This is a genomic window from Hymenobacter persicinus (assembly GCF_004167665.1).
Taxonomy (GTDB): domain Bacteria; phylum Bacteroidota; class Bacteroidia; order Cytophagales; family Hymenobacteraceae; genus Hymenobacter; species Hymenobacter persicinus.
On sequence record NZ_SEWE01000002.1, the window covers coordinates 1 to 54,880 of the forward strand.

Here is a 54,880-nt window from a genome sequence, read left to right on the forward strand (position 1 = left end):
TCCGGCGGTGTACGGCCTGGCAGCTTTGGGAGTAGTAGCTTTTAGCTTCGTATTTCAGCTATCCTCCGGCACGTCCATTCTGCTGTTGGGCATCATAGCGGCGGGGCTGAGCTTGGGAGCGGCGAGGCTGCACCGGGCCGGGTATCGGCAAGTTGTGGCGCTGCCCGTGGACCGGGCAGTGCTGGGGCTAGGCGCTTTGGTGGCCTCCGTCCCATTGCTAATTCTGGCCCTAACGCTGGCAGCCCTACTACAACCTTCGCCGGCCGGGCTGCTGGCCGTACTAGTGGCGACGTACTGGCCCGGCCCGGCTCGGCTGGTTCGGGCGGAGGTGCTGCGCATTCGGGCCTTGCCTTACATTGAGGCCGGGCGCAGCCTAGGGCTGCCGGACGGGCGGCTGCTTTACCGTCACATTCTACCCAATTGCTGGCACACCATCAGCGCCACTTTCCCCATCAGCGTCGCCACCCTGATTGGATTGGAAACCACGCTTTCTTTTCTGGGAGTGGGCTTACCACCCGAAACGGCCAGTTGGGGGCGCCTTCTCGCTTCGGCCCGCTTGGCCCCCACCGCCTGGTGGCTTATTCTGAGTCCCGCGTTGGCCATTCTTCTGACGACCCTTGCCCTGCGACAATTATCGAATACTGTAAGCAGAAATCCGCAATAACTTCCGTCACAAACAAACTATAATTGTCCTGAAATTGGCTACTCTATCAATTGCAGCTAGGTAAGAGAGGCCGCCAAAAACCTTCTCTATTTAGCCATAACTACATATCAGGCGAATATAGGAATCGAGCCGGCTAGCAACATGTTAAATATTTGATGGATTTTCTATCAAATCAGCATGTCACAATTTGCGCAAAACCGTCCTTTACACCGGCTGCTGCACCGCTTAATATTGTCATAAGAAACGGCTACCCACATGGACAGCACGTCTTGAAAAGCTGCTTTGGCAGCTGAATGGCATGAACTCTTTTTCAATCACCCGGCGACCTGGCTTCCTTCTGCAGTGCTTTCTGCTAGAAGTAGCTACCCGCCACGCAGTGGCGCTCGGCACCATGGGCTTTCAGATGATTGACGGAGAGTGGGTATCCTACGCGGCGGGGCAAGCGGCTCTGCAAAGTGGGACTGCCGTATTAGTGGGCGGGTTACTCGTAGGAGTGGTTCCGCCCGAGAATACCATTTAAATAAAGAGAATTGGTTTTGCGGCTGCAGTTGCTCGTAGCCCCAAAACATTAAAGGTTGTTGCAATAGGTGTGTGAAAAACCGCTGGTTCTGCTGGCGGTTTTTTTGCGTCTATACATTTTTTGCCCCGCCTTCGGCCTGCTGCGCCAACAGGGCAATGCCCTGCCTAAACGAGTGCGGCCGGTAGCCGAGCTGTTGCTGGGCCTTGGTGATGATAAAGCCAGTGCGGGCGGGGCGCCGGGCGGGCTGGGTAAACGTGCTAGCGTCGACTCTCTGGATAAGGCCTTGGTCCAAGTTGAAATACTCGGCTACCTGCCGGGCCATCTGGTAGGGCGTGAGTAGCTCACTGCTGCTGATGTGGTAGATGCCAGAAGCCTCGTGTGCGGCCACGAGCCAGCAGCCTTGGGCAAGGTCTTCGGCCAGGGTGGGCGTGCGAAACTGGTCGTCGACTACCTGAATGGACTTGCCGGCCCGCAGCGAGTCGCGCACCCAGAGCACGATGTTGGTGCGCCCGTACTCGTGCGCAGTGCCATACACCAGCACCGTGCGCACAATGGCCCATTTGGCGGCACCAGCTTGCACCACCTGCTCCGCGGCCAGCTTGCTCTGCCCGTAGAAATTCACCGGAGCCGGCACGGCGTCTTCCGCCAGCGGACCTGCTTCGCCGCTGAAGACGAAGTCGGTGCTGACGTGAATAAGGTGAATATTCAGCTCGGCGCACACGGCCACCAGGTTTTCGACGGCCGTCACGTTCTGGGCCCAGCACGCGGCCTGATTCAGCTCACACTCGTCCACGTTGGTCATGGCCGCGGTATGAATCAGGTGGGTGGGACGCGCGGCCCCCAGTACCTGCTCCACCTGCGCCCGGTCGGTGACGTCGAGCGTCGTGAAGGGCACCTGCGGGTAAAGCGCCGCCAGCTTGTTGGGGCCGCGGGAAGTAGCCACGAGCTCCACGTCCGGGTGGGCGTGCAGCAGGGCGACGAGTTTTTGACCCAGCAGGCCGTTGGAGCCCGTTAGCAGAATGCGCCTGGTCATGCCCTACTCGTACTTGTAGCCGTAGAGCTCGGTGATTTTCTTTTTCTTGAGCTTTTCCACGCTCACCGTCATCTTGATGTCGGTCAGGGGCCGGTCATTGCCGTTTTTGGGCTGGGCCGCAATTTTATCCACCACGTCCAGGCCGCTGATAACCTGGCCGAAGACGGTGTAGGCGCCGTTGAGGTGGGGCGTGCCGTTGTGGTTCTGCACGATGTAGAACTGGGAGCTGCTGCTGGCCCGGGTCGGATTCACAAAGTCGCCCTGCCGGGCCGCGGCCACGGCGCCAAACTTGTGCAGCAGCTCGGGCCGAATTTCGGCCGCAATGGTCGTTTCATTGGGCTGACCCGCACCGTCGTTGGTGGGGTCCGCGTCCTTGGAATTAGCGTCGCCGCCCTGCACCATGAAGTTCTGGATGATGCGGTGGAACGTGGTGCCCGTGTAGAAGCCGCTTTTCGACAGCTTTAGGAAGTTGGCCTTGTGCAGGGGCGTCTGGTCGAAGAGGATGAGCTTGATGTCGCCCAGAGAGGTGCTGATGGTAACCACCTCGTCTTTTTTACTCTTTCTGGGTTTCGCGGCTGCCGTCACGTGCACCGTTGCGAGCAGCAAAAACACCCAGAATAGCGTCGAAACGCGGAAAGCAGTTTTCATAAACAATGGTAAGGTGAGGACTGAAGCCGGGCGAAATTACGGTTTCTTTGGTCGGACCAGAAAACCGGCCGGCCCTTTGGCGCGGCGGCGCGGACGGGCCCAGGCCGGGTGGGCCCAACTATTTCGGGGCAAACGCCACTCAACTTGCGAAAATCCCGTAAGCGGCGCCAACGGTTTTTCCTTTCTTGTTCTGCTTGCATGCCTGCTCCCTCCCCTGCCGTCCCGGCTTCGTCCTGGTTTCCGAAGTTTCTGCTGGCCGCCTACCTGCTCGAATTCGTTGTGCTCGGCATCAGCCCGGCTGAGCGAGGCACCTGGGTGGCCGAAAACACGCCCATCTTTTTGATTGTGGTGGCGTTGGTGGTGCTTTATCTGCGCGGGGTACGGTTTTCCAACCTGGCCTACGCCCTGATGAGCGTGCTGATTTTTCTGCACACCATCGGCGGGCACTACACCTTCGAAAAGGTGCCTTTCGCCTGGTTCGACAACCTGTTTGGCTTCAAGCGCAACATGTTCGACCGGGTAGCCCACGTCACGGTCGGTTTCTACGCCTTTGCCATCATCGAAATGACTGACCGGTACGGCACCATCCGCAACCGCGCCATTTCCTACCTGTTTCCCCTCTGCGTCATCGGCACCATTGCCATGACCTACGAGCTGATTGAGTGGATCTACGCCGACATGAGCGACCCGGCCGCCGGCGCCGCCTTCCTGGGCAGCCAGGGCGACATCTGGGACGCCCAGAAAGATATGCTCGCCGACACCAGCGGGGCCGTGCTGGCGCTGGCGCTCTACTGGCTGCGCGACAAATTTTCGAGCCCAGCCCGCGCCTAACCCCCCTTTGTTAAAGCAAAAAAAGCCCGCTTCCGGATTGGAAGCGGACATTTTTATTAGGCGTAACCAGTTTATTCGGCGGCGCGGTGGTTGCGGATGTCGTCCAGGATCTGCTGGCCGCCGCGGCTGAGCACGCTCTCGGCCACCTTCACGCCCATGGCTTCGGCCTGCCGGGAGTCGGAGGCCATAACTTTCTCCTCGATGTACTGCTTGCCGTCGAGGCTGATCAGGCCGCCGTGCAGCTGGAGCACGCCGTCGGTGTGCAGCTTGGCCAGGGCAAAGGACGGAATGCTGCACCCGCCTTCCATGGTCCGCAGAAAGGCCCGCTCGGCCAGCAAACACAGGTGGGTGGGGCCGTGGTCCAGAATCCGGCGCAGATCCAGCTTCAGGCCGGGGTCGAGGCTGCGGGCGCACTCGATGGCCACGCTGCCCTGCCCGGTGGCGGGCACAAACTGGGTTTCGGGCAGAATGTAGCGGATCAGCGCATCGTAGTTCATGCGGTGCACGCCGGCGTAAGCCAGCACCAGGCCGTGGTATTGCCCTTCCTCGAGCTTGCGCAGGCGGGTTTGCAGGTTGCCGCGGGCCTCGGCCGTGGTGGCATTAGGATAGTAGCGCTGCAGCATGGCCTTGCGGCGGGTGCTGCTCGTGCCCAGCACTAGGTCAGGCCGGTGCAGGTCGAGGTCGGCGTGGTAGCTGACGATGACGTCGTTGACCCGCTCGCGCTTCATAAAGGCCAGCAGCTCCAGATCCTCCGGGATGCTGCTTTGCACGTCTTTGGCGCTGTGCACGGCAATGTCGATGTGGCCCGAGCGCAGGCTTTGCTCGAGCTCCTCGGTGAAGACGCCCTTGGCCCCGATTTTATCCAGGGACCGGTCCAGAACCAAGTCGCCGGTGGTGGTAATAATGACGATTTCGGTGGGCAGCTTGGCCTGCTCCAGACAAGCCGCCACGTGGTTGGCCTGCCACAGCGCCAGCTTACTGCCACGGGTACCGATACGGATAGTTTTCAAGCGAGAAGGGACTACTAAGGGTGGGAAGAAAGCGGCGCCGCCAACGGGCTGGCAAACGGCCAGTTTGGAGTCTGCCGCAAAATCTCTTTTTTGCGGCTCCCAAAGGTACGAAGCGCGCGGCGGCAGGGCGGACTATAGCACTTTTAGCGCTTACTATAGCTGTTTAGCAAATTGTATTTTCTACGTTTCTGGTGTCTACGCCGCTATTTTCAGCAGCTCGGCGATGCGCAGGGACGTGTCCACGAACACCATGCGCGGGTTGGCATTGCGCTCAATATGATAATGAGCGTCGTTGATTTCGGTGGCCAGCAGGTCGGCATTGCGCTGGTGCACGAAGCGGCTGAAACCGCCGATAAACTGCTGCTCGGCCGCTGGTAAGTGCGGCACCAGCTGGGCGTCGATGCCGAAGAGCAGCACCTTGCGCAGTAGTCCCAGCGCAAACTGCAGAAACTCCTTCTGATTTTCCCGGCCCAACTTCTGAAACTCGTCGCTTTGGCTGAGCAGCTTATCCACCTTGTAGCCGTAGCAGTGCCGCATCCAGTGGGTGAACAGCTCGAAGTAGTTATGGTCGGCGGAAGTGGCTGTGCGCGCGGCCAGGGCAAAGCCCAGGTTTCCCTCGGCCAGCTGGGCCAGCTGTCGGGCCTTCACCTCGGGCACCTGCTGCTCGTCGCGCAGATAGTCGGTAATGTCGTTTTCGGAAAACGGGCGCACCACCACTGGCTGCACCCGGCTGATGATGGTGGGCAGCAGCTGCTCGGGGGCAAAGCTGACGAGCAGGAAAATGGTAGCGGGCGGCGGCTCTTCCAGCAGCTTGAGCACGGCGTTGGCGGCGGCCGGGTGCATGAGCTCGGGCAGCCAGACGACCACAATCTTGAAGCGGGCCTCAAACGCCTTCAGCGACACCAGTTTGAGCAGCTGCAGGCTTTCTTCCTTGGAGATGCTGCCCTGCTTGTTTTCGGCCCCAATGTGCTGCATCCAGTCGTTGAGACCCTGGTAGGGATTTTCGAGCACGAAGCTGCGCCACTCGGCCATAAACTTGCTACTCACCGCGTCCTTGGTCACGGCCTTGGTGGTCGTGACGGGCAGGATAAAGTTTAGGTCGGGATGCACGAGCTTGTCGATTTTCTGGCAGCTCGGGCACTGCCCGCAGGAGTCTTCAGCCCCGGTCGGGCGGTTTTCGCAGTTCAAAAACGTGGCATAGGCCAGCGCCAGCGGCAGTGCCGCCGAGCCCTCGGCCCCGCGAAACAGCTGGGCATGGGCCACGTGCTGCTGCTCCACCGACTGGCGCAACAGCTGCTTGAGGGCCTGCTGACCGGGAATTTCAGAAAAGCGCATAAAAGCTAAGGCTACTTCAGCGGCGAAAAGGTTACTCTGCGGCCGAGGTTGGGGCGTCCTTGCCGACCGCCTTCTCCCAGATCCGGTCCGGCGCCGTGGCGTCGAAGACGTGCTGCATGATGGCCTGCTCGGTGGCGTCGTAGTCGAGGTGGCGGCGGGCCATGACGCGCTCCGCTACTTCGGCCACCTTGGGCAGCTTGAAGGTCTCGAAGCCCGCGGACCCACCCCAGCTAAACGAAGGAATAAAGGTGCGCGGGAAGCCGGCCCCGAAGATGTTGGCCCCCACGCCCACCACCGTGCCGGTGTTAAACATCGTGTTGATGCCGCACTTGCTATGGTCGCCCATCATCAGGCCGCAGAACTGCTGGCCGGTGTTCACGAAGCGGCCTTTGGCGTGGCTCCAGATTTTGACGGGGGCGTAGTTGTTTTTCAGGTTCGAGGTGTTGGTGTCGGCGCCCAGGTTGCACCACTCCCCAATGACGGAGTTGCCCAGGTAGCCGTCGTGGCCCTTGTTAGAGTAGCCCAGCAGGATGCTGTTGCCCACTTCGCCGCCTACTTTGCTGTGCGGCCCCACGGTGTTGTCGCCGCGCATCTTGGCTCCGGCGTTGATGTGGGAGCCTTCGCAGAGTGCCAGCGGCCCCTTGATGATGGCGCCCTCGTGCACCTGGGAGTTTTTGCCCAGGTAAATCGGGCCGTCCTCGGCGTTGAGAATAGCCGCCCGAATCTTGACGCCCGGCTCCAGGAAGATGTTTTCCCGCCCGTAGACGATGGTGTGCACGTCGTCGATGGGCGCCGACTCCCGGCCCCGGGTCAGCAGGTCGAAGTCACGACGGATTTCGATGCCGTTGCGCAAAAACAGGTGCCATAGCTCACTGATAACTGTCACGGGCTCCACCACCGACCGGCTGTCGGAGAGGCCGTCCTGAATCAGCTCGGCTACCTTGGAGGCATCAGCCAGATGGGCCGCTACCAGCAGCTCCCCGTCGAGCAGGGCCTGGCCGGGCCGTAAGGCGCGTACCTGTTGGGCCAGCACGTCGTCGGGACATACGGCGCCGTTAATCACCAGGGCCGGCCCCTGCACCGGACCGGCGGGGTATTTGGCCTGCAGGTAGGGCTGGGTGAGGTAATGCACCTCCGCGCCGAGGCGGTGCTGCCATTTCTCGGCAATGGTGAGAATGCCGCAGCGCAGCGCCGCCACGGGGCGCGTGTAGGTGAAGGGCAGCAGATTAGGCCGAATGGCGGGGTCGTCGAAGAGCAGAACGGTCATAGGAAGAAGTAGTGGCCGGGGCATGGGCCCTGAGCTTGACACGGAAGGCCGGCAAGCCCGCGGGCTTGCCGCCGCGAAGTTACCGTGCCGGACTTTGGCAGCCGAATAAAAAGTGTGGCCCGCGGCGAAGCCGGCCTACAAAGCAAAAGCTCCTTTCCGCGGGGAAAGGAGCTTTTGGATAACTCAGCAGCTGGTGGCCAGCAGGCCTGCCAACTATTTCTTCTGGTAGCGGGTGCGGAACTTCTCCACGCGGCCGGCCGTGTCGAGCAGGACGTTTTTGCCGGTGTAGAAGGGGTGCGACTTGCTGCTAACTTCCACCTTGATAACGGGGTACGTCTTGCCGTCCTCCATCGTGATGGTTTCGCTGGAAGTCATCGTCGAGCGGGTGATGAATTTGAAGTCGCTGGACGAGTCCTGAAACACAACTTCGCGGTACTCGGGATGGATGTCTTTTTTCATGATCGGAGAGTTAAAACCTGCGGGCCCTGCCGATTTTGCGGAAGGGACTGCAAAAGTACACGTTAGCTGCGGATTTCAAAAACCCGGCGCCGTCTTTTCCAGATTTCTGCCAGTATTTAGGTTGTGCTATCCAAAATTGTTTATTTTTGGTGCTCTGCTGTGATTATTTAGATATCCGCTTTTAGTTCCCATTCCGCATGCTGATGCCCCGCAAGTCTGCGCTTACCATTGTTTTGGTGCTGCTGCTGGCCGCCTCATGGGCGCTGGGGGCCACCATCACCATGTTCCAGGCCAGCTTCGATGGCACCAACGTGCGTCTGGAGTGGGAAGCCACCAACGAGGCCGGCGTCGAGAACTACGAGGTCTGGCGCAAGGCTAATAACGAGCCGTCCTTCACCCGCCTGATCACCGTGCCGCCCACAGCCCAGCGCCGCTACCTGTACCTGGATACCAACGTGTACCGCGGCACGGCCGGCAGCACCGGCAGTCCGTTTACCTACCGCCTCACCGTGCGCACCACCTCCGGCGACCAGAACTACACCACCGTGCTTAATGCCGCGCCCAGCGCCGTGCAGCGCTCCTGGGGCAGCATCAAGTCAATGTTCCGGTAAAGGATGAAGCTAGGAAGGCAAAGCCGGTACAGTGTGAGGAATCTTCCCAAAGTCTCTTGTTGACTACCTTCGCGCCGGATTCGTCCGGCTTTTTTTTGCGCTTGGCTTCCGCCCAAGCTCCCTTTCCCCAACTTCACGCCTCCTCTTTATGCGCCTCTGTTTTGCTACCAACAATGAGCACAAGCTGACCGAAGTCCGGGCCCTGCTGCCGGCTTCCATCGAGCTGGTTAGCCTGCGCGACATTGGCTGCCACGAGGAATTGCCCGAAACCCGGGATACGCTGGCCGGCAACGCCCGCCAGAAGGCCGAGTACGTGTGGGAGCACTACCACACCGCCTGCTTTGCCGACGATACCGGCCTCGAAGTAACGGCCCTCGCGGGGGCGCCGGGCGTGTACTCGGCCCGCTACGCCGGCCCCCAGCGCGCCGCCGCCGATAACATCGACAAGGTGCTGCACGAGCTGCGCGGGGCCGCCGACCGGAGCGCCCAGTTCCGGACCGTGGTGGCGCTGGTGCTGCCCACCGGTGAGTGGCACGAGTTTCACGGCGTGGTGGAAGGCACTATTACGGAAGAGCTCCGCGGCGCCGAGGGCTTCGGCTACGACCCCGTATTTCAGCCCGCCGGCCAAGTTGAAACCTTCGCGCAGATGCCACTAAGCCAGAAAAACACGCTGAGCCACCGGGCCCGGGCCGTGGAGCAGCTGGTGGCATTTTTGCAGAAAATGGAGAAGTAAGCGCCCTTTTGTCGGGAATCTTGCGGCAATAACGCGCCGGGGCATACTCTGCAGCGGGCATTTGCTTACTTTTGCAGGGTTGGCCCTGCCGGTACGGGCCGTCTTTCCCACCCCATGCAACAACCTTTCATCGTCGGTATTACGGGCGGCAGCGCTTCGGGCAAAACCACTTTTTTGCGCCGCCTGCTGGGTTCGTTCCCCGAAGAAGACATCTGTCTGATTTCGCAGGACAACTATTACCACCCGCGCGAAAGCCAATACATCGACGTGAACGGCGTCACGAACTTCGATTTGCCGTCGTCGATTGACTCGGTGGCGTACGCGGCCGACGTGCTGCAAATCAGCCGGGGTGAAGAGGTGCGCCGGCCCGAGTACACGTTCAACAACCCGAACGTGGTGCCCAAGGACCTCGTGTTTCGGCCGGCCCCGATTGTGGTAGTGGAAGGCATCTTCGTGTTTTACTTCGAGGAAGTAGCCAAGCTGCTCGATCTGAAAGTCTACATCGACGCCCAGGAGCACGTGAAGCTGCAGCGCCGCATTGTGCGCGACCGGGACGAGCGGGGCTACGACCTGGAGGACGTGCTCTACCGCTACACCAACCACGTGGCCCCTACCTACGAGAAGTACATTCAGCCCTTCAAGCAGGACGCCGACATCGTGATTCCCAACAACCGCCATTTCGACAAGGGCCTGGAAGTGCTCGTCGGCTACCTGCGGGGGAAAGTAGCGGAAGGTAAGCGGTAAGCTATTTCACGTTTGACATTCTATTGCCTTGGGATTTTTCCAAGGCATTTTTTTTACCTGATTCTCGCTGCTAGACCTGCCAACCCGAACAGCGGCACTTTCCCATGCAAAAGCCCCGCGGCAGCTAACGACGCCTGCGGGGCTTTTTGGTGGAATCTTGGTAACTTAAAAAAGCTACGAAGTCGGGGGCTTGGGCGCGGAGTTGGGAGTGCCCAGCATGGCCGCCAGGTTTTCGACCAGCTGTTGCAGGTACTCAATCTGACTTTGCAAATCGGCGAGCTGGGGCTCAGGAGCCGGCTCCTGGGCTTCGAGCAGCTGGCGCACGTCGTCGTTGAGAAACTGCCCAAGCGTTTTGCCCGCGCGGCTGGCGGCCTGCTCCAGCACGGCGCGCGTTTCCCGGCTCACGCCGCGCACCGACCAAGTGACGGGCGCCGCCGTTTGCCGGGCCGGACGGCCGGGCTTGCCCCGCACTTTCAGCGGCACCGTGAGTTCTTCGACCGACTCGGAATTATTTGTAATACTTTTTTCTATTTTTGTAAGACAAATTTCCGACTCTATTGGTTCGGGCAGCAGCAAGTCGGCCGGGGTGCCCAGCACTTCTCCTTCCGGATCAGCGGCACCTTCGGTCAGACTTTTGGCCAGCTCGTCGAGGGGTGGATGACTCATAATACTTGCGCAAATAAAGGCCTTCTGCTCGCACTTCGGGGCTTTTGGGTCAATATTACTTCCTGCCCCCTTCCGTCCGGCTTTACTGCTGCTATGTCTGATTCTGAACTGCTCTACGACGTAAACCTCCAGCAACTGCCCGCCGAATACCTGCAGGCTACGTGGCGGGTCGTGGATCAGCGGGCCGGCAAGGATCCCGAAGCCGACTGGTCCGATGCCACTCATCTGGAGTTGGGCAGCCACGCGCTGCACTTACAAGGTAAAACAATTCCATCATTGACCGGCTCCTGGACCATTGAGCGCAGCTCCCTTTTGGGTCAGCCTTACCTGGCCCTGGAGCTGCCTCACAGCAACACCCAGGCTCTGATTACCCGGTTTCGCCGCTCCTCCGACGGCCGGCGGCGCCTACTTAAGCTATATTTTCGGTCGGGCCTGGAGCTGGAACTTACCCACCCCTGATCCGCTTTCCTCGTTTTCTGCCTTTTTGCCGTTTCCTTTCGCATGTCTGTCCCGCTGGACCCCACTTTTTTAACTCCCGAACGTATTGAAGCGGCCCTGGATGCGGCCGGCGTAGGTGTTTGGGAAATGGAATTACCAAGCCGCAGCTTTACCTGCTCCACCCGCTGCAAAAGCCTGTTCGGGCTCCCGCTCGACGCCACGGTTTCTTTTGAGAATGTAGTGGCGGCCACTCACCCCGATGACCAGCGGCAGCTGGAGCAAGCCGTGGCAAGCTCCCTCGACCCGGCCGGCAACGGCCGCTTTGCCATTGAGCACCGCGTGGTGCTGCCCGGCGGCGAGCAGCGCTGGGTACGGTCCACGGGCACAGCCTCTTTCGACGAGAAACGCACCAAAGCCCTGCGCTTCCAGGGTATCACCCGCGACATTTCCGATACCCGTACCCAGGCGCAGCAGCACGCCACCGAGTTTGAGTTTCTGGCCGAATCGATTCCGGAAGTACTCTGGACCGCTCAGGCCGACGGGGCCGTAACGTATTTCAACCAGCGCTGGATGCAGTACACGGGTCAGAGCCTGGAGCAGGCGCTGTCTTGGGGCTGGGAACGAATCATTCACCCCGAGGATCTGGCCCTGTGCCTGGAGCGCTGGACCACGGCCCTACGTACTGGTAACAAGTACGAGGTGGAATACCGCTTCCGCCGGCACGACGGTGCTTATCGCTGGTTTATTGGCCGGGCGCTGCCCCTGCGTGACGCCGCGGGCAAAGTGCAGAAGTGGTTTGGCACCTGCACCGACATCCACGACCAGAAACAGACCGAGGAGGCCCTGCGCCGCCGGGAAGACGAACTGGAGCGCGCCTACCAGGATCTGGAGGCCAAGGTGATTTTCCGCACCCTGCAACTGGAAGAGCAGGTGCGCGAACAGCAAATTCACATTACTCGGCTGGAACAGGGCGCGGCCAATTCCTGAGTTGCGCTACTGCCCCGCGCTGGGGTCGGCAGCGGGCCGGGGTGGCGAGTGCCGCACCATCGTCGCCAGGTTCTCGACTAGCTGCCGCAGATAGTGCACCTGCTTCTGCAGGGCCACCATCGAAGCCGGCGGCGGCAGCAGGTGCAGCTGCTGCTCGACGCAGACGCGCACATCCTCGTTGAGGTACTGCCCCAGCGTTTTGCCCACCCTACCCGCGGCCTGCTCCAACAAAGTGCGCGTGTCGCGCGTCACGCCGCGCACCGACCACGTGATGGGCGCTTTAGTCTGGCGGGGCGGCCGGCCGCGGCGGCCTTCCGGCCGGAGTGGCGGGGTGGCGTCCTGCACTACCTCGGTAATAGCAATAATATCAGTAATACTATTATCTATTTCGGTAAGACAGATTTCCTCGGTGGTGGGCTCATCGGCCGCGGCAGCCAACACTTCCGGGGAATCGTCGGGAATTTCCGGTTCAGATTCGGGTGCACCTGGGGTCGGACTCATCGGTGGTACGTCTTGGGGTGAACAGCAGAGTATCTACGTAGACTGGGGCTTCACGGCTGAATTTTGTGGCCCGAAAATCTTCTATTTGACCCGTCAAAACCCAATTTATAGCCGCCACGAGTCCAGCGCGGCACGTAGCAGCGCCCTTGTCTGCTGCTGGGCCAAGTCGGCTTTTTCTTAAACAACGCCTTCATTTTCATCATATTAACCCGCATTTAAATCTGGGGCAACGGCTCTGCATGAGCAGTATAGACTAGGGCGGCGGCGAATTTTTACATCGGCGGGGGCCGGAACGACGGGTTTCGTTGCGGCGGCGGCGGCATTTGGCTATATTTGTAGCCATTGCCCGCCCGATGTTAGCTTTTATCACCTCTTTCTTGCCCCGCCTGCGGTTCACGCTCCTGACAGCCACGCTGCTGTTTGTGCTGTCGTTGAATCACCAGGCCGTAGCGACCTACCGCCTGCCGGTCGGGAAGACTACGCACGTGGGCAGCGGTCCAAAAGCGGCCGTGGTGAAGCAGAAAGTGATGTTCGAGGCCACGGCTTCGCTCGGCGCGTGGCTGGCGCCGGCTCTGGAGGCGTGGCTGCCCGCCCTTGAGCTGCCGACCTGGCTCGGCCAGAAATTGCAACCCTCCGTGCTGCGCCCCCGGCCCAGCGCGGTTCCCGACTTATTCCGTGCCCGCTTGCTGCTCGCGGCCCTCTCGCCGCAGGCTCCCTAAAGCGTTTCTTGGCGGTGTCGCCCCTCAGTCCGCCGTGCGCCGCAGGATGCCGCGCACCCGTGGCGGCCGGGCGGCCTTGGTGATTTGCAATTTTCCCGAGTACACTTTTCTTTTTTTCAATGCGTAATAAAGGACTTATTATCGCCCTCACCCTCATTGTGTCGGTGTTGTGCATTTACTTCCTGTCGTTCACTATGGTGTCGCGGCGGGTACAGCAACAGGCGGTGGACTACGCCACCCGCAACGGCCAGACCGACCAGCTCAAGCGTCAGCACTACCTGGATTCGGTGTGGCGCGCCCCGGTTATCAACGTGCTGGGTGTGGACTACACTTATAAGGACGTTCGGCAGAGTGAGCTGGGCCTCGGCCTCGACCTGAAGGGCGGCATGCACGTGACGCTGGAAGTTTCGCCGGTGGAAATCGTGCGCGCCATGTCGGGCAACTCCAAGGACGTGAACTTCAACAAGGCCCTGGCCCAGGCGCAGGAAGCCCAGAAGACCAACGCCTCGACCCCGTTCACGGCCCTGTTCTACCAGGCCTACCGCGACATTGCGCCCAACGACAAGCTGGCCCGCATCTTCGCTAACACCACCAACAAGAGCCGCGGCATCGACATCAACTCGACCAACGAGAAGGTCATTGCCGCCATCGACAAGGAAGAAGAGGAAGCCATTGACCGCTCCTTCAACATCCTGCGCACCCGCGTCGACAAGTTCGGCGTCAACCAGCCCAACATCCAGCGCGTGAAGGGCACCGGCCGCATCCAGATTGAGCTGCCCGGCGTCGACAACCCCGAGCGGATCCGCAAGCTCCTCCAGGGCCAGGCCAAGCTCGAGTTCTGGGAAGTATGGCGCACCGACGAGTTCGGTCCCTACTTCAACCAGCTCAACGAAGTGCTGAACGCCAAAGAAGCGGCTGAAAAGCTCAATGGCACTGCCGCCGCCACGCCCGCCGCGGCTACCACCGACTCCACCGCTACCGCCGCCGCTACGGCCGGCGACTCAACTTCCTTGGCCAGCCAGCTCGCCAAGAAAGACACCAAGGCTACCGCCAAAGCGGACTCGGCTAACCCCGCCAAGCAAAGCAGCGTGCTGGCCAAGCTCTTCACGATGCCCGGCGCGCTGGGCTCGAACGTGCGCGACACGGCCCGCGTGAACAGCCTGATGAAGAGCCCCGAAGTACGCGCCGTACTGCCTCCGAACCTGACCTTCCTGTGGGGCGTGAAGCCCGAGCTGATTGAAGGCCAGGAATACCTGCAGCTCTACGCCATCCGCAAGGCCCGCGAGGCCACGGCCCCCCTGGGCGGCGAAGTGGTAGCCGATGCCCGCCAGGACTACGACCAGGGCGGCCGTCCTGAGGTGTCGATGCAGATGAACCCTTCGGGAGGCAGCAAGTGGCAGAAACTGACCGCCGCCAACATCGGCCGTCAGGTAGCCATTGTGCTCGACGACTACGTGTACTCGGCGCCGGTGGTGCAGGCTGAAATTGCCGGCGGCAACTCCAGCATCTCGGGCAACTTCTCCATCGAAGAAGCTCAGGACTTGGCCAACGTGCTCAAGGCCGGTAAACTCCCCGCTCCTACCCGCATCGTGGAAGAAGCCGTCGTTGGCCCTTCGCTCGGTCAGGAAGCCATCAACCAGGGTCTGTACTCGTCGCTGGCGGGTCTGGTTATCATCATGATTTTCATGGCCATCTACTACGGCAAAGCCGGTTTGGTAGCTGACCTGGCCCTGCTCTTCAACGGCTTCCTGATCCTGGGCGTCTTGGCTCAGTTCGGCACGGCCCTCACCCTGCCCGGCATTGCCGGTCTGGTGCTCACTTTCGGTATGGCGGTAGATGCCAACGTACTGATCTTCGAGCGAATCCGCGAAGAGCTCAACCACGGTCTGAGCGTGAAGGATGCCATCAACAAAGGCTACGCCCGCGCTTTCTCGGCCATTTTTGACTCCAACGTAACCACGATGCTCATTGCCGTGATTCTGGGCTTCTTCGGCACGGGTCCGGTGCAGAACTTCGCCATCACGCTGGGTATCGGTGTGCTGACCTCGTTCCTGTCGGCCGTGTACGTGTCGCGCATCATCATCGAGTGGCTCACCAAGGGCAAGGAAACGACGACCATCTCGTTTAGCACGCCCGTGTCGCGCAACCTGTTCAAGAACGTGAACTTCGACATCGTGGGTAAGCGCAAGCTGGCCTACGTGGCTTCTGCCGCCTTTATCGTGCTGGGCTTCGTGCTGATGGCCGTGCAGGGTGGTCCGAACTTGGGTGTGGACTTCCGTGGCGGCCGCAGCTACGTGGTTGACTTTAGCAAGCCCGAAGTGGCTTCCGACGTGCGCGAGTCGCTGGCCGCTGACTTCCAGGGTGCCGGCACGGAGGTGAAAACCTTCGGCGCTGAAAACCGCCTGCGCATCACCACCAGCTACCTGGCCGACGACGAAAGCACGGCCGGCGACGCCAAAGTGCAGAACGCGTTGCTCAACGGCCTGAAGAAGTACGGCGCCGACAACCCCAAAATCCAGAGCACCTCGAAAGTGGGTGCCACGGTGGCTGACGACATTAAGCGTACGTCGGTGCTGAGCCTGGGCCTGACCCTGCTGGGTATCTTCGTCTACGTACTGTTCCGCTTCGAGAAGTGGCAGTACTCGATGGCCGCCGTAGTGGCCCTGTTCCACGATGCCCTGCTCGTTATTGCCGCCTTCCCGATTGCCCGCCTCTTCGGCCTCAACTACGAGATGGACCAGGTATTCGTGGCCGCCGTGCTGACCATCATCGGTTTCTCGATGAACGACACCGTGGTTATCTACGACCGAATCCGGGAATACCTGCGCGAAAACCCGCACCTGACGTTTGCGCAGGTGGTAAACCCGGCCCTGAACAGCACGTTCTCCCGCACCATGATTACGTTCACGACCGTGTTCTTGGTGGTGGTAGTACTCTACATCTTCGGGGGTGAAACGCTCCGCTCGTTCTCCTTCGCCATGATTGTGGGTATTATCTTCGGCACCTACTCGTCGCTGTTCATTGCTACGCCAATCATCCTCGACACCTACGGCCGCAAAGAGGCCCGGGAGCGGGGCACTACGATGAGCACCGAAATTGCCGCTGCCGACGCGCCAACGCTGTCGACGACGGTTCACTAAGGTCTCGTTTAGTCCGCTTTGAAAAAGCCCGGTTCGCAAGAGCCGGGCTTTTTTATTGCTCAGCTGGCCGATGCAAGGCGGTTTTGCTAACTTTTCTACCCAGCAAGGCAACCTTTTTACTTGCCCTTGCCGAGTAGTCCTTTGTAAACCCCGCCGCCGTGACCCGACCCGACCACGACCCCGAAATGCTGACAGCGCTGCTGGCCGGTTGCCGGCGGGCGGAGCGTGAAAGTCAGCGCCGGCTCTACGGGTTATACTACAGCTTTGCCATGAGCATCTGCCTGCGCTACACCCGCACCCGCGACGAGGCCATGGAAGCTGCCAACGACGGCTTTATGAAGGTGTTCCGGGACATCGGGCGGTTTGACCCGGCCCGGCACGAAGTCAGCAGCTCCTTCCGCGGCTGGCTGAAGCGCATCATGATTCACACCGCCATCGACCAGTACCGCAGCCAGCACAAGCACCAGTACCAGGAAGAACTCAGCGACGCGGCCTACGCCCAGCTCGACGGCGGCAGCACGGCCCTCGACTCCTTGGCCTACGAAGAGCTGCTGGCCCTGATTCAGCAGCTTTCCCCGGCCTACCGCACCGCTTTCAACCTGTACGTAATCGACGGCTTCACCCACGAGGAAATCAGCCAGCAGCTGGGCATCTCGGTGGGAGCCTCCAAATCCAACCTTTCCAAGGCGCGCGCGCACCTGAAGGAACTTCTTAAAAAAATCAGTCATCATGCATACGCCGGATATGTCGGATGAGGAACTCGACGCGCTGTTTCAGCGGAGCGCCGAGCACTATCCCGACGAAAACAACCTCAGCGCGTGGCTGGACATGGAGCGCAAGCTCGATGCCGCAGCCATGCGGCAGCAGGTGCGCGGCAAAGTGCTCCGGATTTTCGCTCTCGAAACCATTATTCTCCTTTTGGCCCTGCTCGGTTGGCTGGGCTTTACCCACAAGGCGCCGTTCAGTGACGCCGCCCCAGCTCTGCTTGGCGCGGCCCAGCTTCCCGCTGTAGCCGCTGCACCAACGGCAGCTGCCCCGGCCAAAGACGCCGCCCGGCCCCGGCAACACGCCCAAGCTGGCCCAACAGCCCTGGCCAACGTGGCTACCCCGCCCAACACCCCGACTTTGCCCCAGCCGGCGCGCATTCAGTCAGTTGCTCGTACCACTGCCCCAGAGCCTACGGGCCGCTTAGCGAAGGTTCTGTCAACCCGCATTTCGGCAGCTCCCCTACCCCAGCCGGAGCGCCGCCGCAAGCGGATTGAAACGCCCCGGGGCGCCGTTGTGGCCTGGAGCCGCGTGGCGCGCACGCCGCAACTGCTGCCGGGCAGCACCGAAAACCGCGCACCGCTTACGGAAGCCGCTGGAATCACTGCTAGTACTACGCTGCCTTCCGGTTCTGCCGCCGCAGCAATCCGAGAGAATACCCAGCCGGCACTTTCAGCCGAAGCTTCTGCCCACGCGTTGACGCCCACTGCGCAGAAAACTACGACCAGCCTGACCGCTAAAGCAACTGAACCGACAGGCCAACCCGGAAAGCAGGTTACGACGACGGCAGAAACGCTGGAAAAACCATCTGCCCTTTCTTCGCCAGCGGCCCAAAACCCAACCGAAAATCAGGAGCAGACCGCAGCGGTGGCTGTTGCGCCGATGAGTACCGCCGACTCTACCGCTGCTCCGCTGCGTACCCCGCCCGCCGTTGCAGCCGCCGCGGACTCCACGGCCGAGCCGGAAAAACCCCGGCCGGCTGCGCCCCTGCCGGTTGCCCGCCTCAGCCTGGCTTTCGTGTACGCCCCGGAGCTGAGCACCGTGCGCTGGGCCAGCTACACCATCCCGGGCAGCAACCTGGGCGTGCTGCTCGAATACCGCTTGGCTCCCAAATGGCGCCTCAGCGCCGGGGCGTTGCGCTCGGTGAAGCGCTACGAAGCCCGCGGCTCCGACTACCATTCGCCTTACACCTATTCCTACACCATTGACGTAGTCGACGCCGTGTGCCGCATTACCGACCTGCCCCTGAACCTGCGCTACGACGTGGTGCAGCGCCCGCAGGCGGCTTGGTTTGCCTCCGCGGGGTTGTCGTCGCTGCTGATGCGGCGCGAGGACTACACGTACTACTACTCCTACAAGTCGCAGCCCGTGACCCGGGCCTGGAGCCTGATCAAGGGCTCCAACCATTGGCTGAGCGTGCTTAACCTCTCGGCTGGCTACGAGCGGATCCTGGGCGGCCGCTGGGCCGTGCAGGGCGAGCCGTTCGTGAAAATTCCACTCGGCGGCGTGGGCTTTGGCAAAGTCAAGCTCAGCACGGCCGGCGTGTTTTTCTCCCTCAAATACGCCCTGCGGCCCGCCCCAGCCGCCGCAATGCTGCCCCGGCCCTAGCGCCCTGCCTGCTTTCTAGTCCTTTCCCTCCCCACTTACTTTTCAGTTGGTATGCTTCGTCGCGCCCATTTATTTCTGCTGTTCCCAGCCCTGAGCCTGGGCAGCTGCACCTACGACAATGCCGAGGACCTGCTGGCCCGCCAGCCCGTGCCCTGCGACCTGACGGCCATCACCTACACCGGCAGCATCTCCCCGCTGCTGGACCGCAACTGCCGCAGCTGCCACAACGCGAGTCTGCTCAACGGCAACGTCAACCTGGAAGGCTACGCCCAGGCCAAGCGCTACGCCGACAACGGCCTGCTGGTGGGCGTCACGAGCCACGCCGCCGGCTTCAAGCCCATGCCGCAAAATGCGCCCAAGCTGCCGGAGTGCGACGTGAACCGCATCCGGCAATGGGTGGCCGCCGGCGCCCCGAATAACTGACGGCCCTTCAGGTGCTAACCGCCATGAACTACCTGCTGACTTTCGCCTTTAGCCTGGCCTGCCTGCTTTCGGCGCAGGCCCAGGGCAAGTATTCGACCCGGGCCGGCCTGGTGCTGTTTTTCTCCGCCACCCCCATCGAAGACATTGACGCCCGCAACTCCCAGGTGGCGGCCATGGTGGACCTGACTACCGGCCAGGTGGCTTTTACAGTGCCCATGAAGGCTTTTCAGTTCAAGCGCACCCTCATGCAGGAGCACTTCAACGAGAACTACGTGGAGTCCGACAAGTTTCCGCGGGCCACGTTTGCGGGCGCCGTGCTCAACTACCAACCCCCGCTGCCGACCGGGCCCCAAACGGTGCAGGTGGAAGGCGACCTGACAATCCATGGCGTGAAGCGCCGCATCAAAGTGCCCGGCACGCTGGAGCTGCGCAACGGGCAGCTGCTGGTCAAGGCGAAGTTCATTGTGGCCCCGGCCGACTACAACATTGAAATTCCGGCCATAGTCCGGGCCAACATTGCCAAAACCGTGGAAGTAACCGTGGCGCTGACTGCCGACCCGGTTGCGCCGGCTCAACCAACCAAATAACCCATGAAAACACCGCTACTCCGCCGTACCGCCATGCTCTTGTTGGCCGCTGTGCTCGGCCTCAGTGCCCGCGCCCAGGCCCAGGACGACCTGCTCAAGGAACTCGAAACCCAGCGTCCCGACAGCCTGGCTCCGACCCGCGACATCACCATGGCCACGTTCAAGGGCACCCACATCATCAACTCCCAATCGGTGGAAACGCCGGGCAAGGGCACGCTGCTGTTTTTGATTCAGCACCGGTTCGGCACGCTCAACAGCGGGGCCTACAACTTTTTTGGGCTCGACCAAGCCGTGCTGCGTTTGAGCTTCGAGTACGGCCTCACCGACCGGCTGACGCTGGGCGCGGGGCGCGGCAACCAGGAAAAGACGTTTGATGGCTTCGTTAAGTACCGGGCGCTGCGCCAGAGCGAGGGTGCCCGGGCCATGCCCGTGTCGGTGACGCTGCTGGCCAGCTCGGCCCTGACCACGCTCAAGTTTGGCACGCCCGAGCGCAGCATGGGCAGCCGCCTGACCTACACCTACCAGGCGCTGATTGCCCGCAAAATCAGCTCGGGCCTGTCGGTGCAGCTGATGCCGACCTTTATTCACCGCAACTTCGTGGACTCGCGCCAGGACCAGAACGACGTGTACGCCATCGGCGGGGCCTTTCGGCAGAAGCTCACCAAGCGCCTGGCCCTAACCGGGGACTATTACTACGTGCTGCCCGGCGCCACCGCCGACTCTTTCCGCAACGCCCTCGGGGTGGGCGTGGACATCGAAACCGGCGGCCACGTATTTCAGCTGCACTTCACCAACGCCCAGGGCATGATTGAGAAGTTCTTCATTCCCCAGACCCGCGGCAACTTCTTCGATGGCGACATCTATTTCGGCTTCAACGTGAGCCGGGCCTTCACCGTGAAAGACCGGCGTTAAAGCAGCCGTGGACTTCAGCAGGCATAAAAAAAGCCCGGTTCCTGCGAACCGGGCTTTTGCTTTTTAGAGCGAAAGAGCCTTACACCGTGATGCCTTCGGCTACCACTTCGGTTACTTCCGGCACCATGCGCTTGAGCAGGTTTTCGATGCCCGACTTGAGCGTGACGGTGGCCGAAGGGCAACCCGAGCACGAGCCCTGCAGGTTCACCGTCACCACGCCGGCCTTGTAGGAGCGGAAGGTGATGTTGCCGCCGTCCTGTTCTACGGCGGGGCGCACGTAGTTGTCGAGCAGGTCAATAACCTTCTGGCTGATCTGCTGGTCGACTTCCGAAGCGTCGCCGGCCACGCCGGTAGCGGCGGCCTGCTGGGCCGCTTTCTGCTCGGCGGCCGGGTCCACGGTGAAAATCGGGCCGTTAGCCTCGATGTACGACTTCAAAAAAGTCCGCAGCTCGGGAATGAGGTGGGTCCAGGTGAGGTCAGAATTCTTGGTAATGGTCACGAAGTTGGCGGCAATGAAGACGCGGCCTACGTAGTCGAAGTTGAACAGTTCCTGGGCCAGCGGCGAGTTGACGGCGGCTTCGAGGTTCGGGTAATCCACGCTGACGCCGTCGCTGAGCAGCGTGGCGTTGAGCACGAACTTCATGGATTCGGGGTTGGGGCTGGCTTCCGCGTAAATGGAAACCGGACCAACGGGGGCAGTGAGGGTATCAGCCATGTTTGAAAGACTTGGAGACGAAGGAGAAACGACGCGGGGCGCCGACCAAAAGGTAACACGTTCGGCGGTAAAACCGTGCCGCGCGCTAGATGTTGCAAAGGTACGCAACGAAACAGCAAGCGGCCACCATGAGCCCCGCGCAGGCCGGCTGCTACGCCCGGTTGGCCCGAGCCCGCAGCACCATATCGGCCAGCACCAGGCTGGTCATGGCATCCACAATGGGTACGGCCCGGGGCAGCACGCAGGGGTCGTGGCGGCCCTTGCCGGCCAGCGTGATTTCCTCGCCCTGGTCGTTGATGGTGGCCTGGGGCTGCAGAATGGTAGCCACGGGCTTGAAGGCAACGCGGAAATAAATGTCCTGCCCGTTGGAAATACCGCCCTGAATGCCGCCCGAGTGGTTGGTGCGGGTGCGCACGGTGCCGGCTTCATCGGTGTAAAAGGCGTCGTTGTGCTCGGAGCCGAACAGCAGCGTGCCGGCAAAGCCCGAGCCGTACTCGAAGCCTTTCACGGCATTGATGCTCAGCATGGCCTTGCCTAGCTCGGCGTGGAGCTTGTCGAACACCGGCTCACCGAGGCCGGCGGGCACGCCCAGGGCCACGCCCGTCACGATGCCCCCCACCGTGTCGTGCCGGTCCCGGGTCTGCCGGATAAGCGCGGCCATGCGCTCCGCGGTTTCGGGGTGGGGGCAGCGCACGGGGTTGGTGTCAATCAAACTCAGGTCGAGCTGCTCGTAGCCCACGGGCACGGCCACGGCTCCTACCTGCGACACGTAGCTGAGCGTGCTGATGCCCACCGTGCGCAGAAAAGCCGCTGCCACGGCCCCCGCGGCCACCCGGGCTGCCGTTTCCCGGGCCGAGCTGCGGCCCCCACCGCGGTAGTCGCGGCGGCCGTACTTCTGGTCGTAGGTGTAGTCGGCGTGCGAGGGCCGGTAGGCGTGCTCAATGTGTGAGTAGTCGTGGCTGGCTTGGTCCTGGTTGCGAATCAGCAGGCCGATGGGCGTGCCGGTGGTAAAGCCCCCGAACAGGCCCGACAGCACTTCCACCTGGTCGGCCTCCTTGCGCGGGGTGGTCAGGTCCGACTGGCCCGGGCGGCGCCGGTCGAGGGCCTGCTGAATTTCGGTTGTTTCCAGGGCCACGCCCGCCGGGCAGCCGTCAATAATCACCCCGATGCCGACGCCGTGCGACTCGCCGAAGGTGGTAATGCGGAAAACGGAACCGAAGGAATTGCTCATGCGGCGGCAGTGAAGAAGGTAGGCGCGAAAAGGTAAAGTGCGGGCAAAGGTAGCAGCCCCGGCCCTACTTCGGGCTCTGTCGCCGGGCCCGCCACCACCCGAAAGCGGCCAATGCCAGCAGCGCGGCCAGCACCATGTTGGCGTAGCGGCGCACGTCCTTATACTCGTTCAGGGGGTGCAGGGTGTTGTCGGCCGAGTTCAGCACATCCTGATAAAAGGCGTCGCCGGGCAGAGAATCGAAGGTGGACGCGCGCTGGGCCGGCCCCCCGATGCGCGGGTGCAGTTCGGCGCGCAGCGTGTCGTAGCGGGCCAGGGCGGGGTTGAAGACGACCAAAGAAAACAGCGTATCGAGCGGGAGCACGCTGGGCTGTCGGGCCACGAGCCGGTAGCTAAACTGCTTGCTACCGCCCACGCGCCCGCCCTGCCGGGTCAGGTTCTGCTCCACCTCGGGTCCGTACACTTCCAGCGTCGGCGACGAGGCCACCGCCGGCCCCACCAGCGAGGCCAGGTTGCCTTCTCCTTCCACCACGAAGCCGTAGCGGAACGCCTCCCCGGTGCGGAAAGCGGTGCGGTCAATGGTTTCGCGCAGGCGGTACTCGCCCACCGGTACCTGGTCGCGCAGGGGGTGGGGCGGCAGGGGCTTCACGGCAATGGTGCGCGGCTGGGTGAGGTAGGTCTTGTAGCCCTCCAGGCGGTTGTCGAGGCCCTCGGCAGGCTTTTTGGCCACTCGGTATTTAATCATCTGCAGGGCCACGGCCGGAAATGTGAGCGGCTGGGCATTGAGCGGGTACAGCTCGGCCTCGTAAAGCCGGTAGCGCAGGTAGGGCTTGCCGCCGGCCAGCACGGTTTCGGGCAGAATCTCCTGCTCGTTGAACGCCTCCTCCCACACCGTAGGCTGGCGCAGGTTCTTGATGATTTCGGGCAGCTGCCGGGTCAGGTCGTAGAAGTTGAGCAGGCCTTGGTCGGCGGGCGTGAGGTAGAAGTACAGCCCCACGTGCACGCCTTCGCCCACGAAAATGCTGGTTTTATCGGGCACCAGGGCCAGAAAAGCCTTATCCTGGAGCTCCACGTATTCCTGGGGCTTGGGCTTGCCGAAAAGTTGATCGAGCAGCCCCACGCCCTGCAACGGCCCGGTGGGCGCCGGCGTGGCCGGGGTGGCGGGCTGGGGACCTACTTTCACGGTGCCGCCCGCCGAGCGCACACTCAGCCCGTTGATGGTCATGGTGAACGGCTTCACGGCGTATTCGCCCTCGGCGTAGGCCGCGTAGCGTTGGGTGATGGTCAGCTCCGTGGACGTTTGCCCGCCGGTGATGCGCGTGGTGGTCGTGCTCGACTTGCCGCTTTTTTTGAAGCCTTCCAGGTCAGGAAAGGCCGAATACTTTTCCAGCGGGGCCCCGCGCAGCCGGAAGCTGATGGTGTAGTACTCGCTGATGGCTACCGTGGGGCTGCCCAGCACGATGTCGGCCTCGGCTTGGCCGGCGGGCTGGGCGCGCAACGCCGCGCCCGCCAGCAGCAGCAGGCCCAGCAAGCAGCACCCGAAACGCAGCAGAAAGCCCATGCCAGACATTTTATCGATGAGCTCAAAGCTACGCAAAAAGCCTGCGGAGCCAGTATGAGCCGGATTTATGCGCACCAACCGGTTCTATATAGACCAACCTGCATACTAAAAAAAGCGCAACCAGTCAATCCGATTTTCCTACGACGCCGTAAGTGCCTTTCAAATACCCAACCGCTTCCCGGTATTCTCCTCCTTCAAACGCCCTTTTCAGGGTGTGCCGGAAGCGCTTTGCCCTTTCTTTTCACCCCTAACCTTTCCTTCCCATGTCCAAACTCCTCAACTCCGGCGGGGACGAAGCGGAATTCGCTAAGCCGCTTTACGTGCCCATCAAACGGCGCTCCTTCTTCATGTACGCTGGTGCCACGGCCGGTGCTACGGCCCTGCTGCTCTCCAGCTGCAACGACGACGACGACGATACCAGCATGCCCGGAATGGTTGACGTGGGCAGCGGCGACACGGGGGTGCTCAACTACGCCTACGCCCTCGAGCAGCTCGAAGCCGCCTTCTATACCATGGTAAAGGCCGGTGACTACTACAAAAACGCCGTAGCCGCCGAAAAAGCCATCCTCGACGATATTGCCGCCCACGAAATTATTCACCGCGAATTCTTCAAGGCAGCCTTGTCGACCAGCGCCATCAAGCCCCTGGAGGTGGATTTCTCTTCGATCAACTTCGGCGACCGTACCGCCGTGTTGGGCGCCGCCAAGACGTTTGAAGATTTGGGAGTAGCCGCCTACAACGGGGCCGGACAATACATTTCCAGCGCCGATTACCTGACGCTGGCCGGCAAAATCGTTTCGGTAGAAGCCCGCCACGCGGCCCTGATTCGGGACCTGATCAGCAACGGCAGCTTCGTAAACGACGTGGTTAGCCCCACAACGGGCCTGGAGCTTTCCAAGTCTCCGGTTGACGTGGCCAACGCCGCCAACATGTACTTGAAGGATGGCTTCAAGATCAACGTGGGCAACATCAAGTAATCTGCCGTCCGGCGTATTCTCCTCACTCCCAATCAGCCTTTCCCATGGATCTGTTAAAAATAATTTCTGACATCGAGAAAGTAGACCCAGAAATCTACGACCGCCTCGACCCCCGCCGCCGCGTGTTCAAGCATTTCGGCGTGGCCGGCAAAGCCTTGGCTTCCGCCGCCATTCCCGGCCTGGTAGCCTCTATTTTCAGCAAGGCGTACGGCCAGACCGGTTCGCTCACGCCCGACGTGGCCAACGTGCTCAACTTCGCCCTGAAGCTGGAGTACCTGGAGTCGTTCTTCTACAACAAGGGCCTGGCTTCCGGCACGCTGATTCCGACCGGTCCCGGCCGTGACGCCATCACGCTGATTGCCCGCGACGAAACCAACCACGTAGCCGTGCTGCGCCAAACGCTCGGCAGCCAGGCCATTACGGCCCTAAAGGATACGGATTTCGACTACACTGGCGCCCAGGGTGGTAAGCGGGCCGCCATCTTTGGCGACGTATTCACGAACTACGCCACGTTCCTGACCCTGGCCCAGGCCTTTGAAGACACCGGCGTTCGGGCTTACAAAGGCGGTGCCCCGGCCCTGATAACCAACAAAGCCGTGCTGACGGCTGCGCTGAACATTCACTCGGTGGAAGCCCGCCACGCCTCCCACCTGCGCACGATGCGCCGGGGTGGCCCTGCTACCATTGCCAGCGCCACCGCTCCCAAGAGCTGGATTACGGACGGCGAAACAGTACCAGCAGCCGCTGCGGCTGTGTATGGTGCCGGCTCGCCCGCTACGCCTCCTACCGGCTCCACGCTGGCTAATGCCTCTAAGTTCTTCCCAGCCGAAGACAACAAGACCCAGGCTGGCGTACCGTTGAACACCACTTTTGCTTCCTTCAACCTGCCCGCCGCTTCGTTCTCGGAGGCCTTCGATGAGCCCCTGGACACGACCACGGTAGCCAACATTGCCGTCAACTTCATTGTGAGCGGCGTTTTTTAAGCCACCCGCTTTGGCTTTTTCGAAAAAAGGACGGCCCCCGGGTCGTCCTTTTTTATTTGCCCGCCTGCCACCTTCCCGGCGCCGGCGGGCTCCTGTAATTGGTGCATCCCGGTTTATCGGAGTACCTTTGTCTAGGTCGTCCCGGCGGGACGGCGGAGTTTTACCCGTTGGTGTTTTTCTGCTGATGTCCGAGTCTGTTGCTCCTGATTCCTTTTTGGCCCGCTCCATGCGGCGCCGCTCCTTTTTCCGCGTTGCCGGAGCTGCCGCCGCCGCTTCCACGCTGGTGCTGGCGGGCTGCAACCCGGGCGACGATTCCCCGAAGCCCAGTACCAACCCCAACCTGTTGATTCTGGGGGGTGGCGACAATGGCCTGCTCAACTACGCCTATTTGCTGGAGCAGCTCGAAGCCGCCTTCTACCAGAAAGTCCTCGACGCGCTGCCCGCCGACCTGCTGCCCGGCGAGAAAGATGCCCTGACCGATTTGCGGGACCATGAAGTTATTCACCGCGAGTTTTTCAAGCAGGCGCTGGGCACCAACGCCATTGAGTCGTTCGACTTCGACTTCAGCACCCTCACCCTGACCACCCGGGCGGGTGTGTTTGCCGCGGCCAAAAAGCTCGAAGACCTGGGCGTGGCGGCCTACGCCGGCGTGGGCAAGCTTATCACCAGCAGCGTTTACCTCGGGCTGGTGGCCAAAATAGCCTCCGTGGAGGCCCGGCACGCGGCCTACGTGCGCGACGCCGTGCAGGCCAATTCCCTGGCCACGGCCGATGCCGACACCATCATCACCACCGGCGACTTCGCGGCCCTGAACGTGGCCCTGACTCCGGCCCAGGTGATGTCGGCGGCCGCGCCTTTCCTCAAATTCATCGTTGATACTTCCCAGTTGCCCAAGGCTTAGGCTGACGGCGGACGGCTCCCCCTTCTCATGAATATTTTCAAGCTCCTCGCCAATCTGGCCGAAGTTGACCCCGAGGCTTACCAGCGGCTGAGTGCCCGCCGGGGCATGCTGAGCAGCCTGGGCCAGCTGAGTCGCAAAACGGCCGCCACCGCCCTGCCCCTGGGGGTGGGCGCCGTGCTGCAGAAGGCCTACGGCCGCAACACCCAGACCATCCTCGACACCTTTACCCTGGCCCTGACGCTGGAGCACCTCGAGAATGAGTTTTATACCAAGGCCCTCGAAGCCGGCCGCAACGGAACGCTGACCTTTGCCCCCGGCACCCAGGCCGTGTTCCAGCAGATACAGGCCCACGAGCAGGCCCACGTGGCCTTCTTTCAGCGGCAGCTGCAAAGCTCCAACGCCGCCGTGCCCGCCAAGCCCAACTTCGACTTCACGGGCAGCAAAAACGGTACGAAGCCCGCCTTGTACGCCGACGTGTTTACGAACTTCGCCACGTTCCTGAAAGTAGCCCAGCTGCTCGAAGACACCGGCGTGCGGGCCTACAAAGGGCAGCTGGAGTTTCTGATATCTGACAACGACGTGCTGCAGGCCGCCCTGCAGATTCACGCCGTGGAAGCCCGGCACGCGGCCCACATCCGCGGCATGCGCCGAGCCCTGGGCGCCAACGTCCGGGACTGGATCAGCAAGGACGACGAAACCATCACCAACACCAGCACGGCCGCCGTGTACGCGGGCGAGGATGCCGAAAAGCAAACTCTGCCCGGGCTGCCCATCACCCAGTTCCCGACCGACACCACACCCTTCGCCGTGGGCCCCAAGCCCAAGGTGAGTCTGGGCGAGGCCTTCGACGAGCCCATAACCACGGGGGTGGCCACCCAGCTGGCGGGGCTGTTTACGTTTTAATACAAGCTTAATCACTTTTGTGCATCTAAGGAACGGCCTGCGCCGTTCCTTTTTTGTTGCCATTCGGGCAACGGAAGCACCGTTCAGCTTGCACTTTGGGAGTTTATTATTGTAACTTTCGACAAAGCACTGAAAACACTTGGGGCCACCGGACGCTTTTTTTAAAGCATTCGTATACGCCCTGCGTCTACTGATCTAGAATACCAACCCACCCGCCTTTTAACCTTCTTTTGACCGATGCTGGAATACGTTAAAACCATCCTGCTCAAAGTCAGCTTCGACAAAATCCTCTTCGAAAAAGAGCTCCGCAAAGCATTCCGCATGCTGGTGCCCGTCGAATTGCAAGAGTTGAAAACCTGGTGCTATCAACAGTTCGCCAAAGTCTACCAGCGCATTCTGAACCGCGTTTTTGCCCAAGCGGCCTAGTCCCGTTTCTGGCTCCTTCCAAGCCGCCGCTACTCCTCTCCCGTCACAAACCTGATATTGCGGGTCAGCCCCGCGTAGCCCGTCCGTTTCATTGCCGACTGCCGGAACAGCTCCGAGAATAGCTCGTGGGTTATTTCCTGCCAATCGGTGGTGCTCAGGTGCGGCAACTGTGGATTGGGTTTGAACTGAGGTTCGCTGTGGGGCTTGCTAAAGCGGTTCCAGGGGCACACGTCCTGGCAGATGTCGCAGCCAAACACCCAGTTGCCGAACTTGCCCGCCATTTCGGTCGGAATCTGGTCCTTGAGCTCAATGGTGAAGTAACTGATGCACTTGCTGCCGTCGACGACGTAGGGCTCGGTAATGGCGCCGGTTGGGCAGGCGTCGAGGCACTTCGTGCAGGTGCCGCAGTAGTCCTTGATAGGCCCGTCGTAGTCGAGCTCCAGGTCCACGATAAGCTCGGCAATGAAGTAGAAGCTGCCGGTGCCGGGCGTAATCAGGTTGCTGTTTTTGCCCACCCAGCCCAGGCCGCTCTTTTTGGCCCAGGCCTTGTCGAGTACCGGGGCCGAATCAACGAAGCACCGCCCTCCTACTTCCCCGATTTCCTGCTGAATATCCTGGAGCAGGGTCTTGAGCTTGTCCTTGATGACGAAGTGGTAGTCGCGCCCGTAGGCGTATTTGCTGATCTTGAGTGTGCCGTCGGCGGGCTGCTGGTCTTCCTCGGCCGGGTAATAGTTGAGCAGCAGCGAAATCACCGACTTGGCCCCGTCCACGAGCAGACGCGGGTCGAGGCGCTTGTCGAAGTGGTTGGCCATGTAGCCCATCTGCCCGTGCATATTGCGGTTAAGCCAGTTTTCGAGCCGGGGTGCCTCCTCTTCCAGAAACTCCGCCTTGGAGATACCGCAATACATAAAGCCCAGCTCCAGGGCCCGGCGTTTGATGAAAGCGGTATAAGCGGCGGTGGGCAGCATGCTGGTTTTTGGTTGGTTGTTGCTGGTTTTTGGCCTTGCCAAACCAATTTCTTCTTTACGCTACAGTCTATACAAACGAAAAGTGCGCTTGAATTGCTCAAGCGCACTTTTCGTAACAAAGATCCAAAAACCACGAACGAATAACCAAAAATCGGCCTAGCCCTCGGCTCCGAACAGGTCAGTGGTGTTGCCGCGCAGGTGCTGGGGCATGAGCTTGCCCAAGTGCTTGTAGGCTGCTTCGGTAGCCTCGCGGCCCCGGGAGGTGCGCTTCAAATAGCCCTCCTGGATCAGGAAGGGCTCGTACACTTCCTCGATGGTTTCGGCTTCCTCCCCGCAGGCGGTGGCAATGGTGCTGATACCGACCGGACCGCCCTTGAACTTGTCGATAATGGTGTTCAGGATGCGCTTGTCCATGTCGTCGAGCCCCTGGGAGTCCACGTCGAGGGCGCGCAGGGCAAACTGGGCAATGTCCACGGTGATGGTGCCGTCGCCCTTGATCTGGGCGAAGTCGCGGGTGCGGCGCAGCAGGTTGTTGGCAATGCGGGGCGTCCCGCGGGAGCGGCGGGCAATTTCGAAGGCCGCATCCTCGTGAATCGGGGTGCCCAGAATTTCGGCCGACCGCTTCACGATGCTGGTGAGCAGCTTTGAGTCGTAATATTCCAAACGGGCCGAGATGCCGAAGCGGGCCCGCAACGGCGAGGTCAGCATGCCCGAGCGGGTGGTAGCCCCGATGAGGGTGAACGGGCTCAGCGAAATCTGCACCGACCGCGCATTCGGACCCGAATCGAGCATGATGTCGATGCGGTAGTCTTCCATCGCCGAGTACAGGTACTCTTCCACCACGGGGTTGAGGCGGTGAATTTCGTCGATGAACAGCACGTCGTTCGGCTCCAGGTTGGTCAGCAGGCCGGCCAGGTCCGAGGGCTTGTCGAGCACCGGGCCGCTCGTCATCTTGATGCCCGATTCGAGCTCGTTGGCAATGATGTGCGAGAGAGTCGTTTTGCCCAGGCCGGGCGGGCCGTGCAGCAGCACGTGGTCGAGGGCCTCGCCGCGCTGCCGGGCGGCGGCCACGAACACCCGCAGGTTTTCCACGACCTTGTCCTGCCCCGCAAAATCGGAGAAGGACAAGGGCCGCAGGGCTTTGTCAAGGTCTTTTTCGGAGGCGTCCATGTGGCCGCTGTCCCCGGTCAGATAATTTTCGCGCATGGTAACGAGCGTGAGATTGGTAGCTGAAAGGTAACACAACGCGGCCCTGATTCCTCCCATTTTTAGCAAAAAAAACGCAGCTGCCGGCCTAACGAGGGCATTTATCTAACCGCATTAGCAAAACTCATCTACTTCCGGCGCCGCGGTGCCGGGCTGCTACCCGGGAGCTGCGTATTTTGCGGCCCCAACCGTTTCTATTTTATGCCCGCTTCCGCTTCTTTCGTGGCCTGGCTGCACACGCTGCCCACCACCTTCTACGACCAGCTGGCCCACGCGCTTTCCCTGCACGGCATGGCCTGCGCCGAATTGCTGGCCCATCCCCAGCAGGAGCTGCCCCAGCAGGTTATGGGCCTTACCGGCCTCGACGCCGCCCAAGTGGCCCAGCTCAATACCATCGGCAGCCACGACCAGCTAGTGGCGGCCCTGGCCGAAAATCCGCGCCGGCTCTACGACCTGCTGCTGGTGGGCGGCCTGGTGCTCGATACCTCCCTGGCCGCGCCGGTGCTGGCCTACGTGCGCCAGCAGATGTTCATTGACGAAGCGCAGCTGGTCACGCTGAAGCACTACTGCCTGGAACTCAGCGGCACGTTTCTGGGGGCCTTGGAGCAGCAACTGCCCGCTGAACCATCCATTGGCCTGCACCGGCTGCAGGTTGAAGCGGCGTTTGCGCGCTACGTGGCCAACAATCCGCCGCCTGCGCCGCCTGTGGCTACCATCCGCTTCACTGACCCGCAGTTGCAGATGATGCGGCTGGCACTGTTGCTCGTGCATTCGCTGCCCGAAGCTGGGGAGCAGCCCTTCATGCGGGCTGTGGCCGCGCTGGAGCCTTTGCAGCCGGTGGCCCTCGAACCCATGATTGCACGGCTGGGCCAGCTCCAGCCCGCCGAGGCCCTGCCGCTGACCATGCCCGAGTTGGTGCAGCTTTACGCGGCCATGCAGGTGTGCGGGATGGTATTCGTGAGCGACGTGCTTGGCACGCTGGGTCTGGAACAAGCCCTGCCCCAACCCACGGCGGAAGATGCGGCTACTAGCCCGGCGGCCCCGGCCAGCAGCCGGCAGGCCGTGGGCGAAATGGTCAGCAGCTTCACGCAGTGGGTGCAGCAGACCTTCCCCGACGCCCCCGAAATTGCCGCGGCCCGCACCCGAGTCCTGGCCCTGGCCGACGCGCTGTAGCCCTTGGCCGGCCGGAGCGGTTTTTTGGGCTACTTGCTGGCCGGCAGCAGCACTTCGATTTCGAGCTGGAGCCAATCGTCTTCCCAGGCTTTGTGGGTGATGCGGGCCGTGAGCGGGTAGCCGGCGTCGAGCAGGCGGGCACTGGTTTCGTTGCGCACCTCGGGCAGGTAGCCCAGCCAGATGCTGCCTTCGGCCTCGGTGGTCAGCACCTTCACGGCCCAGTCGTCGTACTTGCTGTCGGCCTCGCGCTCCAAGCGCAGGGGCTGACCGAGGTAAAGGCCGGGCTCGTGCTGTTTGAGGTTTTCGCGGTGGGTGGTGCCGGCCACGAGGCATTCCAGAAGCACCAGGTCGGGGGCAGACGAAGCAGAAGCAGGTTTCATGCTGCCAATGTACAGGACTGTCGGCAAGTTACCGCGCCAGTTGCCCTGGCCGGCACCGCTGCTCGCTGCCGCGTTTAGGCGAAAAACCGGCCGGCATCGTATTTTTCGGGTCTTTACCCCTCTTCTTTCCGCATGTATAGCAAAGCCGAAACCGCCCAGCTGCGTCAGGCCTTCTGGACTACGTTTGGTCAGTATATGGCCCCCGTGCCCTCGGCCGAGGGTCTGCCCACGAACTGGATCAACTACAAAACCGGCGTCAAGCACGTGCAATTCCGCCTGCACGCCGACACCCGCCACGCCACCATCAGCATTGAGCTGACCCACCCCGACGCGGACGTGCGGGCCGTATTTTTCGAGCAGTTTGAAGCGCTGAAAACCCTGCTCCACGAAACCACCGGCCAGCCCTGGCGCTGGGAAGCCGACGCCCATGACATCCACGGCCAGCCCCTGAGCCGCATTTTTCAGGAGCTTACCCCCGTCAACATGTTCAACCGGGACGATTGGCCGGCGCTGATTTCGTTTTTCAAGCCCCGCCTGATAGCCCTGGACGCCTTCTGGAGCGACGCGCAATACTCGTTTCAGGACTTGGCCTGACCCTATTCAAGGCAACAAATATTGCTGCCGGTAGCTGGGCTGTGAGTTACGGCTTTTTGCTCGCGGAGAGGGCAGTGGTCCGCGCGGCCAGGTCGGCCAGGGTCTGGGCCACGTCCTTGCGGGTGGGGTCGGTGCTGTAGGCCATTTGCAGCACGCTTACGGCGTATTTCTGGTAAGCGGTACCCTTGCCGGCCTCCCCGCCGGCCGCGTAAGCTTCGCCGTAGGCAAAGGCCCGGCGGCCCAGGTTGTAGAGGTCGTCGGCCGTGACGGCCTTGATATCCGAGCCAGGGGCCAACCGAAACGCTTTTTGCAGGTCAGCCCAGCCCTGCTGAATGTCGCCCTGGCTGATGCGGCTCAGCCCCAGTTCCCGGTAGCTCGGGGCCGAGGCGGTGTCCACCTTGTTGCTGGCTTCAAACCAGGTAATAGCCTGCGGGTACTTGTCGAGCAGGTAGTAGCTGTGGCCCAAAGCGGAGCGCACGAGCCGGTGGGTGGAATCCAGCCCCAGCGTTTCCTGGTATTTGCCGATGGCCTGCCGCTCCAGAGGCCGGGCCTGGGCGGTATCAGTGAGGCCGGCGGCGCGCAGGGACAGCGCCACGCCTTCGTTGAAGGTGTCGAAGGCTTTTTTCTCGGGCTTGGCCTGGCAGCCGGCGAGGGTAGCTGTCAGCACCACGGCTAGAAAACGAGTAGAAAAAAGAAGTTTCATGGCCTGCAAGAAACGTAAAAGCGCTTGGTCTTGCCTTAGAAGTTGTGGGTAAAACGAAGCTAATCGATGCCCAAGTCACGCGTGAAGCTGTCCGTGAGCTTAATTTCCTCCACCCCTACTCCACTTATGAAACTGGTAATACCGACCACAATCCGCTCCACCTCATACCGAGTAGCTGCTTCGAACAGCAGCTGGGGGTGATGCAGAGCCAGCAGCCAGTCAACTACGTCGGCCAGCGTTTTCGCCTCATAGTCCGATTTCCGCAACTGACGCGGCCCATATAACCAGAGGCCAATGCCCTTGCGCGGGGTCAGCAAGTCAGGCAGCGGCATACCGAGGCAGTTTCGCAGCTGGAGCATGCCCGCGTCGAGGTTCTCTGGTAGCCACAGGGCATCAAGACGGGTAGACGCAACCAATGAGGCGGCCCCGGTCACTTGCTGCACGCAGCCCATTACCCGTTCCAACAGTTGTCCAAAAATGGCCGGCGGGGCTGAGTCTGCCGGAATCTGCTGCCGCCGACACACATAGGCTACCACCGCCTCAACGGTAGCCAGCTGCTCGGCTTCCCGGTCGGGAATATCGAAGTTAAACCGCCGTTCAACAGCCACCACCAATTCGACCGAGTCCAGGCCCATGCGTTAGCACCTAAAAGGGAAAGAGACTTCCGCAGCAGTTCAAAAGAACCGGCCCTAGCGGAATATTACGCAAAAAGCGCTGCCAGCTCAGTAGCCAGCAGCGCTTTATACAGGATGACAGGATGACAACCCGTTATTTGAAAGCTTGAATCCCGGTGATGTCGGCGCCGGTGATGAGCAGGTGAATGTCGTGGGTGCCCTCGTAGGTGATGACCGACTCGAGGTTCATCATGTGACGCATAATCGGGTATTCGCCCGTGATGCCCATGCCGCCGTGGATCTGCCGGGCCTCGCGGGCCACTTCCAGGGCCATGTTCACCGAGTTGCGCTTGGCCATCGAAATCTGGGCGCTGGTGGCTTTACCCTCGTTTTTGAGCACGCCCAGGCGCCAGGCCATGAGCTGGGCCTTGGTGATTTCGGTGAGCATCTCGGCCAGCTTTTTCTGCTGCAGCTGGAAGCCGCCAATCGGCTTGCCGAACTGCTCCCGCTCCAGGCTGTATTTCAGCGCCGACTCGTAGCAGTCGATGGCCGCGCCGATGGCGCCCCAGGCAATGCCGAAGCGAGCCGAGTCGAGGCAGCCCAGCGGGCCCTTTAGGCCGTCAATGTTAGGCAGCAGGTTTTCTTTGGGCACTTTCACGTCCTGGAACACCAGCTCGCCGGTGCAGGAGGCGCGCAGGCTCCACTTGTTGTGAATTTCGGGGGTCGTGAAGCCTTCCATGCCGCGCTCCACACTCAGGCCCTTGATGCGGCCATTCTCGTCCTTGGCCCACACCACGGCCAGCTGGCACTCGGGGGAGTTGCTGATCCAGAGCTTGGCGCCGTTGAGCAGGTAGTAGTCGCCCATGTCCTTGATGGTCGTCGTCATGCCGCCAGGGTTCGAGCCGTGGTCGGGCTCGGTCAGGCCGAAGCAGCCCAGCCACTCGCCGGAGGCCAGCTTGGGCAGGTACTTCTTGCGCTGCTCCTCGGAGCCGTAGGCGTAAATCGGGTACATCACCAAGGAGCCCTGCACCGAGGCCGTGGAGCGCATGCCGGAGTCGCCGCGCTCAATTTCCTGCATAATCAGGCCGTAGCTGATGTAGTCGAGGCCGCCGCCGCCGTACTCGGTCGGGATGGTGGGACCAAAGGCGCCCACGTCGCCAAACTTGCGCACGATTTCGGAAGGGAAGTGCGCGTCCTGGGCCCACTTCTCGATGTATGGATTGATTTCCTTCTTGACGAAGTCGCGGATGCTCTGGCGGATGAGCTTGTGCTCCTCGGTGAGCAGGCCGTCGAGGTCGAAGTAGTCGGTGAAGCCGGCCGCATTGAGGGAGCCGTGGTGGCTGGCCGCTTTGGCTTTGGGCGAGAGAACGTCAGCTTGGGATGACATAACGGAGTGAATTGGGTGGGGAATCAGGCTCAAAGATAGGAGTTTCCGCATGCGGAACAGGCCTCCCGCCCCGATGGTTCGGGCCGGCAAGCGGAACGGCACCGCAACCGGGTAATTATATTTTAAACACCTAATATTTAGCCGCGAACCACTATTTTAGGTGAACCGACATTCAAAAAGTCGACTCTTTCCGTAATGGCAGCATCATCCGCCCCTGCTTCCCACCCATGAGTCACGAAAAGAAACTAAACGAGCTGGAGGCCACCGCCATCTGCGGCAACGACATTTCCTCGTCGTGCCTGTACGTATCGGCCCTGGCCATTGCCTACGCCGGGCAGTACGCCTGGGTAGCCCTGCTGCTGGTCGGCGCGGTGCTGTTTCTGTTCCGCAAAATCTACGGCGAGGTGGTGGGCGCCCTGCCCCTCAACGGCGGGGCCTACAACGTGCTGCTGAACACGACCAGCAAGCGCAACGCCGCCCTGGCGGCCTGCCTGACGATATTGTCGTACATGGCCACGGCGGTTATTTCAGCATCCGAGGCCATGCACTACCTGCACACGCTCTGGGAAGGGCTGCCCATCATGTGGGCCACGCTGGGCCTGCTGGGCCTGTTTCTGGCCCTGACCATCCTGGGCATCTCGGAGTCGGCGAAGGTGGCGGTGGGCATTTTCCTGGTGCACCTGGCCTCGCTCACGCTGCTGGTGGGCGCCACGGTCTGGTTTCTGGCCACCCACGGCCTCGACACGCTCACGCTCAACTTCCGGGCCCCGATGCCCCAGGGCAGCTTGCTGACGGCCCTGTTTTTGGGCTTCAGCGCGGCCATGTTGGGTATTTCGGGCTTCGAAAGCTCGGCCAACTTCGTGGAGGAGCAGGCCCCGGGCGTATTCGGCAAAACCCTGCGCAACATGTGGGTGGTGGTGAGCTTCTTCAACCCCGTCATTGCGTTTCTGGCCGTGGCCGCGCTGCCCCTGGCCCAGGTCGGCCCCCACACCGAAACCCTGCTTTCCTACCTGGGCACCACCACCGGGGGCCGCTGGCTGGGCATGCTCATTTCGGTGGATGCCGTGGCCGTGCTCAGCGGAGCCGTGCTGACCTCGTTTGTGGGCGTGAGCGGGCTGATGAAGCGCATGACCCTGGACCGCATTCTGCCCCAGTTCTTTCTCAAGGAAAACCAGGCCAAGAGCAACTACATCATTTTGCTCACCTTCTTTCTGCTCTGCGTGTCGGTGCTGCTGATTACCAACGGGCAGCTCGGGCCGCTGTCGGGGGTGTATACCATTTCGTTTCTGTCAGTAATGGCGTTTTTTGCCCTCGGCAACTTCCTGCTCAAGAGCAAGCGCCCTTTGCTGCCGCGGCCGGTGTACGCGGGCATCCTCACCGTCACGGTGGCCCTGCTGAGCATTCTGCTGGCTTTGTACGGCAACGTCAAGATTCACCCCGACTACCTGATTGTGTTTTTGCAGTACTTCCTGCCGGCCATGCTGGTGGTCTACGTGATGCTCAACCGCACCTCGATTCTCAACCTGACCCTGGCCGGTATCGACTCGGTGGCCGAGCACTCCCGGTTTTCGCGCTTCGGCCGCCTGCTGGTCAAGCGTAAGCTGCGGGAGCTGCACCAGCAGGAATTCGTGTTTTTCACCAAGGGCGACAACGTGGCCAACCTCAACAAGGTCATGGCCTACGTGGTGGAAAACGAGTTTACCAACCGCCTTAAAATCGTGACCCTGCTCAACGAGGGCGACCAAGTGTCGCCGGACCTGCTCACCGACATTCGGGTGCTGGACCGGGCCTACGAGCAGATTGAGGTGGAATTTGTGGCCATGCCCGGGCACTTCGGCCCCCAGCTCATCAACAAGCTCTCGGAGGAGTGGTGCATCCCCAAAAACTTCATGTTTATCGGTACCCCCGGCGACCGGTTTCCCTACCAGGTCTCGGAACTCGGTGGCGTGCGTCTGATTATTTGACGCCGGCTGAGGGCCGTCAGCAAGCATTAGCCACCGAAAAAGGCCCTTCGTGCGAAGGGCCTTTTTCGTACAGTCAGCGCTATGCAGGAGCAATTAAAACTTCACGCCCACCGACAGCAGGTAGTTGCGGGTGGCCTGGGGGAAGTACCAGTTAAAGGTTTCCTGCCGGCCGCTGGCGCCCAGGTAGCCGTAGGTGTAGCCGTTGGCCACGTACTGGCGGTTGAGCACGTTATTAACCAGCAAACCCAGCTCGATTTCCTTCACGAACACCGGCCGGATGGCGTAACGGAGCCGGAAATCGAGCACTTGGTAGGGCTTGAGGCGGCGGGTTTCGCTCGTGGAGTTGTCGAGGTACTGGCGGCTGACGGTCTTGTAGAGCAAAGCCACGCGCAGGCCCTTCAGCGGCTGCCCCTCCAGGGTGTGGGCCGAAATAACCGACGGCGAATACGATACCGTCGTGCTGCGGGCCGGGCCGTCCACCCGAATCGGGTTGTAGAGCGAGTCGGCGTCGTAAGTCACGTCGCGGTAGTTCAGGATGCGGTTGCGGCTCAGCGTGAGCGTGCTGCTCAGGCTGATTTTGTCGTTGGCCGACACGGAGCCGGTCAGCTCCAGCCCGGTGCGGTAGCTGCGGGCCACGTTGGTGCGCAGGGCCGTGCCCACGTCGTTGAGCTGCCCGGTGGCCACGAGCTGGTTGCGGTAACCCATGTAGAAGTAGTTGGCCTCGAAGCGCAGGGCGGTGTTAGGACCGAGCAGGCCGGCGTCGGGGCGGGCCAGGCGGTAGCCGGCCTCGAAGTCGTTCAGGCGCTCGGCCTTGGGCTGCTCACTGCCCGTGGGCCGATCCACGAAATCGGCGCGCACCGGCTCCCGCTGGCCCACGGCGAAGCTGGCGTAGAGCTGCTGGCCCCGGGGCAATGTCAGCGTGGCCCCGGCTTTGGGGTTGAAGAACGTGTAGCCCACGTGCGTCGACACGTCGACCAGGCCCTTCACGGCATTGGCCGCCCCCGGCCGGGGCTCCATGCCGTCGATGTTGTAACGGATGTGGCGGGCCTGCACGTCGGCGTACACGCCCAGGGCGGGCAGCACCTGCAGCGTGGCGCGGGCGTAGGCGTTGTAATCGGTCTTGACGGCGTCGTTGAAGTAGTAGCGCTGGCGGATGTTGCCGTTGGAAGCGTACTGGGCCCAGATAACCTCGCCGTAGTGGTCGTTCAGGAAGCGGTTCCAGGCCCCGCCGAAGGTCGCCTGGAGCTTGTCGTTGTCCCGGGGCTGGTAGTTGAGCGCAAACGTGCCGCCGTAGAAGTAGTTATCCAGCCACTTGCGGTCAATGAGGTTGGTTTTCTTGATGGTCGTGCCGCCGATAACCACGTTGTCGAGGCCGAAGTTGGCCAGGGTGCGGCCCGTGCGGTAGCTTTCGTAGTAGCCGAAGCCCCGGGTCAGGTGCAGGGCGGCGCCCAGGTTCCAGTTTTGGCCCAGGCCCTGGTTCAGGTGCAGCTGGTAGTGGTTCTGCTGGTAGTTGTCGGTCTGGTTGTCATAAGTGTAGGAGCTGAAGCGCCGGCCCTCGGCCAGCACCCGGGCCGCGTCGGCCTCGGTCAGCTCGTAGTTGTCGACGTACTTCTGCAAGTCGGCCCGGTCGCCGGTCAGGGCGGGCTCGGGCACGCCGTTCCAGGCCTGGTAGGTTTTTTCCCGGCCCGAGAAGGTGATAAACTTGATCAGGGTGTTCTTCTGCTGGTAGCCCGCGGCGAAGTAGTACGACTTCAGGTCGGAGGCCGCCCGGTTCATGTAGCCGTCGGAGCTGATGCGCGAGAGGCGGCCGTCGAGCGTGAAGCGGCCGCCGAGCAGGCCGGTGCCAAACGAGACGTTGTTTTTCCAGGTGTTGAAGGAGCCAAACGAGTTCTGGGTTTCCCCGTAGGCCTCGCGGCGGTTTTCCAGGGTGCTGATGTTGATGCTGGCCCCGAAGGCCGCCCCGCCGTTCTGGCTCGTGCCCACCCCGCGCTGAATCTGCAGGCTGTTGATGGACGAGGCCAAATCGGGCAGGTTGATCAGAAACGAGCCGTGCGACTCCGCGTCGTTCAGCGGCACCCCGTTGATGGTCATGTTAATGCCCGTGTTGCTCGTGCCCCGGATGCGGATGTCGGTGTAGCCCACGCCCGCGCCGGCATCCGAGTTGACCACCACCGAGGGCGTCTGGTCGAGCAGGTAGGGCAAGTCCTGACCGAAGTTGCGCTTGGCCAGGTCCTGCTTGCCCAGGTTGGTGTAGGCCGTGGCCGTGCGGTCGTTGGCTCGGGAGGCCGTCACGAGGGCTTCGCCGGTGAGCACGCCGCCGGGCTGGAGTGCGGAGCTTAGGCGCTGCTCCTGAGTCTGCCCTACCACGGGCAGGTCAGCGGGCTCGTAGCCTACAAACGTGATGCGCAGCGTGTGGGCACCGGCCGGCACTACCGGCACGGCAAAGGCGCCGGCCGCATCCGTGGCGCCCACTACGGCGCCGTCGAGCAGTACGGTGGCGCCGGGCAGGGCGATGCCTGAGCGCGCATCCTTCACTTGGCCGGACATGGGACCTTGCGCCCACGCCGACGTGCCGGGCAGCGCCAGCAGCGCCGCTCCGAAAACCAGAAAATTTTTCAAGGGGGTAAAAAAAGAAAAAGTTGAACGGACCGGGTACCAGGGGTCGGTACCGTCGGCTTGTCGCTCGCGGATCGTTTGTTCCCTTCGCCGGCATTACCCGGGCAGGTTCAATGGGTATGATCTCAGCCCCCCGATTTCGTCGCCGATGGTGGGGCACCCCTAAACTATGGCCCAAAACTAGACCACCGTCGGCGTAGTTGCAAATCAAGGCGGCAATCGGGGTTTACTTTAGGCTGATAATCACGTATCTTAGGTAACCCGTTAGCGCCTCCCAATCCGGGGCCTGGCCCCGAACACCTACTGCCTGGGCTCGGCTGCTCAGCCAACGTCCGTCGACTCGCTTCGTTTTCGCCGTTTTTCCTGCCTTCGCCATGATCAGCCTCGTTTACGCCCTCGTGGTCTTCGCCATTCTGGCCTACTTCATGGTCATGCCCCGGCGCCGCTACCAGCGTCCTCCCTTCCCCGACAGCGACGACGACGGGGGTGAGCCGCTCGATGACGGCCTGCCGGACCTGGACCTGCCCCCGGGCATCACCCGGCCCATCAATGACTGGGAGCCCGACTACAACCGGCCCCGTACCCCCATCCGCCCCCACGAGCCCATGCTGCTCTAGGCAAGTCTGCTTTCGACATTAAAAACCGGCCCTGCGGCCCTGTTCCAGTCCGCCCACAGTTCGGGGTGGCGGGCCAGAACAGAGCCGCAGGGCCGTTTGCTCTACCAACACCACTACCTACAGCCCGCAACGCATGCGCTGATACGCCACCGGGCCTTTGTAGAAAACCGGCCCCTCCGGCCGCAGGCCAAACCGGGTGTAGAAAGCCGCCGCATCCTGGCGGGCATCGCACCAGATGCGCTGGGCACCTAGCTGCCGGGCCGCGGCGAAAGTGGCCGCCAGCAGTCGGGAGCCCACGCCGCGCCGCTGCCAGTCGGGGCGGGTGGCAAACTTGCGGAAGCGCGCCTCGGGGCCCGTCACGAAAAGCGAAATCACGGCCACCAGTTCCGCGTCGTGGAAGGCGCCCAGGTGCACCCCCGCCTCGTCGTCGGGCACGCGCACGTAAGCCAGGGGCTGGTCGGGCCAGAGCACGGCGTGGCGGAGCGGGTAGGTATCGGCCGCCTCAATAGCGCGGATAGTCAGTTCGGCATCGGGTCCGGCCATGCTTACTGCACCTCGATGCTGTAGTGGGCCGCGTAGTGCCCGCCGGGCGCCAGGGTCAGGATGCCTTCCTTGTCGGCCAGCTCGGCCGGGCCATTCAAGGAGCCCGCAATACCCTGCCAGGGCTCGATGCAAACGAAGGGCGCGCCGGGTCCCTTGGTCCAGAGGCCCAGGTAGGGAAAGCCGTCGAAACGCATGCGCACGGCCCGGCCCGAGCGGGCACTGCGCAGGGTGAGGTGGGTGAAATCGAAGTGTTTCAACACCAGTGCATCCTGGGCAAAGAGCTCGTAGGTCAGCGGCAGCTCAGTCTGGGCCTCCAGCAGGGGCTCGGTGGCGCCGGTCAGCAGCCCGCCCTGCAGGCCGTAGCGGGCCACAGTTACGGGGTGGGCGAAATGAAAGGAATAGTCCTCAAACTGCTCGTCGGGCAGCAGGGGGCAGCGAAAGGCCGGGTGGGCCCCAATGCTGAACAGCAGCTCCTGGTCGGGAGCCGGGTTGCGCACGTCCCACTGCACGGTCAGCTCGGTCCCGCGCAGGCGGTAAGTGATGGTCAGCTCAAACTCGAACGGGTACCAGGCCCGGGTTTCGGCGTTGGCGTACAACTCAAACACCAGTTCCCGGGCATCTTGGCTGCGTAGCGCAAACTCCTGGTCCCGGGCAATGCCGTGCTGGGGCAGCTGGTAGGCCCGCCCTTGGTGCTGGTAGGTGTCATCGGCCAGTCGGCCCACGATGGGAAACAGCACCGGCGCGTGCCGGGCCCACACGGCGGGGTCGGCCTGCCAGAGGTACTCCAGCTCGCCCAGCCCGGGCAGGTCCTTGCGGATAAAGCTGTTCAGCTCGGCGCCGTAGCTGTGCACGGCCACGCGGCACTGGTCGTTTTCGAGGTAGTAGGTCATGGTAGCAGAATAGAAAAGCTGCCCCTGCTACGGAATTTACCGCGGCGGGGCCGAGGCGGCCAGCAGCTCATCCACCAGGTAGCAAGCCTGCTCGAAGCGCTGGGCCGGCGGGCCGCTGATTTCGGCGAAGTTGGACACCCGGCCGCTCAGTTCGGAGTGGTAGAGGTTGTAGAAGTGCTGGCGGTGGGTGGGATGCTCCCGCAGCGGGTCGGGCTCCCAGGCCAGATCCACGTTGAGCAGCAAGACCAAGTCGTAGTGCTGGCGCTCAATGCGCTCCAGAATCCACTCCGGACAGTGCCCGAAGGCGTGCTCCGACCAGATTTTAATTACCAGCAAGTCTGTGTCGCAGAACACCACCCGGTGGGCGCGGGCGGCGGCGGCTTCCTCGGCGGCCAGCTGCCCCAGAGCAATGGCTTCCAGGTCGGGCAGGGTATAGCGCGGGCCCCGGGCTTCCAAATACTCGCGGGCGTACTCGGGCGCCCAGCTGGTGCCGTAGTGCTCGGCCAGCAGGCGGCTCAGGGTGGTCTTGCCCGTCGATTCGGGGCCGGTGAGGGCGACGCGCAGCATCAGGCGGCAGGGCTAGTGGTGGCAATGGCGGCGCGGGCGGCCCGGCGCCACTCGACGTAGCCGTACACGGCCAGCACGAGGTAGACGGCGTAGAGGCCGCTGCTCGGATACAGGTGCTTGTGCCAGAGAATCGGCACGTAAACAAGGTCGACCAGCACCCAGAGCAGCCAGTTTTCGAGGCGCTTGCGGGTGAGCAGGTACTGGGCGGCCAGGCTGCCGGCGGTGGTGAAGCTGTCCCAGTACGGCAGTGAGTCGTTGGTGTAGTGCTTCAGGTAATAGCCGAAGCCGCTCGTGAACAGCACCACGCCCACTACCACCACCAGCCACTCCCAGGGCCGGGTGCGGCTCACCACCAGCGCCGAGTGCCGCGCCCCGCCGTATTGCCACTCGTACCACCCGTACAGGCCCATGGCAATGAAAAAGCCCTGCAGCAGGCAGTCGGCGTACAGCTGCTGCCCATAGTACACGAAAATGTACAGCCCGCAGCTCACAATGGCCGTCGGGAAGTTCCAGAGCGACTCGCGGGCCGCCAGCCACACGCAGGCAAAGCCGGTGATGACGGCCACCCATTCCAGCGGGGTGCCGCCCGCGGCGGAGGTCCAGAACTCGTAGAGGGAGTGTAGCAAAAGCGAAAGACGTTGACAACCGGCCCGTAATATTCCGGCGGGGAAGGACCAGACCGGCCAAAGCTAACCAGTCAGTGGCTAATTTTACGGGCTCCACTGCAATTTCCTTTTCTGTCGCCATGCTCCCCGAACTCACGCCCGAAGATCTGCACGCCCGCCTCCAGCGGGGCGAGGACCTAGCCCTTATCGACGTGCGGGAGCCCGAGGAATACGCTTACTGCCGCATTGAGGGCAGCCGCCTGCTGCCCCTGGGCGACTTGCCCGGCCACGCCGACGAGCTACCCACCGACCGGCCCGTGGTGCTGATCTGTCACCACGGCGTCCGCTCGGGCCAGGCCCTGGCCTACTTGCAACACCGGCACGGTCTGACCAATCTGCTCAACCTGCGCGGGGGCATCCACGCCTGGTCGGTGCGCGTCGACCCATCGGTGGCGGTGTACTGATTCATCGCACTGCCCGTCTTGCCTGGACTCCGGGCCTGCGCTGGCAATTGAATAAAAGCCGTTATCCAGGCTTCCTTGCCCGTTTCCTGACGCTGCGTTATGCACCTTCCCGATCTGCCCATCCGCGCCGCCCTGCCCGAGCTGCTGCGCACCTTGGCCACCACGACCTGCGCCGTGCTCCAGGCCCCGCCGGGCGCCGGCAAAACGACGCTGGTGCCCCTGGCGCTGCTGGAAGCCGACTGGATGCCGCCCACCGGCCGTATCATCGTGCTGGAGCCCCGGCGGCTGGCGGCCCGGGCGGCGGCGGCCCGCATGGCCAGCCTGCTCGGGGAGCCCGTGGGGCAAACCGTCGGGTACCGGGTGCGCCTGGAAAGTCGGATTTCGTCCCGCACCCGCATTGAGGTAGCTACCGAGGTGATTCTGACCCGCATGCTCCAGGACGACCCGGCCCTGGAAGGGGTGGCCGCCGTGCTCTTCGACGAATTTCACGAGCGCAGCCTCCAGGCCGACCTGGGCTTAGCCCTGGCCCTCGACGCCCAGGCCGTGCTTCGCCCCGACCTGCGCCTGCTCATTATGAGTGCCACCCTGGAGGCCGAGCGGCTTGGGGCCTGGCTGGGCGCGCCCGTGGTGCGCAGCGCGGGCCTACAGCACGCCGTGGCCACCCACTACCTCTCCCCAGCCCGGGTGGCCGCGGCCGGCAACCGCCCCAACGACCGGCTGGCCACGCTCACCCCGGCCGTCATCCGGGAAAGCCTGACTCACCACCCTACCGGCGACCTGCTGGTGTTTCTGCCCGGGCGGGCCGACCAGCGGCGCACGGCCGAAAAGCTGGCCGGCGCCCTGCCCCCTACGGTAGACTTGCACGTGCTGCACGGGGAGCTGCCCGCCGAGCAGCAGGACGCGGCCCTGCGCCCCGCCCCGGCCGGCCGCCGCAAGGTGGTGCTGGCCACCAGCATTGCCGAAACCAGCCTCACAATCGAGGGCGTCACGATTGTGGTGGACGGCGGCTACGCCCGGGTGCCGCAGTTTGAGCCCCGCACCGGCCTGACCACGCTGGGCACCGTGCCCGTCAGCCAGGCTGCCGCCGACCAGCGTCGGGGCCGGGCCGGCCGACTCGGGCCCGGCACCTGCTACCGTCTCTGGACCGAAGCTGAGCACGGTATGCGCCCGGCTCACCTGCCCCCGGAGATTCTGACGGCCGACCTGAGTGGGCTGGCCCTGGAGCTGGCTCTCTGGGGCACCTACGACCCGGCCGCCCTGCGCTGGCTCGACGCGCCCCCCGCCGCCGCCCTCGCCCAGGCCCGCGACCTGCTCGTCCGCCTCGGCGCCCTCACATCTACCGGGCAGCCCACGCCCCACGGCCGGGCCATGGCCGGGCTGGGTTTGGTGCCGCGACTGGGCCACTTGGTTATTCGGGGCAAGGAAGCGGGCCACGGGGCTACGGCCTGCGCCCTGGCGGCTTTACTCACCGAGCGCGACATTCTGCGCTCCGCCGACGGCACGCCGGCTCCTCCCGACCTGCGGCTGCGGCTCGAAGCCCTGGCCAGTGGCCGCGCCCCGTTTCCCGGTCTCGTGCCCGACGCGGGGGCCGTGCGCCGGGTGCGGGAAGCCGCCGCCGTGCTGCGCACCCGCACCGGCGTGCGCGACACCCCCGTGGAAGTAGATGCCGCCGGGCTGCTGGCCGCCCTGGCCTACCCCGACCGCCTGGCCCAGCGCGAAACGCCCGAGCGGGTGCGCCTCGTGACGGGGCAGCGGGCGGGTCTGCCGGCCGAGTATTTCAGCCAGACCGATACGTTCTTCGCCGTGGCTCACCTCGATGGGCCGCCGGCCAACCCGCGGGCCGCCCTGGCGGCTCCCGTAGCCCAGGCCGACCTGGAGAAGTACTTCGCCGACCAGCTCGAAACCCGGGAGGAAGTGCGCTGGGATGCCGCCACTGGGCGGATTGTAGCCCGCCGCCTGCGCCGCCTCAATGCCCTGACCCTGGCGGAAACCACCCTGACCCAGCTCGCCCCGGAGCTCGTGGCCGAGGCCCTGCTCGAAGGCCTGCGGGGAGCGGGAGTTAGTCGGCTCACCTGGAGCGCCGAGGCTCAGCAGCTGCGGGAGCGGCTGGCGTTTCTGCACCAGCTGGAGCCCACAGCCTGGCCCGATGTGGCGGACGCCGCCCTGACTGAGCAGCTGTCCGACTGGCTGGGTCCTTACCTGGATGGGGTGCGCAGCCTGGCCGAGGTAAACCGCCTCGATCTGAGTGAGGCCCTGCTGAGCTGGCTACCCGGGGGCTGGAACCAGCGCCAGGAACTCGACCGGCTGGCCCCTGCCCAGTTGGAAGTGCCCAGTGGCTCCCGCATCACGCTCGACTACAGCGAGCCGGCCGCGCCGGTGCTGGCCGTGCGGCTGCAGGAGGTGTTTGGCCTGCTCGACACGCCCCGGGTGGGCGGGGGCCGCGTGCCGCTGACGGTGCATCTGCTGAGTCCGGCCCGGCGGCCGGTGCAGGTAACACGGGATTTGCGCAGCTTCTGGACCACTGGCTACTTCGATGTGCGCAAGGACCTGCGCGGGCGCTACCCCAAGCACTTCTGGCCCGACAACCCGCTCGAAGCCGTGCCCACCCGGGGCATCAAGCCTCGCCGTCCTTAGGGAGCTAGAAACGACGAAATAAACCAGGTAACAATTCGGTAACACGAGCCCGATTGTGTAGTATTGGGTATGCCCGGTTTTCCCCGCTTTCTTCTGCCCGTATCCGTCCTGCTGGGGACGCTGCTGCCCCGGCTGGCCGCGGCCCAGCAGCCGGCCGACCGGCGCGGTACCCTGCCGGTGGAAAACGTGTGGCTGCTCTACAGCACCGAGGCGCGGGTGGTAGGCAAATGGGGCCTGCACGCCGACGCCCAGATCCGGCGGGCCCGGAGCCTGACCACGCTCCGCCAAAACCAGGTGCGGGTGGGCGTAAGCTACTACGCCGCGCCCCAGGCCATTTTCACGGCTGGCTACTCCTACGTGGACCTCTACAGTGCCGACGATGCCCCGGCTGCCATTCACGCGCCCGAAAACCGGCTGTACGAGCAGCTGCTGCTCAAGGACCTCGAAGGGCTGGTGCGCGTCGACCACCGCTACCGGCTGGAGCAGCGCCGCCTGGTGCGCCCTGGCGAAACCCGCGCCGTACATCTGAACCGCTTCCGCTACCAACTTCACCTGACGTTGCCCCTGCACGGCCCCAAGGTGGAACCCGGCACGCCCTACCTCTCCCTCGCCGACGAGGTGCTGCTCAACTTTGGCCGCCACGTTATCGGCGGCGTCTTCGACCAGAACCGGGCCTCGGTGGCCCTGGGCTACCAACTCACCAAGGCCACGGCGCTGGAAGCGGGCTACCTGAACCTGTGGGTGCCCGCGGGCGGCCCCGCCGGGCAGCGCCACATTGCCCAGCTGAGCGTGGCCTTCAACCCGGATCTACGGCCTGTGGCTGGGGTTTCGGCTCCTTAACGCGGGCTTTCCTGTACAGGATTGCTTCCCAGGGCCCCGACCGGATTTCCTCCGGCGGGGTTCTTGTGTTTCAGGCCCACACGTTTTGGGTCCGCACTTTTCATCAACTCAAAAAGACTTATCAGCCGTAGCCGTGGCCTCTTCCGCCCTATATTTGCCCGCCACAACGGCCCGCCGGGCTTCGTTTGCCGGACCGTTATGCTAGTTTCTATTCTACTTTTTTCTTTTCCCTTTTCCATCTTTTATGAATCACAAATTATGGCTGACTGGGCTGCTGGCTTGCGGCGGCCTGACTTCGCTGTCGGCCAGGGCCCAGAGCACTACTCCCGCGGAAGCGGCTCCCAAGTGGCAGTTTTATTTCGAGGCTGGCCCCAAGCTCACCTCCATCAAAATCAACGAAGGGGGCGCCAGCGCCGCCTACCCCAAGCCTAGCTACGACTACGAGCGGGACGTGAAGCCTCAGATGCGCAACACCGTGTCCAGCTTCGCTGATGTGAAAGGCTTCCATGCCCTGAGCCGGCGGCTGGTTCTGTCGAGCACCGTGGGCCTGGATATGCAGCACCTGAACTTCAAAACCGGCATCCGGGAGGAATTCGCCGGCGGCGGCTTCACCTCGTACACCCGGACTCACGTGAGCCGCTTGCTCACCCGGGCCCGCGTTGACTTCGGCCTGCACTACCAGTTCAACCTGGGCGAGAAGGGCCATCTGCTGCCCGGCGTGGCCCTGGGGCAGATGATTAACCTGAGCAAAAATGGCTACGGCTACACCTTCGTGCAGCCCGGCCTGTACTTCACCAACGACCGGCTGTTGTTCTCGCTCACGGCCGCCACAACGGCCTACAACGTGCTGATTCCGGAGGCCTCCACCTTCGCCAGCACCTACAACGCCCAGCAGGTAACGGGCAACTTCGAGTTCAGGGTGCGGGAAGTGCAGCTCGGCATCGGCGCCCGGTTCTGATCCCCAGCTCTTAAAACAGAAAAGCGCCTCCCGGTCGGGGGCGCTTTTCTGTTTTACACAAGCCGTTTCGCTGATTACTGGCCCTCGGGGAAGTCGGCGGAGTCGCCGGTGGCGGCTACGGCCTCCAGTTCTTTGACCAGGCTGGTGAACTTGTCGCGGGCACCTTTCACGGCCGCCTTACCCAGGGGCAGGTGCAGGGGCGGGTTTTCCTGGCGCACCACGTCGTACATGATCTGGGCGGCGCGGTCCGGGTCGCCGGGCTGGCGGCCGCTGTAGCCCTGAATGCCCTTCAGGTTTTCGCCCACCGTGCTGCGGTAGTCCTCAATTTTGGTGTCGACGTAGGTGGCTGAGTTGCCGGCCCACTCGGTGCGGAAGCCGCTGGGCTCGATGTTGGTGACTTTGATGCCGAGCGGAGCCACCTGCTGGGCTAGGCTCTCCCCAATGGCTTCAAGGGCAAATTTGGACGCGTTGTAGACGCCCACGCCGGGGAACGTTTTGAGCCCGCCAATGCTGGTAATGTTGAGCACGTGGCCGCTGCGCCGCTCCCGCAGGTGGGGCAGCACGGCCCGCAGCACGTGCAGGGGCCCGAACACATTGACCTCAAACTGCCGGCGCACCTCGTCGGCGTCGATTTCCTCGATACTGCCCAACGAGCCGTAGCCGGCGTTGTTGACCACCACGTCGAGGTGGCCCAGGGCCTGGATGGCGTCGGCAATGGCTTGCTTAACCTGGGCCTCGTCGGTGACCTCGCAGATGAGGCCGCGGCCGTTGGCGCCGGCTTTTTTCGTGAATTCCTCGGCCTGCTCGGGCTTGCGGAAAGTGGCGGCGACTTTGTCGCCTTTCTGAAGCAGCAAATCGGCCAGGGCGGCGCCAAAGCCGGTGCTGACGCCGGTAATAAACCAGTTTTTGGAAGTCGTGGTCATGAAGTAAGGATTAGGGCGGGGCCGTCCGGAGCGGACGACTGGCTGCTTTAACCCCAAATCCGGCCCGCCGGTTTTGGCGGCGGCCCTTTTGCCCAAGGGCCCGCCCGTTTCGCGGGTCGGAAAGCGGTGGAGTATCGGGGCAACTGTTGCGGTTTCCGGCCCCTGAGTGGACGTTACGCCAAATGATAACATGGCGTGGGCCGCGGAGCCGGGTTTTCGTCGTAGCTTTGCCCGGCAATAAGTGAAACCTAATCATCTTGTTGCCATGGCTGCCGACGCCCGCCCCAAAATTGCCTTCGAGGCCCTCACCTACGACGACGTGCTGCTGCTGCCGGCCTACTCCGAGGTCCTGCCCCGCGACGCCGATACCAGCGCCCAGCTCACCCGCAACATCCGGCTGAACCTGCCCTTCGTCTCGGCCGCCATGGATACCGTGACCGAAGCCGAGCTGGCCATTACCATGGCCCAGGAAGGCGGCTTGGGTATCATCCACAAAAACATGAGCATCAAAGCCCAGGCCGAGCAGGTGCGCCGGGTGAAGCGCTCGGAAAGCGGCATGATCCTCGACCCATTCACGCTGGAGGAGCACGCCACCCTCGGCGACGCCAAGCAATTGATGCGCAAGCACAAAATCGGCGGCATCCCGATTATTGACGCCCAGCGCACCCTCAAAGGCATCCTGACCAACCGGGACCTGCGCTTCGAAAAGGACATGGCCCGCCCCGTGTCGGAGGTGATGACCAAGGACCGGCTCGTGACCACCGCCACCGGCACCGACCTGGCCAAGGCCGAGGATATTCTGCAGGAGTACAAAGTCGAGAAGCTGCCCGTGGTGGACCAGGACGGCCGCCTCACCGGCCTGATTACCTACAAAGACATCCGCAAGCGCCGCCGCACGCCCAACGCCTCGAAAGATGAGTTTGGCCGCCTGCGCGTCGGGGCCGCCGTGGGCGTCACGGCCGATTTGCTCGACCGGGTGGCCGCCCTCGTGGAGGCCGGCGTGGACGTGGTGAGCGTGGATACGGCCCACGGCCACTCCAAGGGCGTGCTCGACGCGGTGCGCACCATCAAGCAGCAGTTTCCAAAGCTCGAAGTCATTGCCGGCAACGTGGCTACCGCCGAAGGTGCCCGCGCCCTAGCCGACGCCGGCGCTGATGCCGTGAAGGTGGGCGTGGGCCCCGGTTCCATCTGCACCACCCGCATCATTGCCGGCATCGGGGTACCCCAGCTCTCGGCCGTGCTGGAGGCGGCCCGCGGCCTGGAAGGTACCGGCGTACCCCTCATTGCCGACGGCGGCGTCAAGTTCAGCGGCGACGCGGTAAAGGCCCTGGCCGCCGGCGCCTCCAGCATTATGATTGGCTCCTTGCTGGCCGGCACCGAGGAAGCCCCCGGCGACATTATTATCTACGAGGGCCGCAAGTTCAAGTCGTACCGCGGCATGGGCTCGGTGGAAGCCATGGAGGAAGGCTCCAAGGACCGCTACTTCCAGGATGCCGAAGACGACGTGAAGAAGCTCGTGCCCGAGGGTATCGTGGGCCGGGTGCCGTTCAAGGGCGGCGCCGGCGAAGTGCTCTACCAGCTGGCCGGCGGGTTGCGCGCCGGCATGGGCTACTGCGGAGCCGCCACCATTGAGGTATTGCAGCAGGCCCGCATGGTGCGGATCACCAACGCCGGCCTGCGCGAGAGTCACCCCCACGACGTGCAAATCACGAGCGAGTCGCCGAACTACAGCAGCCGGTAGCTTCCGCGCTGCCCAGCTAGTGAAGCGCCGACGCCCCGCGGCGCCGGCGCTTTTTTGCGCCCTTTTCACCTCAGCGCCTACGGTTGAGGTTGCCAGAATCGGCGGGTCGGGACGCCAAATTTAGCACCCTCGGTATGGGCTTCATTTTGAATACTCTACTGATTCCGCCGGGGTTATTCAGCTGGTTAGCGCTTTTCTTTAGCAATCAGCCCCTATCTTAGCAGACCGATTCAATCCGCGGTTTTCCTCTTGCTGCCCCGGCAGCGGTACCACATTCTGTTCATGCCCTTTCTCCAGAAACTGCAATCCGCCGTCCTGCCCCTCACCGTGCTGAGCTGGGTGGTATTGCTGAGCAGTACGCTGCTGCATGCCAACGCCGCCGCTGCGGCCCACTTCGGCACGCCCCCCGAGTGGGTGACGCTCACAGCCCAGGCCATGTTCGTTGCCGGCGTGTTTCTCTACCAGCGGGCCCAGCCCGACCTGCTGCGCGGCACCGACTTCGTGGGCCTGCTGCGCCGGCTGGTGCTGGGGCCGGGGCTGCTGGCCATTGGCTGCGTGGCTCTGCACCTAGTGGAGCGCTTCGTGCAGTTCAGTACCCCCACTCCCGACCGCACTCTGTTTGCCGTTGTCTATACCGTCAATCTGGCGCTGTTCGTCGTGTTTTTGGCCAACACCAAATATGCCTGGCGCTCCTTGGTGCTGTTTCGGGCCTCGCCCACCATTGCCAGCAACTGGGCCTGGTTTGAGGTGCTGCTGGGCGCGACCCTGCTGCTGCGGCTGCTGAACTGGACGCCGCCCCTGACGCTGTCTTACATTATTATCGGCGGGCTGGCCATGTTCGGGATTTATCTGAGCAGCCACCAGAAGTGGATTGCCTACCTCAACCGCCGCCAGAAGTGGGAAGCCGTGCTTATGCAGTTGGCCCTGCTGCTGTGCATGACCATCTTCGTGGCCTATTTCCTGCGCATCGCCCAGGATCCTAAGCTCGTGGCCCCCACGCCCCAGCACGCGTTTCTGCTGCTGACGGTGTTTTTTGCGGCCTTCTACGCCCTGATGGGGCTGCTGGTCACGCTCTTCAACCTGCCCACGGCCGGTATTTTCGAGCAGAAGCGGGAGGAAATCCTGAGTTTGCAGCGCCTGACCCAGCTAATTCAGAAGGGCCAGAACGAGCAGGAAGTCTACGACATGCTCTTCGACGCGGCCGTGCAGACCGTGGAGGCCGATGCCGCCTGGCTCGACGTGGAAAACGAGTTGCGCGGCACCCTGCACGGCAAGCGCTACAACATCGACGAGGAAACCATCACGGCCATCCGCACCCTGCTGGCCGACTACAACCTGGGCCACATCGAGTACCTCAACAACGATTTGCCCAACAGCGGGGGCTTCCGCGGCCTGGACCTGAAGCTGGGCTCCCTGATTGTGATGCCCATGCGCTCCGCCAAGCGGCAATACGGCTCCCTCTACATGCTCAAGGAGCAGCGCCAGGGCTTCGACCGCGAAAACCTGGGCATCCTGCAGACCTTCACGACCCAGACCGTGCTCAGCATCGAGAATCTGCACCTGATGGCCAACTCGCTCCAGAACGAACGGGTGCAGGAAGAGCTCAAAATCGCCTCCTCGGTCCAGGATAGCCTGATTCCCAAGAACCTACCCATCGACAACTGGTTTGAAATCGGGTCCCACGCCCGGGCGGCCAAGGAAGTCGGCGGCGACTTCTACGACTTCCTGCACCTGCCCGGCAAGCGCCTGGCCATCCTCATCGGCGACGTGTCGGGCAAGGGCATCACGGCGGCCTTCCACATGGCCCAGATGAAGGGGATTTTCCACGCCCTGATGCAGGAAAACCCGCTGGCCAAGGACGACCGGGAGAAGTTTCCGGTGCCCAGCAAGTTTATGTCGATGGCCAACCGGGCGTTGACCCACTGCCTGGAAAAGTCGTCGTTCATCACCGCTTCGCTCTACATCATCGACTACGAGCATGGCGGCTTCGTCTTTGCCCGCGCCGGGCACTGCCACACGCTTTATTACCACTCCATCAAGGAAGAGGTGTCGTACTTCCATACTGCGGGCCTGGGGCTGGGCATTATCCGCAACGACTCCTACGAGAAGCACATTAAGAACCAGTTCTACGATTACAACCCCGGCGACGTGATGGTCATCTACACCGATGGCATCGTGGAGGCGCGGGGCGCAAATCAGGAGGAATACGGCGAGGAACGGCTCAAGCAGATGCTCGAGCGCAACTACTACCTCGAAGCCGACGAGATTAAGCAGCAGATTCTCCACGACCTCGACGAGTTCAGCGCCGGCCAGCCCATGCACGACGACCAGACCCTGCTGGTCATCAAATTCAAGGCGGCCCAACCCGACAGCCTAAGTTAACGTACAGAGGAGGCATGAAAATAACTCAACAGTCTACCGATAATACCCTTACCCTCGCCCTCGACGGCGAGCTGGACGCTAGCTCCTCCGTGTTGCTCGATACGGAGCTCACCAAGCCGGATGTGCTCAAGTACCAGAAAGTGCTGATTGACTGCCAGAAGCTGAACTATATCTCGTCGGCAGGCTTGGGCGTGTTCATCTCCCACCTGCAGCAGTTTCAGGACGCGGGCGTGAAGCTGGTGTTCTTCAACATGCAGGAAAAAGTCCACAACGTGTTCGAGATTCTGGGCCTGGACGCGCTGATGACCATCGTGCCGTCGGCCGTGGAAGCTTCCGCTATTTAAACCGCCGGAGGGTAACGGGAGGGGATGAAAAACGCAATTCGCATCAGTTGTAACCGCAGTAATCTGAAGGTGGTGCGCGACTTTGTCAGCACATACCTGGCGGCGTACAGCCTGTCCGATTTGCACCTCAACCAGATTGTGCTGGCCGTGGACGAAGTGGTGGCCAACCTGATCATTCACGCCAACGGCGAAGACGAGTCCCAGCACTTGAATCTGCACCTGAGCGTGAAAGACCACGTGTTCGGCATCGAAATCGAGGACGACAGCAAGTCGTCGTACGCGCCTTCCTCCTACCGGGAGCCGGATTTGCAGGAGCACATTCGCACCGGCAAAAAGGGCGGCGTGGGCATGACGTTGGTCAACCGCATCATGGACCGGGTGGAATTCACGACTTCCGGCAGCCGCAACGTGTGCCGTTTATACAAAAAGATCAGCTGAGGGCGTTAGGCCTTTGCCGGGAAAAGCACTTCGGAGTCGGAGTGCTTTTTTTGTATCCAGGCGGTCCGGATAAAGCAGGGGGCAGCCCGAAAAAAATCCGTAAAATTGCGTCAGGCGCCCGTACCCGATTCCTAAGTTGCGGCCCCGACAGTTCGCTTTAGTAGTTTCTTATTCCCTGTATGCACAAACGCATTCTGTACGCCGGCCCGATTGCCGTTGCATTGCTGGCCGGGTGCCAGACGACCAAACCCCTTACCGCTGCCAAACAGCCCGTGGTGGAAACGCTGGGCACGACGGAGGTTCCAGCCTCGGAGTTTGCCTACGTGTACCGCAAAAACAACAGCTCGGCCCCGGAGTACGGTACCAAAGCCAGCGTCAGCGAGTACCTCGACCTGTACACCAACTTCAAGCTCAAGGTGCTCGAAGCCGAGAAGCGCGGCCTCGATACCACCCGCGCCTTCAAGCAGGAGCTGGAGGGCTACAAGCAGCAGCTAGCCCAACCCTACCTGACGGAGAAGAGCGTCACCGACCAGCTGGTGCGCGAGGCCTACGACCGGATGAGCAAGGAGGTCAACGCCTCCCATATCCTGATCCGCATCACCCCCGACGCCGACCCCAAGGACACGCTGGCCGCCTACCAGAAGGTAATGGCCCTGCGCCAGCGCGTGACCAGCGGTGAGGACTTCAACAAAGTGGCCAGCGAGGCCTCGGAAGACCCTTCAGCCCGCGAGAATGGCGGCAAGCTGGGTTACTTCACGGCCATGCAGATGGTGTACCCGTTTGAGTCGGCGGCCTACAAAACCAAGGTCGGTGAGGTGTCGCAGCCGGTGCGTACGCGCTTTGGCTACCACCTGATCAAGGTCAACGACATCCGCCAGGCCCAGGGCGAAATCAAGGTGGCCCACCTCATGATCCGGGCCACGCCTGGCATGCCCAAGGCCGATTCGCTGACGGCCAAGAAGAAGATTGACGAGCTCTACTCCCGCCTTAAGCGCAAGGAAAACTGGGAGAAGCTGGTGGCCCAGTTCTCGGAA

At 62.5% G+C, this 54,880-nt stretch carries 55 protein-coding genes and 1 riboswitch (1 of these 56 cut by a window edge); of the genes, 32 read left to right on the top strand and 23 right to left on the bottom strand.

Annotation, left to right across the window (positions count from 1 at the left end; all coding sequences use genetic code 11):
* A partial coding sequence (locus EWM57_RS00620) for an ABC transporter permease (RefSeq protein WP_129919199.1) occupies positions 1 to 664 on the top strand: 664 nt, incomplete at its 5' end.
* 629 nt (positions 665 to 1,293) lie between these two features.
* On the opposite strand, the gene EWM57_RS00625 is transcribed toward EWM57_RS00620, so the two are convergent.
* Together EWM57_RS00625 and EWM57_RS00630 are read right to left on the bottom strand one after the other, a co-directional pair.
* Positions 1,294 to 2,217 carry an SDR family oxidoreductase gene (locus tag EWM57_RS00625; protein WP_129919200.1) on the bottom strand — a complete coding sequence of 308 codons (924 nt, stop codon included), beginning with the start codon at positions 2,215 to 2,217 and terminating at the stop codon, positions 1,294 to 1,296.
* Positions 2,218 to 2,220: 3 nt separating this feature from the next.
* On the bottom strand, positions 2,221 to 2,865 hold the full coding sequence (locus EWM57_RS00630) for a peptidylprolyl isomerase (RefSeq protein WP_129919201.1): 645 nt from the start codon (positions 2,863 to 2,865) through the stop codon (positions 2,221 to 2,223).
* Positions 2,866 to 3,063: 198 nt separating this feature from the next.
* Between EWM57_RS00630 and EWM57_RS00635 the strand changes: the two genes are divergently transcribed.
* Positions 3,064 to 3,696: a DUF2238 domain-containing protein gene (locus EWM57_RS00635; protein ID WP_129919202.1), complete on the top strand. Its 633-nt coding sequence runs from the start codon at positions 3,064 to 3,066 to the stop codon at positions 3,694 to 3,696.
* A 71-nt stretch (positions 3,697 to 3,767) separates the two neighbouring features.
* On the opposite strand, the gene hemC is transcribed toward EWM57_RS00635, so the two are convergent.
* The 4 genes from hemC to EWM57_RS00655 form a co-directional block, all read right to left on the bottom strand.
* Positions 3,768 to 4,706, bottom strand: a complete 939-nt coding sequence (gene hemC, locus EWM57_RS00640; RefSeq protein ID WP_129919203.1) for a hydroxymethylbilane synthase — start codon at positions 4,704 to 4,706, stop codon at positions 3,768 to 3,770.
* Between the two features lie 195 nt (positions 4,707 to 4,901).
* Positions 4,902 to 6,041 (bottom strand): DNA polymerase III subunit, encoded by a 1,140-nt coding sequence (locus EWM57_RS00645; protein WP_129919204.1) that lies wholly within the window; start codon positions 6,039 to 6,041, stop codon positions 4,902 to 4,904.
* Between the two features lie 31 nt (positions 6,042 to 6,072).
* A complete protein-coding gene (locus EWM57_RS00650) occupies positions 6,073 to 7,308 on the bottom strand; it encodes a GlmU family protein (RefSeq protein WP_129919205.1) in 1,236 nt (411 codons plus the stop codon).
* A 213-nt stretch (positions 7,309 to 7,521) separates the two neighbouring features.
* Positions 7,522 to 7,767 carry a type B 50S ribosomal protein L31 gene (locus tag EWM57_RS00655; protein ID WP_073106751.1) on the bottom strand — a complete coding sequence of 82 codons (246 nt, stop codon included), beginning with the start codon at positions 7,765 to 7,767 and terminating at the stop codon, positions 7,522 to 7,524.
* A 203-nt stretch (positions 7,768 to 7,970) separates the two neighbouring features.
* Between EWM57_RS00655 and EWM57_RS00660 the strand changes: the two genes are divergently transcribed.
* From EWM57_RS00660 to EWM57_RS00670, 3 genes are all read left to right on the top strand, one after another.
* Positions 7,971 to 8,378, top strand: coding sequence for a hypothetical protein (locus tag EWM57_RS00660; RefSeq protein WP_129919206.1), 408 nt, complete (start codon positions 7,971 to 7,973; stop codon positions 8,376 to 8,378).
* A 148-nt stretch (positions 8,379 to 8,526) separates the two neighbouring features.
* Entirely contained in the window at positions 8,527 to 9,111 is a 585-nt protein-coding gene (rdgB, locus tag EWM57_RS00665; protein ID WP_129919207.1) for an RdgB/HAM1 family non-canonical purine NTP pyrophosphatase, read from the top strand.
* A gap of 114 nt (positions 9,112 to 9,225) precedes the next feature.
* Positions 9,226 to 9,855, top strand: a complete 630-nt coding sequence (locus EWM57_RS00670) for a uridine kinase family protein (RefSeq protein WP_129919208.1) — start codon at positions 9,226 to 9,228, stop codon at positions 9,853 to 9,855.
* Between the two features lie 174 nt (positions 9,856 to 10,029).
* On the opposite strand, the gene EWM57_RS21485 is transcribed toward EWM57_RS00670, so the two are convergent.
* A complete protein-coding gene (locus EWM57_RS21485) occupies positions 10,030 to 10,521 on the bottom strand; it encodes a hypothetical protein (protein WP_242509935.1) in 492 nt (163 codons plus the stop codon).
* Between the two features lie 93 nt (positions 10,522 to 10,614).
* Between EWM57_RS21485 and EWM57_RS00680 the strand changes: the two genes are divergently transcribed.
* Together EWM57_RS00680 and EWM57_RS00685 are read left to right on the top strand one after the other, a co-directional pair.
* The gene (locus EWM57_RS00680) at positions 10,615 to 10,980 is read left to right on the top strand and encodes a hypothetical protein (protein WP_129919209.1); all 366 of its coding nucleotides are present in this window, start codon (positions 10,615 to 10,617) and stop codon (positions 10,978 to 10,980) included.
* Between the two features lie 42 nt (positions 10,981 to 11,022).
* A complete protein-coding gene (locus tag EWM57_RS00685) occupies positions 11,023 to 11,946 on the top strand; it encodes a PAS domain-containing protein (protein ID WP_129919210.1) in 924 nt (307 codons plus the stop codon).
* A gap of 6 nt (positions 11,947 to 11,952) precedes the next feature.
* On the opposite strand, the gene EWM57_RS00690 is transcribed toward EWM57_RS00685, so the two are convergent.
* Complete coding sequence (locus EWM57_RS00690) at positions 11,953 to 12,447, bottom strand: hypothetical protein (RefSeq protein WP_242509936.1); 495 nt, start codon at positions 12,445 to 12,447, stop codon at positions 11,953 to 11,955.
* A 353-nt stretch (positions 12,448 to 12,800) separates the two neighbouring features.
* Between EWM57_RS00690 and EWM57_RS00695 the strand changes: the two genes are divergently transcribed.
* The 7 genes from EWM57_RS00695 (at position 12,801) to EWM57_RS00725 (ending at position 20,601) form a co-directional block, all read left to right on the top strand.
* The gene (locus EWM57_RS00695) at positions 12,801 to 13,166 is read left to right on the top strand and encodes a hypothetical protein (protein ID WP_129919211.1); all 366 of its coding nucleotides are present in this window, start codon (positions 12,801 to 12,803) and stop codon (positions 13,164 to 13,166) included.
* A gap of 119 nt (positions 13,167 to 13,285) precedes the next feature.
* The gene (gene secDF / locus EWM57_RS00700) at positions 13,286 to 16,306 is read left to right on the top strand and encodes a protein translocase subunit SecDF (protein WP_129919212.1); all 3,021 of its coding nucleotides are present in this window, start codon (positions 13,286 to 13,288) and stop codon (positions 16,304 to 16,306) included.
* 158 nt (positions 16,307 to 16,464) lie between these two features.
* On the top strand, positions 16,465 to 17,061 hold the full coding sequence (locus EWM57_RS00705; protein WP_242509937.1) for an RNA polymerase sigma factor: 597 nt from the start codon (positions 16,465 to 16,467) through the stop codon (positions 17,059 to 17,061).
* Complete coding sequence (locus EWM57_RS00710; RefSeq protein ID WP_129919213.1) at positions 17,036 to 18,679, top strand: porin family protein; 1,644 nt, start codon at positions 17,036 to 17,038, stop codon at positions 18,677 to 18,679. Before EWM57_RS00705 ends, EWM57_RS00710 begins: the two co-directional genes overlap by 26 nt.
* Before the next feature lie 51 nt (positions 18,680 to 18,730).
* Positions 18,731 to 19,102 (top strand): hypothetical protein, encoded by a 372-nt coding sequence (locus tag EWM57_RS00715; protein ID WP_129919214.1) that lies wholly within the window; start codon positions 18,731 to 18,733, stop codon positions 19,100 to 19,102.
* A gap of 23 nt (positions 19,103 to 19,125) precedes the next feature.
* Complete coding sequence (locus EWM57_RS00720) at positions 19,126 to 19,689, top strand: YceI family protein (protein ID WP_129919215.1); 564 nt, start codon at positions 19,126 to 19,128, stop codon at positions 19,687 to 19,689.
* Between the two features lie 3 nt (positions 19,690 to 19,692).
* Entirely contained in the window at positions 19,693 to 20,601 is a 909-nt protein-coding gene (locus EWM57_RS00725; RefSeq protein WP_242509938.1) for a DUF5777 family beta-barrel protein, read from the top strand.
* 79 nt (positions 20,602 to 20,680) lie between these two features.
* Here EWM57_RS00725 and EWM57_RS00730 read toward each other — a convergent pair whose 3' ends face one another.
* The 3 genes from EWM57_RS00730 to EWM57_RS00740 form a co-directional block, all read right to left on the bottom strand.
* On the bottom strand, positions 20,681 to 21,316 hold the full coding sequence (locus EWM57_RS00730) for a NifU family protein (RefSeq protein WP_129919216.1): 636 nt from the start codon (positions 21,314 to 21,316) through the stop codon (positions 20,681 to 20,683).
* A gap of 151 nt (positions 21,317 to 21,467) precedes the next feature.
* The gene (gene aroC / locus EWM57_RS00735) at positions 21,468 to 22,547 is read right to left on the bottom strand and encodes a chorismate synthase (RefSeq protein WP_129919217.1); all 1,080 of its coding nucleotides are present in this window, start codon (positions 22,545 to 22,547) and stop codon (positions 21,468 to 21,470) included.
* A 64-nt stretch (positions 22,548 to 22,611) separates the two neighbouring features.
* On the bottom strand, positions 22,612 to 24,105 hold the full coding sequence (locus EWM57_RS00740; RefSeq protein WP_165370368.1) for a BatD family protein: 1,494 nt from the start codon (positions 24,103 to 24,105) through the stop codon (positions 22,612 to 22,614).
* A gap of 263 nt (positions 24,106 to 24,368) precedes the next feature.
* Between EWM57_RS00740 and EWM57_RS00745 the strand changes: the two genes are divergently transcribed.
* The 5 genes from EWM57_RS00745 (at position 24,369) to EWM57_RS00765 (ending at position 28,295) form a co-directional block, all read left to right on the top strand.
* Positions 24,369 to 25,082, top strand: a complete 714-nt coding sequence (locus EWM57_RS00745) for a ferritin-like domain-containing protein (protein ID WP_129919219.1) — start codon at positions 24,369 to 24,371, stop codon at positions 25,080 to 25,082.
* 44 nt (positions 25,083 to 25,126) lie between these two features.
* Positions 25,127 to 26,065: a ferritin-like domain-containing protein gene (locus tag EWM57_RS00750; protein WP_129919220.1), complete on the top strand. Its 939-nt coding sequence runs from the start codon at positions 25,127 to 25,129 to the stop codon at positions 26,063 to 26,065.
* 184 nt (positions 26,066 to 26,249) lie between these two features.
* Entirely contained in the window at positions 26,250 to 26,966 is a 717-nt protein-coding gene (locus tag EWM57_RS00755; protein ID WP_129919221.1) for a ferritin-like domain-containing protein, read from the top strand.
* Between the two features lie 27 nt (positions 26,967 to 26,993).
* Positions 26,994 to 27,869 carry a ferritin-like domain-containing protein gene (locus tag EWM57_RS00760; protein WP_129919222.1) on the top strand — a complete coding sequence of 292 codons (876 nt, stop codon included), beginning with the start codon at positions 26,994 to 26,996 and terminating at the stop codon, positions 27,867 to 27,869.
* A 237-nt stretch (positions 27,870 to 28,106) separates the two neighbouring features.
* Entirely contained in the window at positions 28,107 to 28,295 is a 189-nt protein-coding gene (locus tag EWM57_RS00765; RefSeq protein WP_129919223.1) for a hypothetical protein, read from the top strand.
* 29 nt (positions 28,296 to 28,324) lie between these two features.
* Here EWM57_RS00765 and queG read toward each other — a convergent pair whose 3' ends face one another.
* The gene (queG, locus tag EWM57_RS00770; protein WP_129919224.1) at positions 28,325 to 29,263 is read right to left on the bottom strand and encodes a tRNA epoxyqueuosine(34) reductase QueG; all 939 of its coding nucleotides are present in this window, start codon (positions 29,261 to 29,263) and stop codon (positions 28,325 to 28,327) included.
* Positions 29,264 to 29,419: 156 nt separating this feature from the next.
* Positions 29,420 to 30,469 (bottom strand): Holliday junction branch migration DNA helicase RuvB, encoded by a 1,050-nt coding sequence (gene ruvB, locus EWM57_RS00775; protein WP_129919225.1) that lies wholly within the window; start codon positions 30,467 to 30,469, stop codon positions 29,420 to 29,422.
* Positions 30,470 to 30,670: 201 nt separating this feature from the next.
* Between ruvB and EWM57_RS00780 the strand changes: the two genes are divergently transcribed.
* The gene (locus tag EWM57_RS00780) at positions 30,671 to 31,642 is read left to right on the top strand and encodes a hypothetical protein (RefSeq protein WP_129919226.1); all 972 of its coding nucleotides are present in this window, start codon (positions 30,671 to 30,673) and stop codon (positions 31,640 to 31,642) included.
* 29 nt (positions 31,643 to 31,671) lie between these two features.
* On the opposite strand, the gene EWM57_RS00785 is transcribed toward EWM57_RS00780, so the two are convergent.
* Positions 31,672 to 32,022 (bottom strand): HIRAN domain-containing protein, encoded by a 351-nt coding sequence (locus EWM57_RS00785; protein ID WP_129919227.1) that lies wholly within the window; start codon positions 32,020 to 32,022, stop codon positions 31,672 to 31,674.
* A gap of 132 nt (positions 32,023 to 32,154) precedes the next feature.
* Here EWM57_RS00785 and EWM57_RS00790 point away from each other — a divergent pair, with 132 nt between their 5' ends.
* Complete coding sequence (locus EWM57_RS00790) at positions 32,155 to 32,616, top strand: DUF4268 domain-containing protein (RefSeq protein WP_129919228.1); 462 nt, start codon at positions 32,155 to 32,157, stop codon at positions 32,614 to 32,616.
* A 46-nt stretch (positions 32,617 to 32,662) separates the two neighbouring features.
* Here EWM57_RS00790 and EWM57_RS00795 read toward each other — a convergent pair whose 3' ends face one another.
* From EWM57_RS00795 to EWM57_RS00805, 3 genes are all read right to left on the bottom strand, one after another.
* Positions 32,663 to 33,319, bottom strand: coding sequence for a tetratricopeptide repeat protein (locus EWM57_RS00795; protein ID WP_129919229.1), 657 nt, complete (start codon positions 33,317 to 33,319; stop codon positions 32,663 to 32,665).
* A gap of 59 nt (positions 33,320 to 33,378) precedes the next feature.
* Positions 33,379 to 33,954, bottom strand: a complete 576-nt coding sequence (locus EWM57_RS00800) for a phosphopantetheine-binding protein (protein WP_129919230.1) — start codon at positions 33,952 to 33,954, stop codon at positions 33,379 to 33,381.
* Between the two features lie 133 nt (positions 33,955 to 34,087).
* Positions 34,088 to 35,320, bottom strand: coding sequence for an acyl-CoA dehydrogenase family protein (locus EWM57_RS00805; RefSeq protein WP_129919231.1), 1,233 nt, complete (start codon positions 35,318 to 35,320; stop codon positions 34,088 to 34,090).
* 227 nt (positions 35,321 to 35,547) lie between these two features.
* Here EWM57_RS00805 and EWM57_RS00810 point away from each other — a divergent pair, with 227 nt between their 5' ends.
* Positions 35,548 to 37,284, top strand: a complete 1,737-nt coding sequence (locus tag EWM57_RS00810) for an APC family permease (RefSeq protein WP_129919232.1) — start codon at positions 35,548 to 35,550, stop codon at positions 37,282 to 37,284.
* A 93-nt stretch (positions 37,285 to 37,377) separates the two neighbouring features.
* Here EWM57_RS00810 and EWM57_RS00815 read toward each other — a convergent pair whose 3' ends face one another.
* A complete protein-coding gene (locus EWM57_RS00815) occupies positions 37,378 to 39,903 on the bottom strand; it encodes a TonB-dependent receptor (protein WP_242509939.1) in 2,526 nt (841 codons plus the stop codon).
* Between the two features lie 60 nt (positions 39,904 to 39,963).
* A riboswitch (TPP riboswitch) is annotated at positions 39,964 to 40,074 on the bottom strand.
* Positions 40,075 to 40,274: 200 nt separating this feature from the next.
* Between EWM57_RS00815 and EWM57_RS00820 the strand changes: the two genes are divergently transcribed.
* Entirely contained in the window at positions 40,275 to 40,517 is a 243-nt protein-coding gene (locus EWM57_RS00820) for a hypothetical protein (protein ID WP_129919233.1), read from the top strand.
* A gap of 117 nt (positions 40,518 to 40,634) precedes the next feature.
* Here EWM57_RS00820 and EWM57_RS00825 read toward each other — a convergent pair whose 3' ends face one another.
* The 4 genes from EWM57_RS00825 to pnuC are packed head-to-tail and all read right to left on the bottom strand — an operon-like array spanning position 40,635 to position 43,143.
* Entirely contained in the window at positions 40,635 to 41,060 is a 426-nt protein-coding gene (locus EWM57_RS00825) for a GNAT family N-acetyltransferase (protein ID WP_129919234.1), read from the bottom strand.
* Positions 41,061 to 41,062: 2 nt separating this feature from the next.
* Positions 41,063 to 41,950 carry an aldose 1-epimerase family protein gene (locus EWM57_RS00830; RefSeq protein WP_129919235.1) on the bottom strand — a complete coding sequence of 296 codons (888 nt, stop codon included), beginning with the start codon at positions 41,948 to 41,950 and terminating at the stop codon, positions 41,063 to 41,065.
* A gap of 36 nt (positions 41,951 to 41,986) precedes the next feature.
* Positions 41,987 to 42,517: an AAA family ATPase gene (locus EWM57_RS00835; protein WP_129919236.1), complete on the bottom strand. Its 531-nt coding sequence runs from the start codon at positions 42,515 to 42,517 to the stop codon at positions 41,987 to 41,989.
* A complete protein-coding gene (gene pnuC / locus EWM57_RS00840; RefSeq protein ID WP_165370369.1) occupies positions 42,517 to 43,143 on the bottom strand; it encodes a nicotinamide riboside transporter PnuC in 627 nt (208 codons plus the stop codon). Before pnuC ends, EWM57_RS00835 begins: the two co-directional genes overlap by 1 nt.
* A 119-nt stretch (positions 43,144 to 43,262) precedes the next feature.
* Here pnuC and EWM57_RS00845 point away from each other — a divergent pair, with 119 nt between their 5' ends.
* The 4 genes from EWM57_RS00845 to EWM57_RS00860 all read left to right on the top strand — a co-directional run bounded on the left by EWM57_RS00845 (position 43,263) and on the right by EWM57_RS00860 (position 48,018).
* Positions 43,263 to 43,586, top strand: coding sequence for a rhodanese-like domain-containing protein (locus EWM57_RS00845; RefSeq protein WP_129919238.1), 324 nt, complete (start codon positions 43,263 to 43,265; stop codon positions 43,584 to 43,586).
* A 99-nt stretch (positions 43,587 to 43,685) separates the two neighbouring features.
* The gene (gene hrpB / locus EWM57_RS00850; protein WP_129919239.1) at positions 43,686 to 46,220 is read left to right on the top strand and encodes an ATP-dependent helicase HrpB; all 2,535 of its coding nucleotides are present in this window, start codon (positions 43,686 to 43,688) and stop codon (positions 46,218 to 46,220) included.
* 69 nt (positions 46,221 to 46,289) lie between these two features.
* Positions 46,290 to 47,060 carry a DUF2490 domain-containing protein gene (locus EWM57_RS00855; protein ID WP_129919240.1) on the top strand — a complete coding sequence of 257 codons (771 nt, stop codon included), beginning with the start codon at positions 46,290 to 46,292 and terminating at the stop codon, positions 47,058 to 47,060.
* Between the two features lie 244 nt (positions 47,061 to 47,304).
* Positions 47,305 to 48,018 carry a hypothetical protein gene (locus tag EWM57_RS00860; protein WP_129919241.1) on the top strand — a complete coding sequence of 238 codons (714 nt, stop codon included), beginning with the start codon at positions 47,305 to 47,307 and terminating at the stop codon, positions 48,016 to 48,018.
* 74 nt (positions 48,019 to 48,092) lie between these two features.
* Here EWM57_RS00860 and EWM57_RS00865 read toward each other — a convergent pair whose 3' ends face one another.
* On the bottom strand, positions 48,093 to 48,941 hold the full coding sequence (locus EWM57_RS00865) for an oxidoreductase (protein WP_129919242.1): 849 nt from the start codon (positions 48,939 to 48,941) through the stop codon (positions 48,093 to 48,095).
* A 265-nt stretch (positions 48,942 to 49,206) separates the two neighbouring features.
* Here EWM57_RS00865 and guaB point away from each other — a divergent pair, with 265 nt between their 5' ends.
* The 5 genes from guaB to EWM57_RS00890 all read left to right on the top strand — a co-directional run.
* A complete protein-coding gene (gene guaB / locus EWM57_RS00870; RefSeq protein ID WP_129919243.1) occupies positions 49,207 to 50,682 on the top strand; it encodes an IMP dehydrogenase in 1,476 nt (491 codons plus the stop codon).
* 282 nt (positions 50,683 to 50,964) lie between these two features.
* Complete coding sequence (locus tag EWM57_RS00875) at positions 50,965 to 53,064, top strand: PP2C family protein-serine/threonine phosphatase (protein WP_129919244.1); 2,100 nt, start codon at positions 50,965 to 50,967, stop codon at positions 53,062 to 53,064.
* Between the two features lie 14 nt (positions 53,065 to 53,078).
* Positions 53,079 to 53,408 (top strand): STAS domain-containing protein, encoded by a 330-nt coding sequence (locus EWM57_RS00880; RefSeq protein ID WP_129919245.1) that lies wholly within the window; start codon positions 53,079 to 53,081, stop codon positions 53,406 to 53,408.
* Between the two features lie 24 nt (positions 53,409 to 53,432).
* On the top strand, positions 53,433 to 53,846 hold the full coding sequence (locus tag EWM57_RS00885; protein ID WP_129919246.1) for an ATP-binding protein: 414 nt from the start codon (positions 53,433 to 53,435) through the stop codon (positions 53,844 to 53,846).
* A gap of 179 nt (positions 53,847 to 54,025) precedes the next feature.
* A protein-coding gene (locus EWM57_RS00890) for a peptidylprolyl isomerase (RefSeq protein ID WP_129919247.1) crosses the window boundary here: on the top strand, positions 54,026 to 54,880 show its 5' end (the start). The gene runs 1,443 nt beyond the window's last position; the window shows 855 of its 2,298 coding nt (coding positions 1-855); the start codon lies at positions 54,026 to 54,028; its stop codon lies off the right edge, out of view.

Bases quoted from the DNA above. Each gene is read 5' to 3' on its own strand.
- EWM57_RS00625 (WP_129919200.1), bottom strand. From the start codon at position 2,217: ATGACCAGGCGCATTCTGCTAACGGGCTCCAACGGCCTGCTGGGTCAA.
- EWM57_RS00630 (WP_129919201.1), bottom strand. From the start codon at position 2,865: ATGAAAACTGCTTTCCGCGTTTCGACGCTATTCTGGGTGTTTTTGCTG.
- EWM57_RS00635 (WP_129919202.1), top strand. From the start codon at position 3,064: ATGCCTGCTCCCTCCCCTGCCGTCCCGGCTTCGTCCTGGTTTCCGAAG.
- EWM57_RS00645 (WP_129919204.1), bottom strand. From the start codon at position 6,041: ATGCGCTTTTCTGAAATTCCCGGTCAGCAGGCCCTCAAGCAGCTGTTG.
- EWM57_RS00650 (WP_129919205.1), bottom strand. From the start codon at position 7,308: ATGACCGTTCTGCTCTTCGACGACCCCGCCATTCGGCCTAATCTGCTG.
- EWM57_RS00655 (WP_073106751.1), bottom strand. From the start codon at position 7,767: ATGAAAAAAGACATCCATCCCGAGTACCGCGAAGTTGTGTTTCAGGAC.
- EWM57_RS00660 (WP_129919206.1), top strand. From the start codon at position 7,971: ATGCCCCGCAAGTCTGCGCTTACCATTGTTTTGGTGCTGCTGCTGGCC.
- rdgB (WP_129919207.1), top strand. From the start codon at position 8,527: ATGCGCCTCTGTTTTGCTACCAACAATGAGCACAAGCTGACCGAAGTC.
- EWM57_RS00670 (WP_129919208.1), top strand. From the start codon at position 9,226: ATGCAACAACCTTTCATCGTCGGTATTACGGGCGGCAGCGCTTCGGGC.
- EWM57_RS21485 (WP_242509935.1), bottom strand. From the start codon at position 10,521: ATGAGTCATCCACCCCTCGACGAGCTGGCCAAAAGTCTGACCGAAGGT.
- EWM57_RS00680 (WP_129919209.1), top strand. From the start codon at position 10,615: ATGTCTGATTCTGAACTGCTCTACGACGTAAACCTCCAGCAACTGCCC.
- EWM57_RS00685 (WP_129919210.1), top strand. From the start codon at position 11,023: ATGTCTGTCCCGCTGGACCCCACTTTTTTAACTCCCGAACGTATTGAA.
- EWM57_RS00690 (WP_242509936.1), bottom strand. From the start codon at position 12,447: ATGAGTCCGACCCCAGGTGCACCCGAATCTGAACCGGAAATTCCCGAC.
- EWM57_RS00695 (WP_129919211.1), top strand. From the start codon at position 12,801: ATGTTAGCTTTTATCACCTCTTTCTTGCCCCGCCTGCGGTTCACGCTC.
- secDF (WP_129919212.1), top strand. From the start codon at position 13,286: ATGCGTAATAAAGGACTTATTATCGCCCTCACCCTCATTGTGTCGGTG.
- EWM57_RS00710 (WP_129919213.1), top strand. From the start codon at position 17,036: ATGCATACGCCGGATATGTCGGATGAGGAACTCGACGCGCTGTTTCAG.
- EWM57_RS00715 (WP_129919214.1), top strand. From the start codon at position 18,731: ATGCTTCGTCGCGCCCATTTATTTCTGCTGTTCCCAGCCCTGAGCCTG.
- EWM57_RS00720 (WP_129919215.1), top strand. From the start codon at position 19,126: ATGAACTACCTGCTGACTTTCGCCTTTAGCCTGGCCTGCCTGCTTTCG.
- EWM57_RS00725 (WP_242509938.1), top strand. From the start codon at position 19,693: ATGAAAACACCGCTACTCCGCCGTACCGCCATGCTCTTGTTGGCCGCT.
- EWM57_RS00730 (WP_129919216.1), bottom strand. From the start codon at position 21,316: ATGGCTGATACCCTCACTGCCCCCGTTGGTCCGGTTTCCATTTACGCG.
- aroC (WP_129919217.1), bottom strand. From the start codon at position 22,547: ATGAGCAATTCCTTCGGTTCCGTTTTCCGCATTACCACCTTCGGCGAG.
- EWM57_RS00740 (WP_165370368.1), bottom strand. From the start codon at position 24,105: ATGGGCTTTCTGCTGCGTTTCGGGTGCTGCTTGCTGGGCCTGCTGCTG.
- EWM57_RS00745 (WP_129919219.1), top strand. From the start codon at position 24,369: ATGTCCAAACTCCTCAACTCCGGCGGGGACGAAGCGGAATTCGCTAAG.
- EWM57_RS00750 (WP_129919220.1), top strand. From the start codon at position 25,127: ATGGATCTGTTAAAAATAATTTCTGACATCGAGAAAGTAGACCCAGAA.
- EWM57_RS00755 (WP_129919221.1), top strand. From the start codon at position 26,250: ATGTCCGAGTCTGTTGCTCCTGATTCCTTTTTGGCCCGCTCCATGCGG.
- EWM57_RS00760 (WP_129919222.1), top strand. From the start codon at position 26,994: ATGAATATTTTCAAGCTCCTCGCCAATCTGGCCGAAGTTGACCCCGAG.
- EWM57_RS00765 (WP_129919223.1), top strand. From the start codon at position 28,107: ATGCTGGAATACGTTAAAACCATCCTGCTCAAAGTCAGCTTCGACAAA.
- queG (WP_129919224.1), bottom strand. From the start codon at position 29,263: ATGCTGCCCACCGCCGCTTATACCGCTTTCATCAAACGCCGGGCCCTG.
- ruvB (WP_129919225.1), bottom strand. From the start codon at position 30,469: ATGCGCGAAAATTATCTGACCGGGGACAGCGGCCACATGGACGCCTCC.
- EWM57_RS00780 (WP_129919226.1), top strand. From the start codon at position 30,671: ATGCCCGCTTCCGCTTCTTTCGTGGCCTGGCTGCACACGCTGCCCACC.
- EWM57_RS00785 (WP_129919227.1), bottom strand. From the start codon at position 32,022: ATGAAACCTGCTTCTGCTTCGTCTGCCCCCGACCTGGTGCTTCTGGAA.
- EWM57_RS00790 (WP_129919228.1), top strand. From the start codon at position 32,155: ATGTATAGCAAAGCCGAAACCGCCCAGCTGCGTCAGGCCTTCTGGACT.
- EWM57_RS00795 (WP_129919229.1), bottom strand. From the start codon at position 33,319: ATGAAACTTCTTTTTTCTACTCGTTTTCTAGCCGTGGTGCTGACAGCT.
- EWM57_RS00800 (WP_129919230.1), bottom strand. From the start codon at position 33,954: ATGGGCCTGGACTCGGTCGAATTGGTGGTGGCTGTTGAACGGCGGTTT.
- EWM57_RS00805 (WP_129919231.1), bottom strand. From the start codon at position 35,320: ATGTCATCCCAAGCTGACGTTCTCTCGCCCAAAGCCAAAGCGGCCAGC.
- EWM57_RS00810 (WP_129919232.1), top strand. From the start codon at position 35,548: ATGAGTCACGAAAAGAAACTAAACGAGCTGGAGGCCACCGCCATCTGC.
- EWM57_RS00820 (WP_129919233.1), top strand. From the start codon at position 40,275: ATGATCAGCCTCGTTTACGCCCTCGTGGTCTTCGCCATTCTGGCCTAC.
- EWM57_RS00825 (WP_129919234.1), bottom strand. From the start codon at position 41,060: ATGGCCGGACCCGATGCCGAACTGACTATCCGCGCTATTGAGGCGGCC.
- EWM57_RS00830 (WP_129919235.1), bottom strand. From the start codon at position 41,950: ATGACCTACTACCTCGAAAACGACCAGTGCCGCGTGGCCGTGCACAGC.
- EWM57_RS00835 (WP_129919236.1), bottom strand. From the start codon at position 42,517: ATGCTGCGCGTCGCCCTCACCGGCCCCGAATCGACGGGCAAGACCACC.
- EWM57_RS00845 (WP_129919238.1), top strand. From the start codon at position 43,263: ATGCTCCCCGAACTCACGCCCGAAGATCTGCACGCCCGCCTCCAGCGG.
- hrpB (WP_129919239.1), top strand. From the start codon at position 43,686: ATGCACCTTCCCGATCTGCCCATCCGCGCCGCCCTGCCCGAGCTGCTG.
- EWM57_RS00855 (WP_129919240.1), top strand. From the start codon at position 46,290: ATGCCCGGTTTTCCCCGCTTTCTTCTGCCCGTATCCGTCCTGCTGGGG.
- EWM57_RS00860 (WP_129919241.1), top strand. From the start codon at position 47,305: ATGAATCACAAATTATGGCTGACTGGGCTGCTGGCTTGCGGCGGCCTG.
- EWM57_RS00865 (WP_129919242.1), bottom strand. From the start codon at position 48,941: ATGACCACGACTTCCAAAAACTGGTTTATTACCGGCGTCAGCACCGGC.
- guaB (WP_129919243.1), top strand. From the start codon at position 49,207: ATGGCTGCCGACGCCCGCCCCAAAATTGCCTTCGAGGCCCTCACCTAC.
- EWM57_RS00875 (WP_129919244.1), top strand. From the start codon at position 50,965: ATGCCCTTTCTCCAGAAACTGCAATCCGCCGTCCTGCCCCTCACCGTG.
- EWM57_RS00880 (WP_129919245.1), top strand. From the start codon at position 53,079: ATGAAAATAACTCAACAGTCTACCGATAATACCCTTACCCTCGCCCTC.
- EWM57_RS00885 (WP_129919246.1), top strand. From the start codon at position 53,433: ATGAAAAACGCAATTCGCATCAGTTGTAACCGCAGTAATCTGAAGGTG.